Below are 51836 nucleotides of genomic sequence, written 5' to 3' on the forward strand. Positions count from 1 at the left end.
CGGCCGGGACGGCGGGGCGCGGGTGCTCGGCCGAACCGCACACCGGGCAGTCGGCGCCCTCGCGCAGCCCCGCGGCCAGCTCGGCGGCCATGCCGTCGAGCCGCGCGGTGCGCACCTCGACCAGCCGCTCCCGGCTCTGCAGCCAGGCCAGCCGGGCGGTGTCGGCGTCGGTGCGGGCGCGGTCGAGCCGGCCGGCCAGCGCGGCGGCGCGCGTGGCGGCGTCCAGCGCGGTGCGGGCGGCCTCCTCCGCGGCGGCCAGGCCGGGCAGTCGCGCGGCGGCGGCCTGCGCGGCGTCGAGGCGGGCCTGGGCCGCGGTCACCCGCGCCGGCTCCTCCTCGGCCGCGCGCGCCCCGTCGGCGCAGGCGACGGTCAGCCGCTGCACCTCCCGGGCCAGCGCGACGGCGTCGGCTGCGCGCTCGCGGGCGCGGCGGGCGTCGGGCAGCAGGGCGCGGGCCTGCGCGGCGGTGTCGCGCAGCTCCCGCGCCGTCTCCGCCGTGGCCTCGCGGCCGGCAGCGGCGCCGGCGGCGGCCCAGGCGGCCTCGGCGGTCGCGCGGGCCGCGGCCGCCCCTGCGGCGGCCCCGGCGGTGTGGCCGGCGGTCTCCAGCACGTCGCGGAGCACCTCCGCGCGGCGGCCGGCGTCGGCGCGGGCCCGCAGCGGCGCCAGCTCCGCCTCGCGCGCGGTGAGCTCCTCGAGGCCGGCGCGGGCGCGGTCGCGCCGGGTGTGCCGGTCGGCCAGCGCGCGGGCGGCGGCGAGCCCGGCGTCGGCCCGGGCGCTCTGCGCGGCGGCGTCGCCCGCGGCGGCCCGCGCGGCGGTCAGCCGCTCCCCCGCCCGGGTGCGGACCTGCTGCACCCAGGCGCCGACCGAGGCCCCCGGGCGCGCGCCGACCAGCTCGGGGGCGAGCTCCTCGGGCACCTCGGTGTCGGCGATCTGGGCCACCCGGTGCAGCAGCGTGCTGACCCGGTGCCGGTCGGCGCGCAGCGCCTCCTCGGCGGCCCGGCGCTCGCCGGCCAGCCACTCCTCCGCGCGGGCGAAGCGGTCGACGTCGAACAGCGTGCGCAGCAGCTTGGCCCGCTCCTCGGGCTCGGCCCGCAGGAACCGGGCGAAGTCGCCCTGCGGCAGCAGCACCACCTGGCAGAACTGCTCGGCCGACAGGCCCAGCCGCACCCGCAGGTACTCCGAGCCCTCGTCGATGCGGGTGCTGACCGGCGCCCACGCCTCGCCGGTCCAGCGCTGCACCAGCAGCCGGGCCTGCTCGGTGGTCTCGCCGGCGCCGCGCTTCTTCGGCCGGGTCTGCTCGGGGCGGCGCTGCACGAGCAGCCGCTCGCCGGCCAGGGTGAGCTCGCAGCTGACCTCGGTGCGGGCGGCGGGGTCGGCGTGGTCGCTGCGCAGCCGGCGGGCCTCCCCGCGGGCGCCGGGCACGACGCCGTAGAGGGCGAAGACGACCGCGTCGAGCAGCGTGGTCTTGCCCGCCCCGGTCGGACCCCACAGCAGGAAGAGCCCGTCGCGGGCGACGTCGTCGACGTCGACGGTCTCGGTGCCGGCGAAGGGCCCGAAGGCGGTGAGGGTGAGGGCGTGCAGCCTCACCGGGCGAGCTCCTCGCGGGCGGCGGCGCCCAGCGCGCGGGCCAGCAGGGCGCGCTCGGCGGCGGTGGCGCCCACCCCGCCGCGGACGTGCCCGACGAACTCCCCGGCGACGTCGAGGTCGCCGCGCCCGCGCAGTCGCTCCTGGTAGCTGCGCCCGTCGGTGGGCCCGCCGCCGGACCACTCCAGGTGCACGCAGTGGCCGAAGCGGGCGCGCAGCCGGCGCATCGGGTCGGCCGGGCGGACGGCGTCGGTGAGCCGCGCGGAGACGAAGTCCTCCTCGGCCGCGGCGAGCGCCGGGTCGGCCAGCAGCTCCTCGAGGGTGCCGGTGAGCACCGTCAGCGCCCGGGGCAGCGGCAGCGGGACCGCCCGGACGCCGGCCAGCCCGCCGGCGTCGAGGTCGACCAGCCAGGCCTGCTTGTCCTGCCCGGCCTCGCCGAAGGAGTAGGGCAGCGGCGAGCCGCTGTAGCGCATCCGCTCCGACAGCGACTGCGGCCGGTGCAGGTGGCCCAGCGCCACGTAGTCGACGCCGTCGAACACCGACGCCGGCACCAGGTCGACGCCGCCGACGCAGATGTCGCGCTCGCTGTCGCTGGCCACCCCGCCGCCGACGAAGGCGTGTGCCAGCACCACCGAGCGGGTGCCCGGGCGCAGGAACAGGTCGGCGCGCACGCGTTCCATCGCCGCCCGCAGGACGCCCTCGTGGCTGCGCGCGTCCCGCACCCCCATCTCGTGCCGGGCGATCTCCGGCTCCAGGTACGGCAGCCCGTAGACGGCGACGTCGCCGTGCGCGTCGGTGAGCAGCACCGGCTCGTCGAGGCCGGCCACGGTGGCGCGCACGTGCACGCCCGAGGCCGCGAGCAGGCCGGCGGCGAAGTTCAGCCGGCGCGCGGAGTCGTGGTTGCCCGGGGTGAGGACCACCGTGGCCCCGGCCGCCCGCAGCCGGGTGAGGACGCGGTCGAGCACCGCCGTCGCGTCGGCCGAGGGCACCGCGCGGTCGTAGACGTCACCGGCGACCACGACCGCGTCGACCCGCTCGGCGGCGACGACGCGGGCCAGGCCGGAGAGCACCGCCTCCTGCTCGGCGAGCAGGTCGGCGCCGTGCAGCGACCGCCCGATGTGCCAGTCGGAGGTGTGCAGCAGCCGCATGGCTGCGCAAGGTAGGTCGGGGGGCCGACAGAACCGGCCAGGCTCGCCGTGACCGTTCGGTCACACCCGGCCGCGGGGTCAGCCGCCCACGGCCGACCGGCGGTCGGCGAGCGGCGGGCGCAGGTCGCGGGCGGCGACCGCCGCGGCGCGGACGGCGGCCGGCCGCGGCGCCGTCGCGGGGCGCCGGTGCGGATGCGGCGGTGCCGCCACCGGCCGGGCCACGGGACGCTGCAGCGGGAGGGCCACGGTGCCGCCCCCGGCGCCCGTCACGGGGCTCCCCGTGGCGCCCGTCCCGGTGCCGGCTCCGGTGCCCGCCACGGCGGCCGGCCGGTCGCCCTCGGCCGGCCGGCGGGAGGAGGGCCCGACCCGGCGCATCCAGCGGCGGGCCGGCTCCTCGACGAACCGGAAGAGCACCCAGGCGAGCAGCAGCGAGGCGAGCACCAGGCCGGGCTGCACCAGCGCCCACAGCGGCGTGCCGGGGTTGAGCGGCCGGACCCAGTGGGCGACGTCGTCGGCGATCTCGAAGACGCAGCCGTGCACCAGGTAGAGCGCGAAGGAGATGCGCCCGCCGAGCACCGCGGTGTCGCCGGACAGCAGGGTGGCCAGCCCGCGCGGAGCGAGGGCCAGCGCGCCGACGAGGACGGGGAACAGCAGCGTGGCGACGCCGGCGTAGTGGCCGGGCTGGTGCTGGGCGCGGGTGGCGGCCCACAGGCAGACGAAGACGACGTGGGCGACGGCGAGGGCGGCGACCAGCGGGCTCCAGCGCAGCGCGGCCGCCGAGCCCTCCAGCCGCCGCACGGCCAGGCACACCAGGCCGCCGCTGACGAAGGCACCGGCGATCCGCAGCGTCCACGGCAGCGCCTCGGGCTCGACGCCGGTGCGGTAGGCGAGGTACGCGAGCGGGAGCATGGCCGCGACCGAGCCGGCGGCCAGCAGCGTCACGGGCAGCCGCCGCAGCCGCCAGAGCACGAGCACCAGGAGCGGGAAGCAGACGTAGGCGAGCAGCTCCACCGACAGCGACCAGCCGGCGAGGACGAAGGTGGAGCCCCAGACCTCGTCGCGGTGCCACATCTGCACCATGAACAGCTGCTCGAGCAGCGCCAGCGGCTCGACCACCCGCTGGTGTCCGGGCGGGCCGGCCAGGCCGCGGTCGCTGATCAGCAGCCACCCGCTGAACAGCAGGGTCAGCAGCACCCACAGCGGCCACACCCGGGCCAGGCGCGCCCAGAGGAAGACCCCCGACCGCCGCCAGCCGAAGCGCGGTCCCATCGTGTCGAGGTACGTCAGCGCCATGACGAAACCGCTGAGCACGAAGAACAGGTCCACACCCAGCCAGCCGGCCCGCACGACCGGCATCAGCGGCTCGACGGCCGCACCCACCGAGGACTGCAGTCCCGTGCCCAGGTGGTAGGCGACGACCCAGAGGGCGGCCACGAGGCGCAGACCGGTGAGCGCGCGGATCTCCGCACGCCGGGTCGGTCGCTGCGTCGAGTGCATGGGAGCTCCCCCGTCCTGTCCCTGGGAGGGACCGGTCCGATGTCACGGCCCGATCACGGTAGGTGGAGGGAGCAGTCACGTTGAGTCGACGACACGACGAAGAACCGGCGCCGGTCCGGCAGGTGTCGACAAGCAGACGGGTCAGTACCGCGAGACGTCGGACCGGCCGGCCCGCCGCGAGGACCGGCGGGACCGGCGGCCCGTCCGGCTCCCGTCCGCGCCGTCGTCGTCGGACGGGTCGCCGTCCCACGGGTCGTCGTCCCACGGGTCCCCGTCCGCCACGGCGCCGTCGAACGGGTCCGCGTCGAACGGGTCCGCGTCGTCGACGAGCTGGGCGAGCAGCGCCTGCACCCCGTCGCTGTCGGGCAGCCGGCGCAGCACCAGCGCCGGCCCGTTCCCCGCGGACTCCACCGTGACGGTGCCCGAGCGCACGACCCGCTGCCACAGCGTCCTGCGGCAGGAGACGTCGGTGACCCGGGAGAGCGCGACGTCGCGGCCCCGCCGGGTCAGCACGCCCTCCCGGACCAGCACCCGGTGCGTGGTCAGCACGACGTGGGTGGTGCGCCAGCGCAGCACCGGCCGGACGACGGCGACGGCGAGCACGACCAGCGCGACGGCGAGCAGCACCATCCGCAGCACGCCCTGCTGCCGGCCGGCCGGGACCAGCGCGGCCAGGTAGGAGGCGGCGCCGACGACCAGCAGGAAACGGACGACCGGCCAGAACAGCGTCGTCCAGTGCGGGTGCAGGTGGGCGACGACCTCCTCGTCGTCGGCGAGCAGCTTGTCGGGGTAGGGCACGCCGCCAGGATGACCGAGCGGAGGCGGGGCGTCAGGCTCCCCGCGGGCGTGTCCGCACGTGCTGCACGTCGCCGCTGGCCAGCTCCACGGTGCCGCCGGCGGTCTGCAGCACCAGGCGGCCGTCCCAGTCGACGGCGGTGACCGTGCCGGCGAGGTCCGCCCCGTCGGGCAGCGTGACGGTGACCTCGGCGCCGACCGTGGAGGACCAGGCGAGGTAGTCGCCGGCCAGGCCGCTGGCGACGGGGTCGCCGAGCGCGGCGGTCCAGGCGAGGTAGCGGCGTTCCAGCCCGCGCAGGTAGGCCAGCAGCAGCGGGCCGCGGTCGACCGGTGCGCCGAGGACCACCGCCAGCGACGTCCCGGTGGGCGGCAGCTCCTCGCGGCGGGTGGTGACGTTGAGCCCGGTGCCCACGACGACGGCGGCGCCGGTGGCCTCGGCGAGGATGCCGGCGAGCTTGGCGCCGTCGGCGGCGAGCAGGTCGTTGGGCCACTTCAGCGACGTGCGGACGCCGCAGACCTCGCCGACGGCCTCGGCCAGGGCGACCCCGGTGAGCAGCGGCAGCCAGGCGCGCCGGGCGGCCGGGACGTCGGGGCGCAGCAGCACCGAGACGGTCAGCCCGGCGCGGGGCGGGGACACCCAGGTGCGGTCGAGCCGGCCGCGCCCGGCGGCCTGGTGCTCGGCGACGAGGACGGCGCCCTCGGGGGCGTCGTCGGCCGCCCGCGCGGCGAGGACGGCGTTGGTCGAGCCGACCTCCTCGGCCACCTCCAGCGAGCGCCACAGCCGGCTGTCGCGGACGAGGGCGGCCTGCAGGGCCACCGGGTCCAGCGGCGGGCGGTCCAGCTCCGACCAGCGGGCAGAGGGCGCGTCGGGCACTCCCCTACGCTACGGCCCCGTGACTGCGGCTGAGCTCGAGAGCGCCGGGGAGTCCGTCCCGGGCGGCGTCGACGTCCACACGACCGCCGGCAAGCTGGCCGACTTCGGGCGGCGGGTCGAGGAGGCCACCCACGCGGGCTCCCAGCGCGCCGTCGAGAAGCAGCACGCGGCCGGGAAGATGACCGCCCGCGAGCGCATCGAGGCGCTGCTGGACCCGGGGTCGTTCACCGAGCTCGACGAGTTCGCCCGGCACCGCTCCACCGCCTTCGGCATGGACGCCAGGCGGCCCTTCGGCGACGGCGTCGTCACCGGGTTCGGCACGGTCGACGGCCGGCCGGTCTGCGTCTTCTCGCAGGACGTGACCGTCTTCGGCGGCAGCCTCGGCGAGGTCTACGGCGAGAAGATCGTCAAGGTCCTCGACCTGGCCGTCCGCAACGGCTGCCCGGTCATCGGGATCAACGAGGGCGGCGGCGCGCGCATCCAGGAGGGCGTGGTCTCCCTCGGCCTCTACGGCGAGATCTTCCGGCGCAACGTGCACGCCTCCGGCGTCGTCCCGCAGATCTCCCTGGTGATGGGCGCCGCGGCCGGCGGGCACGTCTACTCCCCCGCGCTCACCGACTTCGTCGTCATGGTCGACCAGACCAGCCAGATGTTCATCACCGGCCCCGACGTCGTGAAGACGGTGACCGGCGAGGACGTCACGCTCGAGGAGCTCGGCGGTGCCCGCACCCACAACACCAAGTCCGGGGTGGCGCACTACCTGGCCGAGGACGAGGCCGACGCGCTGGACTACGTCAAGGCGCTGCTGTCCTACCTGCCGAGCAACAACCTCGACCCGCTGCCGGCCGTCGACGTCGCCCCGGTCGACGTCACCCTCCCCGACGCGGTCACCGACGCCGACCTCGAGCTCGACACGTTCGTCCCGGACTCGCCGAACACGCCCTACGACATGCACACCGTCATCGAGCACGTCCTCGACGACGGCGAGTTCCTCGAGGTGCAGGCGCTGTTCGCGCCCAACATCCTGGTCGGCTTCGGCCGGGTCGAGGGGCGGCCGGTCGGCGTCGTGGCCAACCAGCCCACCCAGTTCGCCGGCACGCTGGACATCGACGCCAGCGAGAAGGCCGCGCGGTTCGTGCGCACCTGCGACGCGTTCAACGTCCCGGTGCTCACCTTCGTCGACGTCCCGGGCTTCCTCCCCGGGACGTCGCAGGAGTGGGAGGGGATCATCCGCCGCGGCGCCAAGCTCATCTACGCCTACGCCGAGGCCACCGTCCCCAAGGTCACCGTCATCACGCGCAAGGCCTACGGCGGCGCCTACGACGTCATGGGCTCCAAGCACCTCGGCGCCGACCTCAACCTGGCCTGGCCGACGGCGCAGGTGGCGGTCATGGGCGCGCAGGGGGCGGTGAACATCCTCTACCGGCGCGAGCTCGCCGACGCCGACGACCCCGACGCCCGCCGCGCCGAGCTGATCACCGAGTACGAGGACGCGCTGCTCTCGCCCTACATCGCGGCCGACCGCGGCTTCGTCGACCAGGTGATCCTGCCGTCGCACACCCGCGTGCAGGTGACCAAGGCGCTGCGGCTGCTGGCCAACAAGCGGGAGACGCTGCCGCCGAAGAAGCACGGGAACATCCCGTTGTGAGCGAGCAGCCGTTGCTGCGGGTCGTCCGGGGCGAGCCCACCGCCGAGGAGCTCGCCGCGCTGACCGTCGTCGTCGCCGCGCTCTCCGGGCGAGAGCGGCCGCGCCGCCGGCCCGTCCCGGTCGGGGCGTGGGCCTCGCCCGCCGGCCTGCACCGGCCGGTCCTGCGGCCCGGCCCCGGTGGCTGGCGCGCCGCGGGACGGCCGGGATGAGCCGCAGGCTGGTGCTGGCCTCCGCCTCGCCGGCCCGGCTGGGGCTGCTGCGCCAGGCGGGGCTCGCTCCCGAGGTGGTGGTCAGCGACCTGGACGAGTCCACGGTGACCGCCCCGCGCGTCGGCGAGCAGGTGGCGCTGCTGGCCGCGGCGAAGGCCGCCGTCGTCGCCGGCCGGGTCGACGACGCGCTGGTCATCGGCGCGGACTCCCTGCTGGAGTTCCGCGGCGAGGCCATGGGCAAGCCGGCCGACGCGCAGGAGGCCCGCGACCGGTGGCGGCGCATGGCCGGGCGCTCGGGCGTGCTGCACACCGGGCAGGCGCTGCTCGACGTGCGCGACGGGCGGGTCGAGGGCCGCGACGTCGTCGTCACCTCCACCGTCGTGCACTTCGCCTCCCCCAGCTCCGAGGAGCTGGACGCCTACCTCGACTCCGGCGAGCCGCTCGCCGTCGCCGGCGCCTTCACCCTCGACGGGCTGGGTGCGCCGTTCGTGCGCCGCGTGGAGGGCGACCCGGCGTCGGTCGTCGGGCTGTCGCTGGCCGCGCTGCGCGAGCAGCTCTCCCGCCGGGGGCTGACCATCACCGCCCTCTGGCGGCGCTGAGCCGCTCCTCCCGCCCGGGAGCGGCCCCGGGCGTCCTGACTACAGTCCCGACCGGTCCACCAACGAGGGAGAGCCCGGTGCAGAAGGTCCTGATCGCCAACCGCGGCGAGATCGCCGTCCGCGTGGCCCGCGCCTGCCGGGACGCCGGGCTGACCAGCGTCGCGGTCTACGCCGAGCCCGACCGGGACGCCCTGCACGTGCGCGCCGCCGACGAGGCCTTCGCCCTGGGCGGGACGACGCCCGGGGACTCCTACCTGGTCATCGACAAGGTCCTCGACGCGGCGAAGCGGTCGGGCGCGGACGCGGTGCACCCCGGCTACGGCTTCCTGTCGGAGAACGCCGACTTCGCCCAGGCCGTCATCGACGCCGGGCTGACCTGGATCGGCCCCTCCCCGCAGGCCATCGTCTCCCTCGGCGACAAGGTGGCCGCCCGGCACATCGCGATGAAGGTCGGGGCGCCCCTCGTCCCGGGCACCGAGGACCCGGTCGGCGGGGCCGACGAGGTGCTCGCCTTCGCCCGCGAGCACGGCCTGCCGGTGGCCATCAAGGCCGCGTTCGGCGGCGGCGGGCGCGGGCTGAAGGTGGCCCGCACCGAGGAGGAGATCCCGGAGCTGTTCGACTCCGCCGTCCGCGAGGCCGTGGCCGCCTTCGGCCGTGGCGAGTGCTTCGTCGAGCGGTTCCTGGACAAGCCGCGGCACGTCGAGGCGCAGGTGCTCGCCGACACCCACGGCAACGTCGTCGTCGTCGGCACCCGCGACTGCTCGCTGCAGCGCCGCAACCAGAAGCTGGTGGAGGAGGCTCCCGCGCCGTTCCTCACCGACGAGCAGCGCGCCCGCATCCACTCCTCGGCCAAGGCGATCTGCCGGGAGGCCGGCTACCACGGCGCCGGCACGGTGGAGTACCTCGTGGGCGCCGACGGCTCGATCTCCTTCCTCGAGGTCAACACCCGCCTGCAGGTCGAGCACCCGGTCAGCGAGGAGACCAGCGGCATCGACCTGGTCCGCCAGCAGTTCCGCATCGCCGACGGCCTGCCGCTGGAGGTCACCGAGGACCCCACCCCGCGGGGGCACAGCATCGAGTTCCGGATCAACGCCGAGGACGCCGGGCGCAACTTCATGCCCGCGCCCGGCCCGGTCACCCGGCTGGAGATCCCGCAGGGCCCCGGCGTGCGCTGGGACTCCGGCGTCGAGACCGGCGGCGAGGTGGCCGGCGCGTTCGACTCGATGCTGGCCAAGCTCGTCGTCACCGGCGCCAGCCGCACCGAGGCGCTGCAGCGCGCCCGCCGCGCCCTGGACGAGCTCGTCGTCGAGGGCATGCCGACGGTGGTCCCGTTCCACCGCGCCGTGGTCCGCGACGAGGCGTTCACCAGCGAGCCGTTCCGCGTGCACACCCGCTGGATCGAGACCGAGTGGGACAACCAGGTGCCGCCGTACTCCGCCGCCCCGGCCGAGGGTGGCGAGGACGAGCCGCGGCAGACCGTCGTCGTCGAGGTCGGCGGCCGGCGTCTGGAGGTGTCGCTGCCCGCGGGCCTGGCGGCCGGCGGCGGGCCGGCCCCGGCCGCCTCCGGTGGGGCCCGGCCGCGCAAGCGGGGCTCCGGTCACGGCGGTTCGGCGGCCTCCGGTGACAGCCTCACCTCGCCGATGCAGGGCACGATCGTCAAGGTCGCCGTCGCCGACGGGGACACCGTCGCCGAGGGCGACCTCGTCGTCGTCCTCGAGGCGATGAAGATGGAGCAGCCGATCAACGCCCACAGGGCCGGCACGGTCAGCGGGCTGTCGGCCGAGGTCGGCGCCACCGTCACCAGCGGCGCCGTCCTCTGCACCATCGCCGACGCGGAGTAGGGCCCGTCCTCAGCTCGTGCGGGTCACCGTGACCCGCCCGCCCGCGTCGGTGCGGATCGTGCCGTAGCGGAAGTCCGTGCGCCGGCCGCTGCCCGACACGGCGGTGGTGTCGCCCACCGGGTAGCCCAGCCACGAGGCGGTCAAGCCCTCGGCGCGGTAGGCGGTGTCGTGGGCGTCGAGCACGTGGCGGGCGCCGGTGGCCGGCGACCAGTAGACCGTCCCGCGCTGGAAGGCCACGAGGTAGCCCGCACCCCCGGGCGCGACGGCGTCGCTGGTGACGGGCAGGCCGAGCAGCCCGCCGGAGCCGCCCGTGGCGACGAAGCGCTGCAGGATCGCCCCGCGCACCACCTGGGCACCGGTGCCGGCCGACCACACGATGTCGCCCTGCTGGAAGTTGGAGTACCAGACGCCCGGCACCCGGTCGGGGCTGTCGTCGCGCACCGGGAAGCCCATGTAGGACGGTCCGCCCGTGGCCCGGTACTTCTCGTTGATCGCGCCGCGCACGTCGTGCGCGCCGGTCGAGGGCGACCACCAGACCGACCCGCGCTGGAAGTGCACCACGTACCCGCCGGGGATTGCGGCGTCGCTGCTGGTCGGCAGCCCCAGGCCCCCGCCCGAGGCACCCGTCGCGATCCAGCGCTGCAGGATCGCCCCGCGCACCACCTGGGCACCGGTGCCGGCCGACCACACGATGTCGCCCTGCTGGAAGTTGGAGTACCAGACGCCCGGCACCCGGTCGGGGCTGTCGTCGCGCACCGGGAAGCCCATGTAGGACGGTCCGCCCGTGGCCCGGTACTTCTCGTTGATGGCGCCGCGCACGTCGTGGGCGCCGGTCGAGGGCGACCACCAGACCGACCCGCGCTGGAAGTGCACCACGTACCCGCCGGGGATGGCGGTGTCGCCGCTCACCGGCAGGCCGAGGCCACCGCCGGAGGCGCCCGTGGCGATCCAGCGCTGCAGGATCGCCCCGCGGACGTCGTGGGCCCCCGTGGCCTGCGACCAGACGACGTCCCCCCGCTGGAACGTGGCGTACCAGACGCCGGCGACCCGGTCGGGGGTGTCGTCGCTGGTCGGGTAGCCCAGCGACGCCGGACCGCCCAGCGCCTCGTACCGGGACAGGATCGCGCCGCGCAGCCGGTGGACCCCCGTGCCCGCGGACCAGTAGAGCGTGCCCCCCGCGAAGCGCTGGGTGCAGCCGCCGCCGGGGAGGTCGCACCGCTCGTCGGAGGAGGGGGCGCCCAGGGGACCGTCCGCCCCACCGGAGGCGGCCCACGCGCGACTGATCGGGCTGTCGCGGACGGGCACGACGCTGACGGTGGCCGCGCCCGCCGTCAGGCTCCCGACGGTGATGCGGAAGTGCCCTCCGGCGATGGTGACCGGCTGCCCGACGGGCAGCGCGGTCCGGGTGCCGTCCGACAGCGACCCGTCCTCCGGCGGCGTGCCGTCGAGCAGGTAGGAGGTGTCGGCGTCCTCGGCGCCGCCGCCCAGCCGGAGCAGGACGCCGGTCTCGAGCCCGGGCCGGTTGGCCGCGGTCCCGAGCCAGCCGTCCCGGCCTGTCGCGGTCCGGTACTCCAGCCAGTACACGTCGCCGTCGTCGTCGGCGAGCGCGACCGCGCGCGTGCCGGTCCGCGCGCCCACGGGCGCGAGCGAGAACTCCGTGGCGGGCGCGCCGGAGGTCAGCACCGGGGCCACCGCCGGCGGCAGCACCCCGAGCAGGGCCGCGTGCGGGGCGCCGAGGGAGCCGACCTGCTCCCAGGAGACCCCCATCACGTCGTACAGGTCGTGGTAGGGGCGCACCGAGCAGGAGCCGGCGTCCACCGAGCCGGGGCACCGCAGGTGCGAGGCGTGACCGAGACCGAGGTTGTGGCCGAACTCGTGCGCCACGACCGAGGTGGCCGCGGCCTGGACGTAGGCCAGCCCGCCGAGCCCGTCACCGCCGACGGTCCCCAGCCCGTAGGCGCACCCGGGAGAGCCTGCGGGCACGTAGACGAGCAGGTGCTCGTCCGGCTGCCCGGCCCACCCGGCGCGGGTGGCCGCCTCCTCCCACAGGGCGAAGGGGTCGGAGCAGTCGAGCGCCGACGGCTGCGCCGGCCAGTCGAACCCGGCGACCGTGCCGAACCGGACCGCCCCGTCGGTCTGCTCCGCCCAGAAGTCGGCGACGGGACCGTCCACCACCGCCCGGACCTGGGCCAGCGTGGTGGCGTCCCGGACCGCCCCCGCGGGCTGCAGCATCACGACGGTCACCCGGTGGTTGACGGTGCCCGCGGCGGGAGCCGTCACCGGCCCCGGGGGGGCGCTGACGACCTCGGCGGCCAGCACGTCGAGCGCCGGCTCGAGGCCGTCGGCCGCCGCCTCGTCCGCGACCGGCTCGCCGAGCGTCACCTCGAGCGTGGACCCGGCCGCGACGCCCTCGACGTCCTCGGCCGGCACGCGCACGGCCTCGCCGCCGTCGGACCGCACCCAGCTCAGCAGCGCACCGTCGTCGTGGACGGCGGCCGCGACACCGACGGGGGCCGGGTCCGCGTAGCCCCGGACGAGCTCGCCGACGACGGTGTCGCCCGAGGCCGGCTCCTCGGCCGCGGCCGGGGCGGCCACCAGCAGCGGGACGGTTACGGCGGCGAGGACCGCCGCCGCGAGCGGACGGGGGGCGAGGGGCACGAGCTACTCCAGGTCAGGGCGTCGGTGGGCGGCGCTCGCCTCTGCATCGGCGCGGACGCGCCGGAACTGGACCCCTCCCCGGAGGGACTCCTCAGCCCCGGGGCGACCGCGCCCGCAGCCGGCGGCCGACGAGCACCGCGCCGCCCGCGCCGAGGACCCCGCCGGCGGCCAGCGCCGAGGTGGCCCAGGCGCTGCCGGCCGACCGGGCCGCCGCGGCCTCCACCGGCGCCGCGGCGGGCACGGTGGGAGCCGCCGCGGGGACGTCGACCGGAGCCGGGGGGACGGCGGACGGTGCGGCAGCGGCCTCGGGCGCGGTCGTCCCGGCCGGCGACGCACCGGTGGCCGCCGGGCGCAGCGCGGGGACCGGGGACGGCGTCCCGCCGGCGGGCAGCTCCGCCGGCGCCGGCGCGGCGGTCGCGGCGGGCGCCGGGGCGGGCGCCTCGGTCGCGCGGACCACGGTCACGGCGGCACCGCCCGGGGTGAGCGCGTCGACGGTGACGGTGAACCGGCCGCCGGCGACCACGACCGGCACGCCCGGGACGAGCGCGCTCTGCAGGTCGTCGTCCCAGCGCGCGGCGGCCGAGGGGCTGCCGTCGAGCAGCAGCGAGGTGTCGGGGAAACCGCCGGAGCGGTGCAGCAGGACGCCGCTGTCGAGCCGGTAGCGGTTGTCGGAGGCCAGCCACTCGTCGCGGCCGACGGCGGTGCGGTACTCCAGCCAGTAGTCGGTGCCGGCGCCGTCGGGGAGCCGGAGCGCGCGGGTGCCGGTGCCGCCGCCGAGCGGGGCGAGGGTCGCCGTCGTCGTGCCGGGCCCGGCGGTCTGGGTGGCCGCGGCGGGCAGCACGCCGAGCCGGGCGGCCTGGGCGGCGGTGAGGGTGCCGATGCGGTCCCAGGAGACGCCCATGACGTCGTAGAAGTCGCGGTAGGCGGCGGTGCGGCAGCTGCCGGCGGCGGCCTCGACGGCGGTGTCGCACTGCAGGCCGCTGGAGTGGCCCAGGCCGAAGTTGTGGCCCAGCTCGTGGGCGATGACCGAGGCGAGGTCGTCGCGGACGTAGAGCCGCCCGCCCGACGCCGTCCCGGTGCCGACCTGGCCGAGGGCGTAGGAGCAGCCGGGCAGGTCCCTCGGCCGGCTGGTGACGTAGAGCAGCAGGTGCCGGCCCGGTCCGGGCTCGAAGCCGGCGGCGGCGGCGGCCTCGTCCCACAGGGCCGTGGGGTCGGTGCAGCCGGCCGCGGTGGTGATCCAGTCGTGCGCGGCGGTGACGCCGACGGTGACCGCGCCGCCGGTCTCCTCCGACCAGAAGTCGGCGACCTCGCCGTTGACGGTGTCGACGACGTCGGCCAGCTCGGTGCCGTCGGGGGTGCCGCCGGCCGGGGCGACCATCACCACGGTGACCTGGTTGGTGACCGAGCCGGCCGGCACGGTCGGGACCGGTCGCGCCGGTTCGAGCACCTGGGTGCCGAGGACCTCGTGGGCCGGCTCGTAGCCGTCCTCGCCGGCCTCGTCCTCGGTGGTGCCGCCGACGGTGACCTCGACGGTCGCGCCGTCGCCGATGCCCGTCACGGCACCGGCCGGGACGCGCACCGAGGACCCGTCGCTGCCCTCGACGAAGGTCAGCGGCTGCTCGTGGGCCTCCCCCGCGTGCCGGCCCTCGGCGGAGGTCTCCGGCCAGGCCCGCACCAGCTCGCCGACGACGGTGGTCGCGCCGCCGTCGTCGGCCTGCGCCACCGCACCGGGGCCGGCGCACAGGGCGAGGACGGCACCGGCCAGGGCCAGGGACCGCGACAGGACTCGGGAGGGGCGCATCCCTCCCGGCATCGGCGGGCCGGTGTCCCGTGCGCACCATCGCGGCCCCGCCCGCGCCAGCCGTCACACGCGTCCCGTCCCGGGCGCCCCACGCGCCCCGGGTGTCACGCCAGCGCGTCGGCCCCCATCAGCCTCCGGCCGGCCTCGGTGATCGAGCCCGACAGCGAGGGGTAGATGGCGAAGGTCTGCGCCAGGTCGCTGACGGTCAGGCCCTTGGTCACCGCGAGGGTGATCGGCAGGATCAGCTCGCTGGCGCCCGGCGCCACGACGACCCCGCCGACGACGACGCCGGTGGCCCTGCGGGCGAAGAGCTTGACGAAGCCGGCGTGCAGGTCGCTCATCTTCGCCCGCGCGTTGGTGGCCAGCGGCAGCGAGACGACGTCGAGGTCGTGCCCCTCGGGCAGGGTCTTCTCCTGCACGCCGACCGTGGCGATCTCGGGGTGGGTGAAGACGTTGGCCGACACGGTCTTGAGCCGGATCGGGTGCACGGCCTCGCCGAGGGCGTGCCACATGGCGATGCGGCCCTGCATCGCCGCGACGCTGGCCAGCTGGAAGACGCCGGTGACGTCGCCGGCGGCGTAGATCCCGGGCACGTTGGTGCGCGAGACCCGGTCGACGACGACGTGGCCGGACTCGCGCAGTTCCACGCCGCACGCGTCCAGGTTCAGCCCGGCGGTGTTGGGCACCGTGCCCACGGTCATCAGCGCGTGCGAGCCCTCGACGGTGCGCCCGTCGGTGAGCTCGACCAGCACGCCCTTCTCGGTGCGGGTGACGCTGGCGGCCCGGCCGCGCTCGGCGATCCGCCCGCCGCGGGCCTGGAAGACCTCGGCGATGACGTCGGCGGCGTCGGCGTCCTCGCCGGGCAGCACCTGGTCGCGGGAGGAGACCAGCGTGACCGGGACCCCGGCCTCGAGGTAGCTGGAGGCGAACTCCGCGCCGGTGACGCCGGAGCCGACGACCACCAGGTGCTCGGGCATCTCGGCGAGGTCGTAGAGCTGCCGCCAGTCGAGGATCCGCTCGCCGTCGGGCTCGCTGCCGGGCAGCACGCGGGGGTCGGCGCCGGTGGCGATGAGGACGACGTCGCACTCGAGGGTCTCGGCGACCGCGCCGTCGCGGCCGCAGACCTCGACCCGGTGCTCGACCAGGCCGCGGGCGGCGTCGGCGAGCCGGGCCTGCCCGGCGACCACGCGGACGCCCTCGGACACCAGCCGGTCGCGGATGTCGGCCGACTGGGCGACGGCCAGCCCCTTGACCCGCGCGTTGACGGTGGCGAGGTCGAGGCCGACGGTGGCGAGGTCGGCGCCGCGCAGGCCGAGGACCGTGGAGTCGCGGACCGAGGTCACCGTGCCGGCGGCGGCGATGAGGGTCTTCGACGGCACGCAGTCGGAGAGCACGCTGGCCCCGCCGAGGCCGTCGCGTTCGACGACGGTGACCTGCGCGCCGAGCGAGGCAGCCACCAGCGCGGCCTCGTAGCCGGCCGGGCCGCCGCCGATGATGACGATGCGGGTCATGGGGTCTCCTGCGTCGGGGACGGGTGCGCACCCATCGTCCCAGCCCGCGCGGCACTCGTCGGCAGGCTCACGGGTCGCGCGGGACACACCGCCCGTAGGCTCGGGCGGCGATGGGTCTCTACGCCGCGTACGGGTCCAACATGGACCCCGAGCAGATGCTGCGCCGCTGCCCGTCGTCCCCGCACGTGGGCACCGGCTGGATCCGCGGCTGGCGGCTGACCTTCGGCGCCGAGGAGTACGGCTGGGACGGCGCCCTGGCCACCCTGGTCCCGGCCGACGACCCCGACGCGCCCGGCGTCTTCGTCGCGCTGTACGACCTCACCCCGGCCGACGAGCGGGAGCTCGACGCGTGGGAGGGCGCCGACCGCGGCCTCTACCGCAAGCTGAACCTGCGGGTGCACACCCTCGGCGGCGACGTCGTCGCCTACGTCTACGCCCTCGACGCGTTCGAGGGCGGGCTGCCCTCGGCGCGGCACCTGGGCGCGATCGCCGACGCCGCCGAGGCCGCCGGCGCACCGGCCGACTACCTCGCCGAGCTGCGCGCCCGCGACTGCCGCTCCACCGGTCCCTGACGCGCGGCCGCCCCTGGCGCGGGGTCAGGCCGGCGCGGGCTGGCCGACCTCGGCGAGGAACTCGTCGTGGTCGCGGATGTAGTCGTCGGGGTCGTAGGGGTCCGAGGCGAGGACCAGCAGGACGGCGTCGGCGGAGTAGCGGTACTGCGTGCCCCAGGTCATCGGCTCCATGTGCAGGCCGACGTCGGGCCGGTCGAGCACGAACTCCTGCCGCTGCGCGCCGTTGTCCACGACCGCGTTGATGCTGCCCTGGACGCACACCAGCAGCTGGTGGCAGCGGCGGTGCGCGTGCGCCCCGCGGACGTCGGAGGACGGGACGCCGAAGACGGTGAAGAACCGGCGCGGGACGAACGGCAGGTCCTGGTCGAAGTCGGCCGCGACGAGGCTGCCCCGCAGGTCGTCGGCGCGGGTGATCCGCAGGACGTGCACCCCCGGCACCCGGCTGGCCGGCAGCGCGCCGATGCGCACCTCCCCCGCGTCCGGGACGTCGGGACCGGCGTCGACGTACCCGACGATGCGGGCGGGGTTGCCCTCCACGACGGCGTTGGGGGGGACGTCGCGGGTGACCACGGTGCCGGGGGCGACGCGGGCGCGCCGGCCGATCCGCACGCCCCGGACCACCGTCGCCCCGGCGCCGACGGAGGCGCCGGGACCGACCGCGGTCTCCGCGGCGCCCGGCTCGTCCCCCGCGAGCACCGCGTTGGCGCCCACGGACACGTCGTCGGCCAGGCGGACGCCGTCGCCGACCCGCACGCCGCTGCCCAGCGTCACCCGGTCGCCGACGACGGCGTCGTCGGCGACCACCGCGTGGCCGCCCACGGCGCAGCCGGCGCCGACGCGGGCACCGGCGTGGACGTGCGCGAAGGCCGCCACCCGGGTCCCCGCACCCACGTGCGGGCTCTCGCACAGACCGGCGGGGTGGACGGTGAAGGACATCGGGTCTCCAGGGCGTCGGGGGTGCAGCCGGTCCGGTCACGGACCGGGACCGCCCGGACACTAGGCGCGGCCGGAGCGCGGGCCCGGGGGACGCGCCTCTCCCGCCCGGCTCGTGCGACACACCCCGCACAACCGCCCCGGCACTCCGCGTCCGTCACGCCGCCCGCGGCCGGCCAGCGCCTAGCGTCGGCGCCTCGACCGGCCGGCGGACAGGAGGAGGACGCGCATGGGTGGGGTGCCGCTCAACGACCTCGGCCGCGGCGTCGCGGCCCTGGCACCCGCGCTCCGGTCGGCCGTCGACGACGTCCTGTCGAGCGGGTGGTTCGTCCTGGGCCCGCAGCACGACGCGTTCGAGCGGGAGTTCGCCGCGGCCGTGGGCGCCGGGCACTGCGTGGGCGTCGGCAACGGCACCGACGCGCTGGAGCTCGCGCTGCTCGGCGTCGGCTGCCGGCCGGGCGACGAGGTGGTCACCGCCGCCGACGCCGGCATGTACACCACGACGGCGGCGCTGAAGGCCGGGCTGGTGCCCCGCTTCGCCGACGTCGACCCCGCGACGCTGCTGCTGACGGCTGCCACGGTCGAGCCGGTGCTCACCGCCCGCACCCGCGCCGTCGTCGTCACCCACCTCTACGGCCGGCTCGCCGACGTCGGCCCGCTGCGGGAGCTGTGCCGGTCGGCGGGCGTCGCGCTGGTGGAGGACTGCGCGCAGGCCGCGGGCGCCGTCGGGGCCGACGGCCCGGCCGGGTCGCTGGCCGACGCCGCGGCCTTCAGCTTCTTCCCCACCAAGAACCTCGGCGCGCTCGGCGACGGCGGCGCGGTGACCACCGGCGACGCGGACCTCGCCGCCCGGCTGCGCAGCCTGCGCCAGTACGGCTGGAGCGCGAAGTACACCGCCGCGCTGCCGCACGGGCGCAACAGCCGGCTCGACGAGCTGCAGGCGGCCGTGCTGCGGGTCCGGCTCCCCCACCTGGCCGGGTGGAACGCCCGTCGGCGCGAGGTCGTGGCCCGCTACGCGGAGGTGCTCGGCGAGGGCCCGCGGCGGATGGTGCACGGCCCCGACGCCGCCTCCCCCGCCTACGTCGGCCACCTGGCGGTCATGACGACGCCGCACCGGGACGCCGACCGCGCCGCCCTGGCCGCGGCGGGGATCCGCACCGACGTGCACTACCCGTTGCCCGACCACCGCCAGCCGGTGCTGGCGGGCACGACCGGCGGGGTGTCCCTGCCGGTCACCGAGCGGGCGGCCGGGCAGGTGCTGACCCTGCCCTGCTTCGCCGAGCTGACCGACGCCGAGGTCGACCGGGTGTGCGACGCCCTGCGGTTGCTGTGACCCGCCGCCCGGCACGGACCGACGAGGAGCACGCGTGATCCACCCGACCGCCCTGGTCGACCCGCAGGCCCGCCTCGGCGACGGCGTGCAGGTCGGCCCGTTCACGATCGTCCACGCCGGCGTCGAGCTCGGCGCGGGCACCGTCGTCGGCTCGCACTGCGAGCTCGGCCACCCCGCCGCCGGCGGCGACGCGGGGCCGCTGCGGATCGGCGCGGGCTCGCTGGTGCGGTCGCACAGCGTCCTCTACGCCGGCTCCACGTTCGGGCCGGGCCTGCAGACCGGGCACCGGGTCACCGTCCGCGAGGGCGTCGAGGCCGCCCAGGACCTGCGGATCGGCACGCTGTGCGACCTGCAGGGCGACACCCGCCTGGGCAGGCACGTCCGCCTGCACTCCAACGTCCACCTCGGCCGCGGCTCGACGCTCGGGGAGTTCGTCTGGGTGTTCCCCTACGTCGTCCTCACCAACGACCCGCACCCGCCCAGCGACGGGTTCCACGCCGGCGCCACGCTCGAGCGCTTCGCCGTCGTCGCCACCTCCGCGGTGGTGCTGCCCGGCGTGCGGGTCGGCGAGGGGTCGCTGGTCGCCGCGCACGCGCTGGTCCGCGAGGACGTGCCCGCCGGGACGGTCTGCGCCGGCGTCCCGGGCAGGGTCCGCGGCGAGGTCGAGCGGATTCCGCTGGGCGACGGCTCGGGCCCGGCCTACCCGTGGCGGCGGCACTTCCACCGCGGCTACCCCGAGGACGTCGTCCGGGGGTGGATCGCCGAGTTCGGCCGCGCCGGCGCCTGACACCGCCCGCTCAGGGGGCGCCGTCCGGCGTCTCCCCGGTGCCGGCGAGGAAGGCCTCCAGCAGCCGGCGGGCGGCCAGTGCCGGGGTGAGCTCGCCGGCCAGCACCGCCGCCTCCAGCTCCGGAGCCGACGACCGGACGGCGGGGTGCGACCGCAGCCGGTGCTCCAGGCCGTCGCGCACCAGCTGCCAGGTCCAGCGCACCTGCTGGGCGCGGCGCCGCTCGTCGAACGCGCCCGACGCCCGCGCCCGGTCCTGGTGCTCGACCAGCTTCCCCCACACCTGCGCCAGGCCCTCGCCGGTCAGCCCGGCGCAGGTGAGCACGGGGACGGTCCAGTCCTCGTCGTGCCCGCGCAGCATCCGGATCGCCCCGGCCAGCTCGCGGGCGGCCTTCCGGGCGTCGGCGGCGGCCGGTCCGTCGGCCTTGTTGACGGCGATGACGTCGGCGATCTCGAGGATGCCGCGCTTGATCCCCTGCAGCTGGTCGCCGGTGCGGGCGAGGGTGAGGAACAGGAAGGAGTCGACCATCTCGGCGACGGTGACCTCCGACTGCCCGACGCCGACGGTCTCCACCAGCACCACGTCGTGGCCGGCCGCCTCGACGACGACCATCGACTCCCGCGTCGCCTGCGCGACCCCGCCGAGGGTGCCCGCGGTCGGGGCCGGCCGGATGAACGCGCGCGGGTCGACGGCGAGCCGGCTCATGCGGGTCTTGTCGCCGAGGATCGACCCGCCCGAGCGCGCCGACGACGGGTCGACGGCGAGCACCGCGACGCGGTGGCCCTGGGCGGTCAGGTCGACGCCGAGTGAGTCGATGAACGTCGACTTCCCCACCCCCGGGACGCCGGAGATGCCGACGCGGCGCGCTCCCCCGGCGTGCGGCAGCAGCTCGACGAGCAGCTCCTGCGCCCGCTCGCGGTGGTCGGCGCGGCGGGACTCGACCAGCGTGATCGCGCGGGCCAGCGACCGCCGGTCCCCGCCGAGCACCCCCTCGACCAGCGCCGGGACGTCCGGTGCCGGCATCAGTGCCCGAGTCGCTGCGACAGCGTCCGCAGCAGCTCCTGCGCCGCCTCGGCGATGACCGTGCCCGGCGGGAACACCGCGGCCGCGCCCATCTCCCGCAGCCGCGGCACGTCGTCGGGCGGGATGACCCCGCCGACCACGACCAGCACGTCGTCGGCCCCGAGGTCGGCGAGCGCCGACTTCAGCGCCGGCACCAGCGTGAGGTGGCCGGCGGCCAGCGACGAGACGCCGACGACGTGCACGTCGGCCTCCACGGCCTGCCGGGCGACCTCCTCCGGCGTCTGGAACAGCGGGCCGACGTCGACGTCGAAGCCGAGGTCGGCGAACGCGGTGGCGATGACCTTCTGCCCGCGGTCGTGGCCGTCCTGGCCCATCTTGGCGACCAGGATCCGGGGCCGGCGCCCCTCCGCCTCCTCGAACGCCTGCGCCGCGCGGCGGGTCTCCTCCACCGGGCCCGACGCCCCTGCCTCGTCGCGGTACACGCCGGAGATGGTGCGCACCTGGCCGGCGTGCCGCCCGTAGACCCGCTCCAGCGCGTCGGAGATCTCCCCGACGGTGGCCTGCGCCCGCGCGGCGTCGACGGCGAGCTTGAGCAGGTTGGCGTCGAGCTCCCGCCCGCGGCGCCCCTCGGCGGCGGCGCGGGCGGCGTCGGTGAGCCGGTGCAGCGCCTCCTCGACCGCCCGTGGGTCGCGCTCGGCGCGCAGCCGCTCCAGCTTCGCCCGCTGCTCGGCCAGCACCTGCGCGTTGTCGACGCGCAGCACCTCGATGGCCTCGTCGGCCTCGACCCGGTACCTGTTCACGCCGATCACCGGCTGGCGGCCGGAGTCGATGCGCGCCTGGGTGCGGGCCGCGGCCTCCTCGATGCGCAGCTTCGGGATGCCGTCGTCGATGGCCTGCGCCATGCCGCCGTGCTCGGCGACCTCCTCGATGTGCGCCCAGGCGCGGCGGGCCAGGTCGTAGGTGAGCTTCTCGACGTACGCCGACCCGCCCCACGGGTCGACCACCCGCGTCGTCCCGGACTCCTGCTGCAGCAGCAGCTGGGTGTTGCGGGCGATCCGCGCGGAGAAGTCGCTGGGCAGCGCGAGCGCCTCGTCGAGGGCGTTGGTGTGCAGCGACTGGGTGTGCCCCTGGGTGGCGGCCATGGCCTCCAGGCAGGTGCGGACGACGTTGTTGTAGACGTCCTGCGCGGTCAGCGACCAGCCCGAGGTCTGCGAGTGGGTGCGCAGCGACAGCGACCTGTCCTGCTGGGCGCCGGCCTCGCGCATCAGCCGCGCCCACAGCAGCCGGGCGGCGCGCAGCTTCGCGACCTCCATGAAGAAGTTCATGCCGATCGCCCAGAAGAAGCTCAGCCGGGGCGCGAACGCGTCGACCTCGAGGCCGGCGTCCCTGCCCGCCCGCACGTACTCCACCCCGTCGGCCAGCGTGTACGCCAGCTCCAGGTCGGCCGTCGCCCCGGCCTCCTGCATGTGGTAGCCGGAGATGGAGATCGAGTTGAACCGCGGCATCTCCTGCGAGGTGAAGGCGAAGATGTCACTGACGATCTGCATCGAGGGCTTCGGCGGGTAGATGTAGGTGTTGCGGACCATGAACTCCTTGAGGATGTCGTTCTGGATGGTCCCGGCCAGCTGCTCCGGGGCGACGCCCTGCTCCTCGGCGGCGAGCACGTAGAGCGCCAGCACCGGCAGCACCGCGCCGTTCATGGTCATCGACACGGTCATCCGGTCCAGCGGGATGCCGTCGAAGAGCTGCCGCACGTCGAGGATCGAGTCCACCGCCACCCCGGCCATGCCGACGTCGCCGACCACGCGCGGGTGGTCGGAGTCGTAGCCGCGGTGGGTCGCCAGGTCGAAGGCGATCGACAGGCCCTTCTGGCCGGCGGCGAGGTTGCGCCGGTAGAACGCGTTGGACTCCGCGGCGGTGGAGAAGCCCGCGTACTGGCGGATCGTCCACGGCTGCGTGGTGTACATCGTCGGGTAGGGCCCGCGCAGGAAGGGCGGCAGCCCGGGGTAGGTCCGCAGGAAGTCCAGCCCGGCGAGGTCGGCCGGGGTGGCCAGCGGCGCGACGGCGATGCCCTCGGGGGTCTCCCAGGTCGCCTCGTCGACGCCGCGACCGGTGGCCGCCCGGAACGCCTCCGCCCAGTCGCCGGCGCCGGCGCCCGCCGCAGGGCGGCCCAGCTCGACGGAACCGAAGTCGGGGATCCCGCTCATGCCGTGACTCCCAGCTGCTCGTGGACCGTCCTGAGCACGTCGAGCGCGTCGCACCCGGCGTACACGTACCCGTCGACGCCGTCCACGCCGCGCGAGGGCTTGCCGGCCAGCCACACGTGCGCGGCGCCCGCGGCCCGCAGCTCGGCAGCCAGCGCGGCGGCCGACTCCGCGTAGTCGCCGTCGGTGCCGCAGATGCAGGCCACCGCCGTGCCGGCGTCGGCGAGACCCGACGCGCCGTCACCGGCCGGGGTCTCGACCCCGCCGGCCTGGAACAGGTTGCCGGCGAACCCGGCCCGCGCGGTGTGCCGGGCGACCGGGCCGAGGGTGGCCAGGTACACCCGTGGCCGGGTGGGTGCCGCGTCGGCGCGGTCGCGCAGCTCCTCGTACTCCTGCGCGGCGCGCACCCGGGGCAGCCCGCCGGTGGGGTGCAGGTCGGCCGCCGGCTGCCGCCGGGGCAGTTCCTCGGCCAGGTTCGGGAACTCGCTGACGCCGGTGATCGCGTCGCGGCGGGTGGCCAGCCGGCGGGCCCGCTCGTCCCAGGCGGTGGCCAGCCGGTCGCGGACCAGGCCCGACGACAGCGCCGCGACCAGCCCGCCGGCCCGCTCGATCTCGGTGAACCACGCCCACGCGGCCCGGGCGAGGTCCTCGGTGAGCGACTCGACGTACCAGGAGCCGCCGGCCGGGTCGAGCACGCGGGCGAGGTGGCCCTCCTCGACGAGCAGGCTCTGGGTGTTGCGGGCGATCCGGCGGGAGAAGGCGTCGGGCAGGCCGAGCGCGGCGTCGAAGGGCTGCACGGTGACCACGTCGGCGCCGCCGACGCCCGCGGCGAAGCAGGCGACCGTCGTGCGCAGCATGTTCACCCAGGGATCGCGCCGCGTCGTCATCACCGACGACGTCACCGCGTGCTGGCGCTGGGCGCGGGCGGCAGGCGAGGCGCCGCTGACCTCGCCGACCCGGTCCCACAGCCGGCGGGCGGCGCGCAGCGCGGCGATCGTCGTGAACTGGTCGGCGCTCGCGGAGCAGCGGAACTCCAGCCGGCCGAACGCCTCGTCCACCGGCAGGCCGCCGTCGGTCAGCGCCCGCAGGTAGGCCACCCCGGCGGCCAGCGCGCAGCCGAGCTCCTCGACGGCGGTGGCCCCGGCGTCGGAGAAGACCGTGCCGTCGACGACGACGGTGCGCCAGCCCGCGGGGGTCCGGCGGGCGAGGCCGGCGAGGACGGAGAGGTCCTGCTCCTCACCGGAGGCGGCGTGCACGCCGAGCGGGTCGAGCCCCAGCGAGCCGCCGGGCGCGAGGTCGGTGCGGTCGCCGACCAGCGCCAGCAGCGCCTCGGCGGCCGGGACACCACCGGAGACGGCGACCGGCGCCAGGTCGAGGTAGACGTCGGCGAGCACGTCCCCGAGGGACTCCACCGGCACGGCGCCCTCGCCGAGGTGCAGCCACAGCGAGGTGACCCCGTTCTCCAGGTCGGCCGCGATCGCCTCCCTGGTGACGGCGACGTCGGGGTGGGCGTGCCGCTGCCGCACGTCCCAGCCGGCCGGGGTGCCGCGGTCGGGCGCGGCGCCGGCACGGGCGCCGCGGACGAAGGGCGGCAGCCCCGGGACGCCGACGGCGGACGGCAGGTCACCGGCGTCGTCGGCGTCGTAGAGCGGCGCGACGGTGACCCCGGTGGCCACGGTGCGCCGCAGGGCGTCCTCGACCGGGTCGGGCAGGTCCTCGCGGCCGCCCTTGCGCAGCACGCCGGCGACGAGCTCGCGCCACCGGTCGCGGTCGGCGGCCGGGAAGCCGCCGGCCAGGGACAGCTCGTCGGGGACGGCGTGCTCGGCGGGGACGGCCTCGGCGACGTCGTCCTCGCCGGGTGTCGCGGTCTGCTGGCTGTTCATCGTCGAACCCCCGGCGTCGGCTCCTCGTCGGGGACCGTTCTACCGGCGCTCGCCACGCCGCGGGCGCGCGGGGTGGGCGGCGGTCGGGGCACCGGCGGCGTGCCCGGACGTGCCGGCGGCGGCGGTCAGGGCGTGCAGCGCGGTACGCACCAGCAGCCGCACGCCCACGCCGATGGCCCGCTCGTCGACGTCGAAGGTGCCGCGGTGCAGGTCGAGCGGGTCGCCGCCGCCGTTCGTCCCCAGCCGCGCCAGGGCGATCGGCAGGACGTCGGCGAACCAGCCGAAGTCCTCCCCGCCCATGCTCTGCGGCGACAGGTGGACGTTGTCCGCGCCGACGGTCTGCAGCGCCGCGGCGCGCAGCAGCGCGACGGTCCGCGGGTCGTTGACCACCGGCGGCACCCCGGGCACGTACTCGACGTCGACCCGCGCGCCGGTGGGGGCGACGACCTGCTCGACGAGCCGGCGCAGCAGCGGCTCGGCGCTCTTCCACTGCTCGCGGTCGAGCACGCGGACGGTGCCGCGCAGCGTGCCCCGCTGCGGGATGGCGTTCGGCGCGACGCCGGCGTTGACCGCACCCCACACCAGCGAGAAGCCGGCGCGCGGGTCGACCTGGCGCGACAGCAGCCCGGGCAGGTCGGTGATCAGCCGGCCGAGGGCGTCGACGAGGTCGACGGTCAGCTGCGGCCGCGCGGTGTGCCCCCCGGGTCCGGTGAGCGTGACGTCGACCCGGTCGCAGGCGGCGGTGATCGAGCCGGTGCGCAGGCCCACGGTGCCGACCGGGATCGCCGGGTCGCAGTGCAGCGCGAAGGCCCGCGAGGCGCCGTCGAGGACACCGGCGGCCACCACGTGGGTGGCGCCGCCGGGCACGGTCTCCTCGGCGGGCTGGAACACGCAGCGCACCGTGCCGGGCAGCTCGTCGAGCGCGTTGAGCGCCAGCGCCGCGCCGAGCAGCACGGTGGTGTGCACGTCGTGGCCGCAGGCGTGGCACGTGCCCTCGCGGGTGGAGGCGTACGGGACGTCCTTGAGGTCGGCCAGCGGCAGCGCGTCGATGTCGGCGCGCAGCACCACCGCCGGGTCGCCCGAGCCGACCTCGACCACCAGCCCGGTGCCGCTGGGCAGCCGGCGCGGCAGCAGCCCCGCCTCGACCAGCCGCTGCTCCAGGTAGGCCGTCGTCTCGACCTCGGCGAAGGCCAGCTCGGGGTGGGCGTGCAGGTGCCGGCGCACGCCGACGAAGGAGTCCAGGCGCTCGGCCACCCAGGCGTCGAGTCCTGCGGCCAGCTCCTCGGGGTCGCGGGTCATGCGGCGTGCCCGCCGGCGCACGCCGACGGGCCGGGCACGGGACCCTCCGGGCCGGACGCGGGGCCGGCGGCGGGCAGGCCGTCGCGGAGCTCGGTGAGCAGCCCGTCGACGACGGCGCGCAGGTCGCCGTCGGACGCCAGCGCCGCCGCCCGCTGCCGCTGGTAGGAGGCGCCGACGGCGAGCACCCGCTCGACGCCGGCCAGCTCGTCCTCGCAGCCCAGCCGCCGCGCGGTGGGCGCGAGGTCCTCGGCGAGGTCGAGCAGCGCCTGGCGCACCGGCCGCACCGTGCCCTTCTCGTCGACGATGACGTCGGCGTCGAGGCCGTAGCGGGCCGCGCGCCACTTGTTCTCCCGCAGCACCCACTCCGGCGGGGTGGGGAGGGTGTACCCGCGGTCGAGCTGGGCGTCGAACTGCTCGACCAGGCACTGCGACAGCGCCGCGACCACGCCGACCTCGTCGAGGGTCGGCAGCCCGTCGCAGATGCGCAGCTCCACCGTGCCGAAGCCCGGGTGCGGGCGGATGTCCCACCAGACCTCGCGCACGCTCTCGATGGCGCCGGTGGTGATCAGCGTCTCCATGTAGTGCTCGAAGCCCGGCCAGTCGGGCAGCTGCATGGGCAGCCCCGCCGTCGGCATGCCCTCGAAGACCTTGCTGCGCGCCGAGGCCAGGCCGGTGTCGCAGCCGACCCAGAACGGCGAGGACGCCGACAGCGCCAGGAAGTGCGGCACGTACTGGGTGAGGGCGTTGACGATCGGCATCGCCTTGTCCGGGGAGCGGACGCCGACGTGCACGTGGACGCCGAAGATCTGCAGCCGCCGGGCCAGCCACTGCATCCGCTCGACCAGCTGCAGGTAGCGCTCCTTGGGCGAGATCAGCTGGGTCTGCCAGTCGGTGAACGGGTGGGTGCCGGCGCACAGCAGGCCCAGGCCGCGCCGGTCGGCCGCGGCGGCGACCTCGGCGACGGTGGCGGCGAGGTCGGCCTTCGCCTCCCCGACCGTGGTGCAGACCCCGGTGATGACCTCGACGGTCGACTGCAGCAGCTCGTGCTTGGCCTTGGGGTGCTCGTCCGCGCCGTCGGGCCGGATCTCCTCGAGGACCTCGACGGCGCCCGCGCTGAGCTCCCGGCTCTGCCGGTCGACGAGCTGCAGCTCCCACTCCACACCGAGGCTGGAGCGCTCCGAGGAGGCGAACGGGATCCGCACGCCGGTGAGTGTAGGGAGGATCACGCCGGTCGGCCGGTCCACCGCAACCGGACCGCAACCGGTCGCGGCCGGTCCCACAACCGCTCCCCGCTGCCCTGGTGGCGTCGCCGGGACCCGCCCGGCGCCGCACCGGAGGTAGCCGTCGTGAACACCCGCCGCCCGACCCGCACCCGCGTCCGCACCGCCGTGGTCACCACCACCGTCACCACCGCCGTCGCCGCCCTCACCGTCCTGACCGCCTCGGCGGCGGGAGCCGACCCGGCCGCGCTCGACGACCGCACCCCGACCTGCTCCGCCCTGCTCGGGCAGGTCGACGACTGGCCCGGCACCGACGGCGACGGCCGGCAGCTGTTCTCCGACGCCTACGAGCGGTACCTGCTCTCCCAGCCGGCCTGCGCCACCCCGTCGGCCTGAGCACGTCGCGCCGGTCCCAGGCCGCCCGGCCCGACCCCGGCTCCGCCGTCCCCGTGACGGCGGGGCCGGACCCCGTCCCCGAGCTGCCGCCCCACCGTCCCCGGGCGGCGGACGGTGGGGCGGCCCGGCGCTCAGTCGAGGTCGGTGCAGGTCGGCTGCCACGCGCGGGCGGGGAGGAAGCGCTCCCACTCGGCCCGGGTCAGGTCCCGTCCGGCCAGCTCGCAGGCGGCCGTGAGCCACGCGTCGGGGTCGAGCGGGTAGCGCCGGCCGGGCACCGCGCCGCTGAAGGCGACCAGCTCCTCGTCGGGACCGGGGAGCAGGTGCGTGTACGGGGCGGTCCCGCTCGGGGAGGCCCGGATGGGGCCGGTCCGCGGCAGCCCCCGCTCGACGTCGAAGAGCGTCACGGTGCCGTCCATCGCCGCCGTCGCCACCGTCCGGCCGTCAGGGAGCCACTCCGCCTGCAGCAGGCTGAGCGGGGAGATGCCGACCGGTTCCCGCGCGCGGGCGGTCGCGACGTCCACGACGTGCAGCAGCCCGGCGTCCCCGACCACGGCCAGCAGCTGCCCGTCCGGTGACCAGGCGACGTCGAAGGGCCGGTCGCCGTCGAGCAGCTCGACGGTGTCGGTCACCTCCAGGGTGCCGGCGTCGAGCAGCACGACCCGCTCGTCGATGGCGCTGGCGACGGCCAGCAGCTCCCCGTCGGGGCTGGGCGAGATCGCCTGCGGGCTCACGCCGACGTCCCGCTGGTCCTCGACCTCCCCGGTCGCCGGGTCGACGACCAGCAGCCGCGCGCCCTCGCCGGTGTCGGGGTCGCCCTCGGAGCCGAGCAGCAGCCGCGAGCCGTCGCGCGTCCACCCCGCCGACCAGAGGACCAGGGCCGGCATCGACACCCCCTCCCACTCCCACTCCTCGGCCGGGGGGAGGACGACGTCGGGCCCGATCCGGCGGCCCTCCGCGTCGAGCACGGAGGCACCCAGCCCCCAGGTGACCGCGACCGCACCGCCGTCGGGACGCACCGCCACCGAGGAGCCGAACAGCACCCCCGGCGCGGTCTCGCCGAGGGGCACCTCGTGCACCACCGCGCCGCTGTCGGGGTCGAGGAACGTGGCGTCGACCGCCCGCGTGTCGTCGGGTGGGCCGAAGGGGTCGGCGCCCACGACCCCGGTGACCGGTCGGGTCGGGACCACGACCAGCCCGGTGGACCCGAGGACGCGCGGCCGGTTGGACACCCAGCGCCCGGCCATCGCGGGGTAGTCGGCTCCGAACGCGCCGTCGGGGCGCATGTCCCAGACGATCGCGGCGTCGTCCACACCGGCGGTCACCAGCAGCTGTCCCGTCGGGTCGGCCGCCGCGGCCATCACGTCCCCGCGGTGGCCGGTCAGCACCTCGGGCCGCGACCACTCGCCGGTGACGGGGTCGACCTCCCACCGCACGACCTCACCGTCGTCCCCCGCGGTGGCCGCCCAGCCCCTCGGCGACACCGCCGCACTGCGGACCGGTGCGGTGTGCGCCTCGAGCTGCTGCAGCACGCGACCGTCCCGGCCGTGGCGGGTCACGGTCCCGTCGTCCCAGAACTGGACGACACCGTCGCCCACCACCTGGAAGCCGACGCTCCCCGCGTCCCGCGCGTCGACAGGGAGCGGGACCTGCGCTCCCGAGGCGACGTCGACCAGGACGGCCGGGCCGCCGCCCCGGGTCCAGAGGACGGCCAGGCCGGACCGCGCGTCCAGGTCGACCTCCAGCGAGTCCATCGCCGCCGGAGCGGTCCCGGAGACGCCGGTGTCCGCTGCGGCCCCACCGAGGGCGCCGACCGTCCGCAGCCGCCACTCGGCCGGACCCTCGGGCCCGCCGGGCGGCGGGGTGGCCACGAGCAGCTCGAGGGTCTCGCCCCCGGGGGTGTACGACACGTCCAGCGGGGATCCGCCGACCCCCCTGCCCTCGAGTACCCGGGTCACCTCGCCGTCCCTGCCGACCAGCCGCACCCAGGGCTCCTCGCCGGCCACCCCGGAGGTGGCGAGGGTGTCGGAGAGGGGTGAGGGATCCGCGCCCATCCAGGCGCCCCACGTCCCGTCGAGACGGACGGCCACGTGCGGCATCGCCCGGTCCGTCGTGGACCAGGCCACGATGCGGTCGCCGACGCCGAGCCAGAGGGTGCCGGTGCCGTCGACCCGGCCACCCTGGACCCGGCCGGGGAAGGGCACCGCCCGGGCCACCCGCTGGTGCTCGGCCAGCAGGGCCAGAAGTCCGTCCCGGGTCTCCGGGGTGTTGGCGAGCCGCACGGCGGTCGCGGCCAGCAGGACGGCGGTGTCCAGGGAGGACGCCACCCCGGTCCGGGAGGTGAGCCAGTTGGCGTCGGCCACCCGCGAGGTCCGCTCGGCCTCGGTCGCCCGGTCCTCGGCGTCCCGCTGGAAGGAGACGGCCAGCCCCGCGGCCACGAGCGCCAGGACCAGCACCACGGCCAGGACCCCCGCGAGGCGGCGGGTGCGGTGCCGGGCGGCGGCCTCCCGCGCGGCCCGCTCCCGCGCGTCGGCCAGGTCGCGCTCGGCGTGCGCGCGGGAGGCGTCGAGGAAGTCCCGCTCGACCGGCGTGAGCTCGTCGCACGCGCCGGCCGCCCAGTCCAGCGCCGCGGTCAGGCGGGCGCCGCGGTACAGCTCGTCGTCGGGCCTCCCCGCGCGGTCCCACTCCGCGGCCGCCGGTGTCAGGTGTCGGCGCACCGCGCGGCCGGCGGCGTCGTCCTCCAGCCAGCGGGCCAGCCGCGGCCAGGCGGTCAGCAGCGCCTCGTGGGTGACCTCGAGCCGGTCGGCGTCCACCGACAGCAGCCGCCGGGCCAGGAACTCCTCCACGACGGCGCGCCGCGGCCCGTCGGTCCCGAGCTCGGCGGCCCGCACCGGCCGCCGGACCAGGGCTCCCGCGTCGTCGACGTCGGCCAGCCGGACGAACAGCCGGCGGGCGAGCTCCCGGCCGGGCTCGTCCAGCGCGGCGTACGCGGCCTCCGCGGAGCGGGCCAGCGCCCCGGCGACGCCGCCGGCCGCCACGTAGCCGGCCAGGGTCAGCAGGTCGCCGCGGCGCCGCTCCCAGGTGCCCACCAGCGCGGTCGACAGCAGGGGCAGCGCCCCGGGCCGGCCCAGGCCGTCGGCCACCACGGCGCCCACCAGGTCGTCCTCCACCCGCAGCCCCACCGCCGCCGCCGGGTCCCGGACGACGGCCCGCAGCTCGGGGTCGGTCATCGGCGGCACGAGGACGACGGCCGGTCCCAGCCGGTCGACCCAGCCGGGGTGCTCGGCCAGCCGGCCGACGGCGTCGCCGCGGACGACGACCACGCAGCGGGCCACGACCGCGTCGTCCAGCAGCGCGAGCACGGTGTCGAGGAACGCCGCCCGCTCCGCCGCGTCGACCCCGGGGGCCCACAGCTCCTCGAACTGGTCGCAGACGAGCAGGACGGGGCGCGCGGGCGGGTCCTCCCCGGTCAGCTCCGCGAGCGCGTCCACCGGGTGGCGGCCCGGCAGCAGCACCCGGGGCTGCCACCCGGCACTGCCGGGCAGGGCACCGGCGGCGAGGGCGGGCACCAGCCCGGCGCGGACCACCGACGACTTCCCGGCACCGCTGGGCCCCGACACGGCCAGCAGCGGCGCGTCCACCAGGCGGGCGACCAGGGTGGCGACCAGGCGGTCGCGCCCGGCGAACAGCGCCGCGTCCTCTCCCCGGTAGGCCCGCAGGCCCATGTACGGGCAGGCCCCGGACAGCGGGGCGGGTGCCCGGGGCAGGGGCGCGACCGGGTCGAGACCGGGGTCCTGGGCGAGGACGGCGGCCTCCGCCGCGCGCAGCGCCGGCCCCGGGTCGGCCCCGAGCTCCTCGGCGAGCACCGCCCGTGCGCGGCGGGCGGCGCCCAGGGCGTCGGCCTGCCGGCCGGCGCGGTACAGCGCGAGCACCAGCAGCCGCCACCACTCCTCCCGCAGCGGCTGCTCGGCGACCATCCGCTCCAGGTCCGGGACGAGCGCGGCGTCCTCCCCCAGCGCCAGCCGGGCCTCGGTGCACGCGGTCAGGGCGCCGTCGCGGAGCTCGCCCAGCCGGCGGCGCTCGACCCGGGCGAAGGGCGCCTCCGGCCAGTCGGCGTACGGGTCGCCGCGCCACAGGTCCAGGGCCCCGTCGAGGAGCTCCCTCGCCCCGGCCGGGTCCCCGGCGGCGAGGGCGGCCCGGCCGCGGGCGGCGAGGTCGCCCAGGGCCAGCGCGTCGAGGTCGGCCCGCTCGACGGTCAGCGCGTAGCCGGGCCCCCGGCGGACGACGTAGCGGCCCGTGGAGCCGCGCGGACGGTCCGGCTCCAGGGCGCTGCGCAGCCGCACGAGGTGGGCCTGCAGCGACTTGCGGGCCGACGCGGGCGGGTCGCCGTCCCACAGCTCCTCGGCGATGCGGTCGGCCGGGACGACGGCGGGCGCCCCGGCGGCGAGGACGGCCAGCAGCAGCCGCTCCTTGGCGCCCGGCACCGGCACGGGGGCGCCGTCGTCCCCCCGGACCTCCAACGGTCCGAGAACCGCGATCCGCACCGCGCCACGGTAGGAACCGGCCCGGTCCGGTGGCGGGTCCCCGGCGCGGCCGGCCGGTTCCCCGCGCGCCGCCACCCTGCCGTGTCGGGGCCGCGCCGCTCGGTGAGGGCGGTCCTCAGCGCAGGTCGCTGCAGGTCGGCGCCCACGGCCGGCCGGGCAGGTAGCGGCTCCACTCCGCGCGGGTCAGGTCACGGCCCGCGAGGTCGCAGGCGGCCCGCAACCAGACCGCCGGGTCCAGCGGGTAGCGCGTCCCGGGACGGTCGTCGGCGACGAGCACCAGCTCCCCGGCGTTCCCGGGCAGCAGCGCGGTGTAGCCGGGGGCACCGTCGGACGACGCCGGCAGCGGGCCGCCCCGTACGACGCCGCGCCGCACGTCGAAGAGCACGGCCGTCCCGTCGTGGCCGGTGGCGACGACGGTCCGGTCGTCGGCGAGCCAGCCGAGCTGGAGGGTGGCCCCGAACGCGCGGAGGGTCGCCGGCTCGCGCGCCCGCCACGTCCGGGTGTCGACCACGTGCAGCCTCCCCGACTCCCCCGCGGCGGCCAGCCACCGGCCGTTCCCGGAGAACGCCAGCGCCCAGGGGCTGTCGTCGACGCGCAGCGGGGCCCGGTGGAGCACGGCCAGGGTCGCCGCGTCCAGCACCAGGACCTCGGTGCCGTTGGTCAGCCCCACCGCGAGCAGGCGACCGGTGCCGTCGGGCCGCAGGACCGACGGCGGGAGCTCGAGCGGCACGGAGTCGACCACCCGCCAGGTCCCGGCGTCGACGACCGCGATCTCCCCCGGCGGCTGCTCGGGTCCGGTCGGGACGAGCACCCCCGGGAGGTGGCCCCCGGCGCCCAGCAGCAGCCGGGAGCCGTCGGGTGTCCAGGCGGCGCAGCAGACGGTACCGGCGGGGTAGGGCCGGTCGTCCAGGCCCACCTCCCCGGAGGGCGGCAGCTCGACCCGCGCCACCACCGCCCGCGTGCGCGCGTCGAGCACCGTGGCGGCCAGGCCGGAGGTGACGGCGACCCACCGGCCGTCGGGGCTGACCGCCGCGGAGGCGCCGTGGAACGCGTCCGCGACGGTGTCGCCGACGGGGACCTGCCCGACCACCTCCCCGGTGCGCGGGTCCAGGAACGTCGCCGCCACCTCGACGGTCTCCTCCCCCAGGTAGGGCGGCTCCCCGTGCACCGGCGGCATCCGGCGCGTGGGGAGGACCGCGAGCCGGCCGGGCTCGACGACGGCCGGGGCGCCGGCGGGCCAGCGACCGGGGGTGCCCGGCTGCGGGGTCCCGAAGCCGCCGTCGGGCCGGACGTCCCAGACGACGATCGTGTTGTCGACCGCGGTGGTCACCAGCCGCTCGCCGGAGGCGTCGACGTCGGCGGCGAGCACGTCGCCCGCGTGCCCGGTCAGCACCTCCCGCAGCGACCACCGCCCCGTCGCCGGGTCGACGTCCCAGAGCACCACCCCGCCCTGGCCGACGGTGACCGCCCAGCTCCCGTCCGGCGCGAGGGCCACGTCGGCGACCTCCGTCCCGGGGACGGCGAGGTCCTGGACGACGGCACCCGTCCGGTCGACGAGGGTGACCGCGCCGTCGTCCCACAGCACGGCAGCGCCGGAGGACAGCGCCCGGTGCTCCACCACCGCCGCGTCGCGGGCGGGGAGCGAGACCGGCACGCTCCTGCCCGCGGCGCGGTCGACCAGCACCACCCGGGCCGGGTCCTCCCGCGACCACAGCACGTCCACCGACCGGTCGTCCGAGGTGTCCCCGCCCAGCGGGCCGGTCGCCCCGGCCAGCGTGCCGTCCAGGACCACCCCGCGGGGCTCACCGGACGGGTCGACCCGCACCAGCCGCCACGGGATCCCGCCCGCCTCCCCGGCCGGGCCGGCGACGAAGACCTCCAGCAGACGGCCGTCGGCCGCGTAGGACACCTGGACGGGATCCCCGCCCAGCTGTGCAGCACCCGGCAGCAGGTCGACGTGGCCCGCCCCGTCGACGAGCCTGATCCACGGCTCCCCCGTGGCGGTGGCGCCCCAGGTGACCACCCGGTCGTCGGTGGGCGAGGCCCCGTTCCCGAGCCAGGTGTCCCAGTCCTCCCCCGCCTCCACCCGCGCCTGCACGTCCACCAGGACCTCGGACGGCCCCGGCGAGTCGAGGTCCCACCGCAGGACCCTGCGGCCGGCGTAGACGACCAGCACCCGGCCGCCGGCCAGCCGGGTCCCGAACAGGTTGCCGGTGAACGAGGTCGCCCGCACCGCGCGCCGGCGCGCCACCAGGCCGCCGAACAGCGCGTCCTCCGCCTCCGGGGTGCCGGCGAGGCGGTACCCCTCGGCCGCGAGCAGGGCGGACACGTCCAGCGGCCCGACCGTGGCCGACAGCGCGGCCAGCCGGTTGGCGTCGGCCACCAGCGACGCCTGAGCGGCGGCCCGCGACGCCCGCTCGGCCGCCGACCGTCCGGTCACCGCCAGCCCGGCGGCGACGAGGGCGACGGCCAGCACCGCGGCCAGTCCCGCCGCCAGCCGGCGGGTGCGCCGGCGGGCGGCGACCTCCCGGTCCAGCCGCGCCCGCGCGTCGGTCAGCTCCGCGTCGGCGCGCTGCCTCGACACGTCGAGGAAGCGGCGCTCCGCGGGCGTGACGTCGGCGTCGGCCGCCCACTCCAGCGCCGCCGCCAGGCGGGCCCCCCGGTAGAGCTCCTCGTCCGGCTCGCCGCGCTCGGACCACTCCCGGGCGGCGGGCGCGAGGTGCCGGCGGACCGCCCGCCCCGCCGCGTCCTCCTCCAGCCACCGGGACAGCCGCGGCCAGGCGGTCAGCAGCGCCTCGTGGACGACGTCGAGCACCTCGCCGTCGACCGCGAGCAGCCGCCGGGCGACGAACGCGTCGACGACGGCCCGCCGGCGAGGGTCCTCCAGGCCCAGCTCCCCGACCGGCCGGGGGCGGCGCACCGGCGCGCCGCCGTCGTCGGTGTCGGCCAGCCGCAGGAGCAGGCGGCGGGCCGTCTCCCGGCCCGCGTCGTCGAGGGCCGACCAGGCGGCCTCCGCGGCCTGGGCGACCGCGCCCGCGACGCCGCCGGCCGCCAGGTAACCGGCCAGCGTCAGCCGGTCGCCGCGCCGCCGCTCCCACGTGCCGACCAGCGCGGTGGACAGCAGCGGCAGGGCGGTGGGGCGGCCGGCGACGTCGGCCACGACGGCGTCGACGAGGTCGGGCTCGCTGGTGAGACCGACGGCGGCCGCGGGGCCGTCGACGACCTCGCGCAGCTCCTCCGCCGTCATGGGCGGGACGAGCACGAGGGCGGCGCCGAGCCGCTCGGCGAGAGCGGCGTGCTCGGCCAGCCGGCCGACGGCGTCGCCGCGCAGCACCACCACGCACCGGACGACCCGTCCGTCGTCGAGCAGCGCGAGGAGCGCGTCGAGGAAGGCCGCTCGCTCGTCCGCGTCCACGCGCGGCGCCCACAGCTCCTCGAGCTGGTCGCAGACCAGCACGACCGGGCGGTCGGCGGGCGCGTCGGCCAGGCGCGCCCGCAGCACCGCGCCGGGCCGGGGTCCCGGGGTCAGGACGACCGCGGACCAGGTCCCGCTGCCGGGCAGGGCGCCCACCGCCAGCGCGGGCAGCAGGCCGGCGCGGACCAGCGAGGACTTGCCGGTGCCGCTGGCGCCCGACACGACGACCAGGGGGGCGTCGACCAGCCGGGCGACGAGGCGGGCGACCACCCGGTCGCGGCCGCGGAAGAGACCGGCGTCGGTGGCCTGGTAGGCGACCAGCCCCTTGTACGGGCAGGTGCGCGCCGGGGGCCGCCCCTGCGGGACCGCCGCGTCGCCGGGCGCGTCGAGGACCGGGTCCTGGGCCAGGACGGCCGTCTCGAGGGCCCGCAGCTGGGGCCCCGGGTCGGCGCCGAGCTCCTCGGCGAGCGCCCGGCGGGCACGCTGGAGGGTGGCCAGGGCGTCGCCCTGCCGGCCCGAGCGGTAGAGGGCGAGCACGAGCAGGCGCCACCAGTCCTCGCGCAGCGGGTCCTCCGTGACGAGGGGCTGCAGGTCACCGACGACCTCGGCCGGCCGCCCGAGGGCCAGCCTCGCCTCGGACAGCGCGGTCCGGGCGGCGGCCCGCAGCTCGGCCAGCCGCCGGCGTTCGGTCGCGGCGAACGCCGCGTCCGGCCAGTCCTCGTACGGCTCGCCCCGCCACAGGGCGAGGGCGGCGGTCAGTGCCCGCTCGGCACCGGCGGCGTCGCCGGCGGCCAGCTGCGCGCGGCCACGGGCCAGCAGCTCGCCGACGCCGAGGGCGTCGAGCTCCTCGGCGGTCACGTCCAGCGCGTAGCCGGCACCGCGGCGGACGACGTGGCCCGCGGGCGAGCCACGCGGTCGCTGCGGGTCCAGGGCGGCCCGCAGGCGCACGAGGTGGATCTGCAGCGACTTGCGGGCGCTCGGCGGCGGGTCGCCGTCCCACAGCGACTCCGCGAGCCGGTCGACGCCCACCGCACCGGGTGCCCCCGCGGCGAGCAGCGCCAGCAGCAGCCGCTCCTTGGCGCCGGGCACCGCCACCGGGGAGCCGGTGTCGCTCCGGACCTCCAGCGGTCCGAGGACCGCGATGCGCACGGCGCCGAAGCTAGCGCCGCGGGTCCCGCGTGCCCAGCGGCCCGCGCGCGGGTCGACGCAGGCCGACCGCAGGCAGGCCGGAGCCGGATCGCAGCCGGGCGGCGCTGCGCTGTCCGCGTCGCCGGGACCGGCCCGGCGCCGGAGAACCGGAGGAACCGGTCATGACCAGCCGCCGCCCGATCCGCAGCCGCGCCGTCCGTCGCCGGCGCGTCGCCGCCCTCGCCGTCCTGACCCCGCTCGTGACCGCCGGCGTGCTCGCCGCCGCCGGGCCCGCGGGCGCCGTCCCGTTCGAGGGGGACCCCGGCACCACGCACTGCGTGCGCGTGGTGCCCCGCGCCGGACTGACCGGGGAGCCGGTCGCCGACCGGTCGTGGCCGGACGTGCCCGTCGTCGCCGTCCTGGTGCCCCTGCCCGAGTGCTGATCCGTCCTCCGGCCCCGTCGCCTCCGCGCGGCGGGGCCGGGGCCCGTCCGGGGCCCCGCCCCACCGTTGCCGGGCGGCGGGCGGTGGGGCGGCCGGTCAGACGGCGGCGTACTCCGGCGCCTCGCTCGCGGGCCGGCCGAGCAGGGCGCCGGTCGGAGCCCGCTCCAGCACGGCGGTGACCGCCCGCGGGCCGTAGCGGTCGGGGTGCACGTGCACACAGCACAGGTCGCGGCTGACCACGGTGACGCCCCGGCCGTCGTCGGTGGGCACCAGCGCCTCGACCCGCGACCACGGGACGCCGTGCACGTCGCCGTCGGCGTCGCGGTGGGCGAGGCCGTCGCCGGAGACGACCAGCGCCACCCGGGCGGCGGGGTCCAGCAACCGCCGGTGCAGCGGCGGGCGGAACAGCGCGCCCCCGGGCAGCTCCGGCAGCGTGCCGCACAGCGGCCGGCGCACGACGCCGGCCGGGCCGTCCCAGGGCGCGGTGTCGGGCACGGCGAGGACGGCGGTCGGCTCCGCGCGGCGCAGCGCGGCCGTGACGTCGGCGGGGGTCACCGCCCGCCAGGCGGCCAGGGTCGCGGCGGCGGGGCGGAACGGCAGCCCGGTCGCCGCGCAGTAGGCGGCGTCGGCGAGCTCGGCGCCGGCGGCGTCCTCCTCGTCGAGCTCGGCCTCCAGCCCGGCGACGGCGTGGCCGACCTCCTCCGGCGTCGGGCCGTCGGCGCACAGCTCGGCGAAGGTGCGCCACACCAGGTCGGCCACCTCGGCGTCGTGACCCTCGCGGGCGTCGGCGACGAGCGCCACCTCGCGCCGGTCGGCGGCCAGGTCGAGGGTCAGCGAGTCCACGCGGTAGGACAGCCCGCGGCCGTGGCGGGCGCGGTCGCGCAGCCGCTCCGCCGCCACCTGCACGCCCACGGCGAGCGCGGCGTCGGCGGGGGTGTCGGTGGCCAGCAGCAGGCCGACGCCGGGGGCGTCGGTGCGGGTCCACACCGGCCCGTCCTGCGGGCGCGGCACCGGCAGCCGGCGCGGCGGTCGCGGCCCGGCCGGCAGCGGCAGTCGCAGGTCCGCCGGCAGCGGCCCGTGGCACCACAGCGCGGCGTTGCCGCGGACGAACCAGCGGGCGGCGTGGGCGCGGACGGTGTCCTCGGTCAGGTGGTGCGGCCCCGGCCCGGCCGAGACCGTCAGCCCCGGGCCGGTGAGGCCGTAGCGGGCGGCCCACAGCGCGCTGACGGTGGACGACGTCGACCCGCAGCCCTCCGCCTGCAGGACGCCGGCCTCCGCGGCCAGCCGGTCGGTGGGCAGGTCGGCCAGCGCCCGGCAGACGCCCTCGAGGAAGGCGCCGACCGCCTCGGGCCGGCCGGTGGCGAAGAAGGCGGTGCTGTCGACGTCGGTGACGGCGTTGCAGCGCAGGTGCGTGCGGGGCAGCGCGGCCATCGCCAGGTGCTCGACGAGGTGGGTGACCTCGATGGTCGCGAACGTCTCGTCGCGCAGGCCCACGCCGAAGACCAGCGCCGCGGTCGTCCGCTCCCGCCCGCCCGCGGTGAACACCGGGACGCCGTCGATGACCGTTCGCTGCACCGGCCCATGGTCGGGGGCCGCCGCCCCGCCGTCCCGGGCCGACACGCGGCCGGGGACGGCTGGGACGGGTGGGTCGGCGGGTCCGGGCGGACACCGCCGCCGCGGGCGCGGGGCGGGCCGGGGTCCTGGGTTAGCGTCGCCGGGTGAACGATCGCGCTCCCGGTCCCGACCCCTCGTTCCTCGCCCGCATCGCGGCCGACGACCTGCAGTCCGCGCTCGGTGGCCTGCACGACGTCGCCGTCGTCATGGGATCGGGGTGGGCGCCGGCGGCGGAGGCCTTCGGTACCCCGGTCGGGTCCGTCGAGATGGCCCAGCTGCCCGGGTTCGCCGCCCCCACCGCGGTCGGCCACGGCGGCGAGGTGCGCTCGGTGCGCGTCGGCTCCCGGCGGGTGCTGCTCTTCCTGGGCCGCACGCACCTCTACGAGGGCCGCGGCGTGGACCCGGTCGTGCACGGGGTGCGCACCGCGGCCGCGGCCGGCGTGCGCACCGTCGTCCTCACCAACGCCGCCGGCGGCCTGTCCCCCGACCACCGCGTCGGCCAGGCGGTGCTGATCAGCGACCACCTCAACCTCACCGCCCGCTCGCCGCTGGTGGGGGCGACCTTCGTCGACCTCACCGACCTGTACTCCGCGCGCCTGCGCGAGCTGGCCCGCTCCCTGGACCCGCAGCTGGCCGAGGGCGTGTACGCGGCCCTGCCCGGCCCGCACTACGAGACGCCGGCGGAGATCCGGATGCTGCGCACCCTGGGCGCCGACCTCGTCGGCATGTCCACCGCCCTCGAGGCCATCGCCGCCCGTGCCGCGGGGATGGAGGTGGTCGGCCTGTCGCTGGTCACCAACGCGGCGGCCGGCGTCACCGGGGAGGAGCTCGACCACCAGGAGGTGCTCGCAGCGGGCAAGGCCGCGGCGAGCCGGCTGGGCGAGTACCTGGTGGAGCTGACCGGGCGGCTGCCGTGACCGGTCCGGTCCTGCTGACCGGCGCCGCGGGGCAGATCGGGACGGTGCTGCGCGCGGGGCTGCCCGAGCGGGGCTGGGCGGTGCGCAGCCTCGACGCGGCCGAGGTGGCCGCGCCGCGGGCCGGGGAGCAGATCGTCGTCGCCGACGTGACCGACCTCGACGCGGTCACCGCCGCCGCGCGGGGGGCCGCCGCCGTCGTGCACCTGGCCGGCGTCTCCACCGAGTCCACCTGGGCCGCGGTCTCGCACGCCAACGTCGAGGGCACCTACTGCGTGCTGGAGGCCGCGCGCCGCGCGGGCGTGGGCCGAGTGGTGCTGGCCAGCAGCAACCACGCCACCGGGTTCACCGAGCGGCCGGCGTCGGGCCCGCTGCGCGAGGACGCCGCCCCGCCCCGGCCGGACACCTACTACGGCGTGACCAAGGTGGCCGGGGAGGCGCTGGGTGCGCTCTACGCCGACCGGTACGGCCTCGACGTCGTCTGCCTGCGGATCGGCACCCACGCCCCCGAGCCCCCGAGCCTGCGGGCGCTGGCCACCTGGCTCTCCCCGCGCGACGCGGTCTCCCTCGTGCACGCCGCGCTCACCGCGCCCTCCCCCGGCTTCCGCGTCGTGTGGGGCGTGTCGGCCAACACCCGCGGCTGGTGGGACCTGACCGCCGCCCGCGAGCTGGGCTACGAGCCGGCCGACGACGCCGAGGCGTTCGCCGCGGCGCTGGTGGCCGCGCACGGCGAGCCCGACCCGGCCGATCCCGTGCACCGGCGGGTGGGCGGCGAGTTCACCCTCCCGCGCTTCGACGCCGAGATCGCCGGGGCGCGGTCGTGAGCGCCGCCGAGCCGCTCCTCGACCGGGCCCGCGCCTGGGCCGCCGCCGACCCCCACCCCGGCGACCGCGGCGAGATCGAGGCGCTCGTCGCGGCCGGCGACACCGCCGAGCTCGAGCGCCGCTTCGCCGGGCCGCTGACCTTCGGCACCGCCGGGCTGCGCGGTCCGCTGCGCGCCGGGCCGGCCGGCATGAACGCCGCCGTCGTCACGCGGGCCGCCGCCGGGCTCGGCGCCTGGCTCACCGACGCCGGCTTCGGCCGCGGCGGCGTCGTCGTCGGCTTCGACGCCCGGCGCCGCTCCGACGAGTTCGCGCGGGTCACCGCCGCGGTGCTGGCAGCCGCCGGTTTCGCCGTCCAGGTGCTGCCCCGGCCGCTGCCCACCCCGGTGCTGTCCTCGGCGGTCCGGTCGCTGGGCTGCGTGGCCGGCGTCATGGTCACCGCCAGCCACAACCCGCCGCAGGACAACGGCTACAAGGTCTACCTCGCCGACGGCGCCCAGCTGGTGCCGCCGGCCGACCGCGAGATCGAGGCCGCCATCGCCGCCGTCGGCCCGGCGTGCGACGTGCCGCTGTCCGACGAGTGGACCACCCTCGGCGACGACGTCGAGACCGGCTACGTGGCCGCCGTCGTCGCGGCGCTGCAGCCCGACCGGGTGCCGGCCGCCGACCGCGCCGCGGTCACCGTGGCCTACACCGCGATGCACGGCGTGGGCGCGGCAACGACCCGGGCGGTGTTCACCGCCGCCGGGTTCACCGCGCCGGCCAGCGTGCCCGAGCAGGACGCGCCCGACCCGGCGTTCCCGACGGTCACCTTCCCCAACCCGGAGGAGCCCGGCGCGGTCGACCTGCTGCTCGCGCTGGCCGAGCGCACCGGCGCCGACGTCGCCATCGCCGAGGACCCCGACGCCGATCGCTGCTCGGTGGTCTGCGACGGCCGGCAGCTCACCGGCGACGAGGTCGGCGCGCTGCTCGGCGACTGGCTGCTGCGCCGCGGCGTGCGCGGTACCTACGCGGCCTCGCTGGTCAGCGGCTCGCTGCTGCACGCGCTGGCCCAGGCCCACGGCGTGCGGTTCGCCGAGACCCCGACCGGGTTCAAGTGGATCATCCGCGCCGGCACCGACTCGGCGCCGCTGGTGTTCGGCTACGAGGAGGCGCTGGGCTACGCGGTGACCCCCGACGTCGCCCGCGACAAGGACGGCATCTCCGCCGCCCTCGCCGTCGCGCTGCTCACCGCCGAGCTCAAGGCCACCGAGCGCACGCTCGTCGACCGGCTCGACGAGCTCGCGATCGAGCACGGGCTGTTCGCCACCGGCCAGCTGTCGGCGCGGGTCGAGGACCTCTCGCTGATCAGCGACGCCATGGCCCGGCTGCGGGCCGACCCGCCGCGGCGGCTGCTCGGCCGCGAGGTCACCGCCGCCGACCTGCTGCACGAGGACCCGCCGGTCGACGCCGTCCGGCTGCTCGGCGACGGCGTCCGGGTGGTGGTGCGGCCCAGCGGCACCGAGCCGAAGCTCAAGGCGTACCTGGAGACCGTCGTCCCGGTGCACGACGACGCCGGTGTGATCGCCGCGCGGGGCCGGGGCGAGGACGAGCTCGACCAGCTGCGCGGCGAGATGGCGCACGCGCTGGGGCTGTAGCGGTGGACGCCGGCGCGCTGGTCTTCGACGTCTTCGGCACCGTCGTCGACTGGCGCGCCGGCGTGGCCCGCGAGGCGGCCCGGCTGCTGGGGCCCGGCGTCGACGCCGCGGCCTTCGCCGACGCCTGGCGGGCGCGCTACCAGCCGTCGATGCAGCGGGTGCGCGGCGGCGAGCGGCCGTTCGTCCCGCTCGACGCGCTGCACCGCGAGTCGCTGCCCGCGGCGCTGGCGGCGGTCGGCGTCGGCGGGGTGCCCGACGACGTCGCCGACGAGCTGGTGCTCGCCTGGCACCGGCTCGACCCGTGGCCCGACGCGGTGCCCGGGCTGACCCGGCTGCGGCGGCGGTTCCTCCTCGCGCCGCTGTCCAACGGCGGGGTGCGGCTGCTGGTCGACCTGGCGCGGCGGGGCGGGCTGCCGTGGGACCTGGTGCTCGGCGCCGAGGTCGCCGGCCACTACAAGCCCGACCCGGAGGTCTACGACTCCGCGCCGCGGCTGCTCGCCCTGCCGCCGTCGCGGGTGTGCCTGGTCGCCGCGCACACCGACGACCTCGCCGCCGCGCGGGCCCGGGGGCTGGCGACGGCCTACGTGCACCGGCCCGCCGAGTTCGGCGGGGACCCCGTGCCGCCGGCCTCCGACCCGGACGCCGACCTGTCGGTCGCCTCGTTCGAGGAGCTCGCCGCGGCGCTCGGCTGCTGACCGCCGACCGTGCGGTCGTGGCCGCTCACCCCGGCGTGTCCGCGCGCGTCAGCGACCGCGAGTGCGCTCCCGGCGCGGCGGTGCCGTCCGCGGCACCCGCCACTCCAGCGTCCAGGTCTCCCCCACCGGCAGCTCCCGCCAGCGCCGTCCGGCCTCGGCCAGCACGGCCGCGGCGCCGGCCAGCCGGTCGGCCGGGAGCCCCGTGCGCTCGGCCTCGCCGGGCAGCACCTCGGCGCCGCGGGACGCGCGGGCGACCAGGTCGGCCAGCCCCTCGGCCCGCTGGATCGCCGCCGCCCGCTCCCGCTTCAGGGCCGCCGACCGCTGCGCCGCGTGCGGGGGCTGCCGGCCGCTGACGTGCCGCATGCTGGTCCAGACGACGCCGTCGGCCACGCAGCCCCAGATCCCGTCGGGCATCCGGAGCTCCGCCTCCACCAGGGCGTGCACCAGGTCGTGCGGCAGCGCGGGACCGCCGCCGGCCCCGCGCATGGCGAACACCACGCCGTCGTCGCGCTCGACCGTCGTCTCCACCGGACGCCGGTCGGCCAGCCGGGGGAAGGTCAACCGCACCTCCCCAGACTGGCCGCCGGGTCAACCGGGTTCACCAGGTCGCGAGCTGCGGCTCCCGCCGGGTCGGCCGGACGGCGCCGTCGTACCGGTTGCGGCCGGGGTCGCCGGCCAGGCAGCCCACGACGACGAACAGCACGATCGGGCCGGCGATGGGCACCAGGCCCCAGAGCAGGAACCAGCCCGACCGGCCGGTGTCGTGCAGCCGGGTGACCGCGGCGCTGATCGAGGGCGCGAACAGCAGCAGCGACACCAGCAGCGTGATCGGGCCGCCGGAGAAGCTGGCCTCGGCGCTGTAGGAGTAGTAGCCGTCGTAGCCGTAGGACCCGCTGTACCAGGCGGTCCCGAGGGCGACGTCGGCCCAGATCGCCGCGACGCTCGCCGCCCACAGCGGCAGGGCGTAGTGCAGCCAGTAGGTGCGCCGGTCGATCCGCCCGCGGCGGACGTACCAGCTGCCGGCGTCCGGCGTCCGGGTGCCGCCGTGGCCGGGGTACGAGTACTCGCTCATGTCCGTTGCTCCCTGTCCGGCCCCGGTCGAGGGGCGCTGGATGTCGTCGGGAGCGACTCTGTCGGCGGGCACTTGCCCTGCCCTTGCGGGCGACTGCAGTCCGACCTGCGACGTCAGGCCGGCACGGACTCCCGGCAGCCGGAGGCCAGGGCGCGCGAGGCCGTCTCGAGGACGCGGACCACCTCACGGCCGAACCCGACGTCGCACGGGTGGGTGCCGCCGGTGAGGGCCGCGGCGCCCAGCTCGTCGACCGCCGCCGACAGCGACTCCACCGCGCTCTCGGTGTCGGGCAGCAGCACCAGCCGGCCGGCGTCGCCGTGCACCGAGAACTCGATGCCGGTCGCCAGCGGGGCCACGGTGTGCGACAGGGTGACCGTCGAGGCCACGCCCGGGGTGGCGTGCTGCAGGACCAGGTGCACGGTGTCCCCGGCGCCCGCCCCGGCCTGCACCGACACCACCGGCCCCAGCGCCGGCACCAGCAGCGACAGCGCGTGCGGCCCGATGTCCCACAGGGCGCCGTGCTGCCGGCGCCAGGCGGAGTCGAACGGGCTCCCGGCCAGCGCGGACAGCCACGACGCCGCGCCGCCGGCCAGCCGGGTGCGGGCGGCCTGCGCCAGCCACGTGGTCGTCGCGGCCTGGAAGCGGAAGGTGAAGAACACCACCGAGGCGACCCCGGCCGCCTGCACCGCCGTCACCACCCGGTCGGCGTCGGCGGTCGACAGGCCGATCGGCTTCTCCAGCAGCAGGTGCCGCCCGGCGGCCGCGGCCTGCTCGGCGAGGGACACCTGCACGTCCGGCGGCACGGCGACGGCGACCGCGTCGACCCGCGCCAGCAGCGCGGCGAGGTCGTCGGTGCCGGGGACGTCGAACTGCGCGCCGACCTCGGCGGCCTTCGCCGCGTCGCGCCCCCAGACGCCGACGAGCTCGGCGGTGGGGTGGGCGGCGATCGCCGCGGCGTGCACGGTGCGGGCCCAGTGACCGGTGCCCAGGACCCCGAAGCGCACGGTCAGACGGCGCCGAACTGGCGGTCGCCGGCGTCGCCGAGGCCGGGGACGATGTAGGCCTTGTCGTTGAGCCCCTCGTCGACGCTGGCGGTGAACACCCGCAGCGGCAGCCCGCTGTCCTCCAGCCGCTGCAGCCCGGCCGGGGCGGCCAGCGCGCACAGCACCGTGATCTCCGTGGCGCCGCGGTCGGTGAGCAGCGTGCAGCAGGCGACCAGCGACCCGCCGGTGGCCAGCATCGGGTCGAGGACGAACACGTGCCGGCCGACCAGCGACTCCGGCAGCGAGGCCATGTAGGCCTCGGGCCGGAAGGTCACCTCGTTGCGCGCCAGGCCGACGAAGCCCATCTGCGACTCCGGCAGCATCCCGTGCGCGGTGTCGGCCATGCCCAGGCCCGCCCGCAGCACCGGCACGATCAGCGGCGGCGCGGCCAGCCGGTAGCCCGTCGTCGTGGTGACCGGGGTGGTGATCTCCTCCTCGGCCAGCTGCAGGTCGCGGGTGGCCTCGTAGACCAGCATCTGCGTCAGCTCGCGCAGCGCCGCACGGAACGCGGCGTTGTCGGTCCGCTCGTCGCGCATCCGCGACAGTCGGGCGCGGGCGAGCGGGTGGTCGACGACGGTCAGCTGCACGGGCGCCACCGTATCGGTCGGCTCCGGGGCCCCGGCCGGGAAGCGGGCACCCCCTCGGAGCGACCGCGCTCCCGGACCGGGTGGCGGGACAGGGAGAATGGCGGCATGACCCACGTGCTCGACCCCGGGACGCTGGCGGCCGGGACCCGGCCCGGCCCGGGGCCCGCGGCGCCGTTCGACGACGTGACCCGCTCGGACGCCGCCCTCCGCGCCTTCCTGCACGGCCTGCCCGGTGTCGACCAGGTGGGGGCCGAGCAGCGCGCCGCCACCCTGGGCACCCGCTCGATCAAGACCACCGCCAAGGCGTGGGCGATCGACACCGCGATCGCGATGGTCGACCTGACCACGCTCGAGGGCGCCGACACCCCCGGCAAGGTGCGCTCGCTGGCCGCCAAGGCCCGCCGTCCCGACCCCGACGACCCCTCCTGCCCGGCGGTCGCCGCCGTCTGCGTCTACGGCGACCTCGCCGGCGTCGCGCGGGAGGCGCTGGCGGGCACCGGCATCCACGTCGCCGCCGTCGCCACCGCCTTCCCCAGCGGCCGGGCCAGCCGGGCGGTCAAGCTCGCCGACGTCCGCGACGCCGTGGGCAACGGCGCCGACGAGATCGACATGGTCATCGACCGGGGCGCGTTCCTGTCCGGCCGCTACCTCGAGGTGTTCGAGGAGATCGTCGCGGTGAAGGAGGCGTGCGGGGACGCCCACCTCAAGGTCATCCTCGAGACCGGTGAGCTGGTCACCTACGACAACGCCCGCCGCGCCTCGTGGCTGGCGATGCTCGCCGGGGCGGACTTCATCAAGACCTCCACCGGCAAGATCTCCCCGGCGGCCACGCTGCCGGTCTGCCTGGTGATGCTGGAGGCGGTCCGCGACTTCCGCGCCGCCACCGGCACCCAGGTCGGCGTCAAGCCCGCGGGCGGGATCCGCACCACCAAGGACGCCGTCAAGCACCTGGTGCTGGTCAACGAGACCGTCGGTGCCGACTGGCTGTCCCCCGACTGGTTCCGCCTCGGCGCCTCCAGCCTCCTCAACGACCTGCTCCAGCAGCGGCAGAAGCTGCGCACCGGCCACTACTCCGGCCCCGACCACGTATCGGTGGACTGATGACCAGCCTGTTCGAGTACGCCCCCGCCCCCGAGTCGCGGTCGATCGTCGACGTCGCGCCGTCCTACGGCCTGTTCGTCGACGGCGAGTTCGTCGACGGCTCCGGCGAGCCGATGAAGACGGTCAACCCGGCCACCGAGGAGGTGCTCAGCGAGATCGCGGTGGGCACCGAGGCCGACGTCGACCGCGCCGTGCGGGCCGCCCGCCGCGCGTACACCCGCGTGTGGGGGCCGATGCGCCCGGCCGACCGCGGCAAGTACCTGTTCCGGATCGCCCGCATCCTGCAGGAGCGGGCCCGCGAGTTCGCGGTGCTGGAGTCGCTGGACAACGGCAAGCCGATCCGGGAGTCCCGCGACGTCGACGTCCCGCTGGCCGCGGCCCACTTCTTCTACCACGCGGGCTGGGCCGACAAGCTCGCCCACGCGGGGCTGGGCCCCGACCCGCGCCCGCACGGCGTGGCCGGCCAGGTCATCCCGTGGAACTTCCCGCTGCTGATGCTGGCGTGGAAGGTCGCCCCCGCCCTGGCCACCGGCAACACCGTCGTCCTCAAGCCGGCCGAGACCACCCCGCTGAGCGCGCTGCTGTTCGCCGAGGTGTGCCGCCAGGCCGACCTGCCGCCCGGGGTGGTCAACATCGTCACCGGCGCCGGCGAGACCGGCCGGGCCGTCGTCGAGCACGACGACGTCGACAAGGTCGCCTTCACCGGCTCCACCGAGGTGGGCCGCTCGATCGCCCGCGCCGTGGCCGGCACCCGCAAGACGCTGACCCTCGAGCTCGGCGGCAAGGCGGCCAACATCGTCTTCGACGACGCCCCCATCGACCAGGCCGTCGAGGGCATCGTGCGGGGCATCTTCTTCAACCAGGGGCACGTCTGCTGCGCCGGCTCCCGGCTGCTGGTGCAGGAGTCGGTCCACGACGAGGTCATCGCCTCGCTGCAGCGGCGGATCGGCACGCTGCGGGTGGGCGACCCGCTGGACAAGAACACCGACATCGGCGCGATCAACTCCGCCGAGCAGCTCGCGCGCATCCGGGAGCTGTCGGAGATCGGCGAGGCCGAGGGCGCGCACCGCTGGCAGCCGGCGTGCGACCTGCCCGACCGCGGCTTCTGGTTCCCGCCGACGGTGTTCACCGAGGTCTCCCCCGCCCACCGGATCGCCCGCGACGAGGTGTTCGGCCCCGTCCTGTCGGTGCTCACCTTCCGCACCCCGGACGAGGCGGTCGCCAAGGCCAACAACACCACCTACGGCCTCTCGGCCGGCATCTGGACCGAGAAGGGCTCGCGGATCCTCGCGATCGCCGACCGGCTGCGGGCCGGCGTGGTGTGGGCCAACACGTTCAACCAGTTCGACCCGACGTCGCCCTTCGGGGGCTACAAGCAGTCCGGCTACGGCCGCGAGGGCGGCCGCCACGGGCTGGCCGCGTACTTGAAGGAGAGCTCCCGGTGAGCGACCGTCTGGCGGTCCGCAAGACCTACAAGCTGTACGTGAACGGGGCCTTCCCCCGCTCGGAGTCCGGCCGCACCTACGAGGTCACCGACTCCCGGGGCGCGTTCCTCGCCAACGCCGCGTGGGCCTCCCGCAAGGACGCCCGCGACGCCGTCGTCGCCGCGCGGGCCGCGTTCGGCAGGTGGTCGCGGGCCACCGCCTACAACCGCGGCCAGGTGCTCTACCGGGTGGCCGAGGTGATGGAGGGCCGGCACGCGCAGTTCTGCGAGGAGGTCGCCGCCGGGGAGGGACTGTCCTCCGGGCGGGCGCGGGCCGTCGTCGACGCCGCCATCGACCGCTGGGTCTGGTACGCCGGGTGGACCGACAAGCTCGCCGCGGTCCTCGGCAGCGCCAACCCGGTCGCCGGGCCGTTCTTCGACTTCTCGCTGCCCGAGCCCACCGGCGTCGTCGCGGTGCTGGCCCCGCAGCGGTCCTCGCTGCTGGGCCTGGTCAGCGTGCTCGCGCCGGTCCTCGCCGGCGGCAACACCGCCGTCGTCGTGACCTCCCACCGGCGGCCGCTGCCGGCGGTGACGCTGGGCGAGGTGCTGGCCACCAGCGACCTCCCCGGCGGCGTGGTCAACCTGCTCACCGGCGACGCGGGCGAGATCGGCCCCTGGCTGGCCGAGCACGACGACGTCGACGCCGTCGACCTGACCGGCGCGCCGGCCGGCCGGGCGCTGGAGCTCGAGCGGCTGGCCGCGGGCAGCATCAAGCGGGTGCTGCGCCCGCCGGCCGAGGAGCCGGACTGGACCGCCGACCCGGGCACGTCCCGGATGACGCGGTTCCTCGAGACCAAGACGGTGTGGCACCCGATCGGGCTCTGAGGCTCCCCGGCCCGAGGGTCAGGACGCCGCGTCGTCGGTCAGCCGGTGCGTCGCCTCGAGCTGACGGGCGGCCGCACCGCGCAGCCAGCGCAGCACGGTGGCCAGCTCGTCGTCGGTGAACTCGGCGTTGAGCTCCTCCAGCCGGTGGACGAGGTCGGCGAAGACCGCGTACTGGCGCTGCAGGTGGCCCGGGTCGATCTCCACGAGGGCGCGCCGGCCGTCCGTCGGGTGCGGCACCCGGCGGGCGGCCCCCTTGCGCTCGAGCCGGTCGAGCAGCGCGGTGACCGAGACCGGCGCGAGGCCGGTCTCCCGGGCTCGACGCCGCCGCGCCCCCGGACGGGACGTCTGGTGGTTCACCAACCCGCCGAGCCGCGACGAGCCCACGCGGGACGACGTCGCCGCGGACGACCCGGAGGCGTGGCGGCAGCGCCTGTGCGACCTCTTCGCCGGCTGGCCCACCTACGACCTGCCGCGGGTGCCCACCTGGCACCGCGACGGGATGGTGCTCGTCGGGGACGCCGTGCACGCGGCCTCGCCGGCGTCCGGGCAGGGCGCGTCGATGGCCTTCGAGGACGCCGTCACGCTGGCCCGCTGCCTGCGCGACCTCCCCCGGGCCGAGGACGCGTGCGCCGCCTACGTGCGGCTGCGCCGTCGCCGGGTCGAGGCCGTGGTGCGCCGCGGCCGGCGCACGGGGAGCGCCAAGGCGCCCGGGCCGGTCGGCCGCTTCGTGCGCGACCGGGTCGTGATGCCGCTGTTCGCGCGCCACCTCGCCCGCCGCAGCACGCCGCCCGACGCCTGGCTCACCGGCCACCACGTCGACTGGGCCGAGCCCGTCGTTGCGTGAACCGGAGCCTGAACCCACGGGCGCGGGCGCGGCCGGCGCCGGGCAGGATGGGCTCCGTGGCCAGGCCCAGCATCGTCCCCATCGCGCTCATCCTCGACGACCGCACCGGCTACACCCTGTGGGCGCCTCCGTGGGAGGAGGACGGCGAGGAGTGGCAGGCCTTCCTCGGCACCTCCGAGGGGGACACCGCCACGGTGCACCTGTTCCCCACCCCGGCCGCGCTGGCCGCGTTCTGCCGCACGGCCACCGACCACGACCTCGCCGACCACCCGGTCTGGCCGGTGGTGGCGGAGCTGGGCGCGGCCGACCTGACGCCCGACGACGACCACCGCTACGACCTCGACGGCGTCTACGACATCGCCGCCGAGAACCCCGACCGGTGGGCTGTGGAGGAGCTGGCCGCCACGGTCGACATCGTCTCCCGGCTGGCCGAGTGCCTCGACACCGGCGGCGCCGACGAGGACACCCCGGCGGTGGGCTCCCGGGTCCTCGACGAGCGGACCGAGCCCGACAGCGACACCGACGACGCGGACACCGACGACGCCGACCTCGACGACGACGAGACCGAGTTCCCCGCGCTGGCCGAGCTGGTCGCGCGACCGGAGATCGGCTCGCTGGGGCTGGGCGTGGAGGCGTTCGTCGGCCGCTCGGGCGAGGACGCGTGGGGCGGCGTCGGCGGGGCGCTCGACGACCTGTGGGAGGACGTCCTCGAGGAGCTGTCGGGCCACCTGGACTGGACCGGCGCCGGCACCACCACGCTCGACGCCTACCCCTCCGCCGCCGACGACGACGACCTCGACGACGAGGACCTCGACGACGAGGACGACACCGCGGAGGACACCGGGGACGTCGGGCCGGCGGGGGCCACCGCGGTCGGCGCGGCCGGCTCGCGGAGGACCGTGGCGCCGGGCTCCGACGGCACGGGCGACCGGCCCGCGGCCGGGTCGACGGCGGCCGCGCCGGCGGAGGCGGCGACCGCGGGGGTGAGCACCATCCGCGGCGGGAGCCGGATCACCGCGACGCCGGCGGCGGTGGCCGCGGCGGCGGAGTTCTGGGAGGCCGTCGGGATCCTGCCGGTGGAGCTGGTGGTCCCCGACGGCGCCGGGGTGACGCTGCGCTGCTACGTGGAGGACGTCGCCCGCTTCCTCGGCCGCGACGGCGAGATCTGGCTGTTCGACACCCCCGCCGACCTCGCCCGGTTCGTCGCCGGCGACGAGGAGCACGACCTCACCGAGATCGCGTCGTGGCCCGAGGTCGCCGACACCGACACGCTGCCCCTGCCCGCCGAGCAGGACCGCTACGACCTGACCGAGCTCGCCGAGGTCCTCGCCGAGGTGTCCGGCGGCGCGGCCGGACTGGTCGACCACGGCGTCCTCGCCCAGCCGGTGGAGGGGGTCCGCGACGTCGCCGAGTACGCCGGCCTGTCCCGCGTCGAGGAGCTGCTCGCGCCGTCCGCGCCGCTGGGCCGTGCCGTCGCGATCGGCGAGCGGGAGCCGGGCACGCCGCTGCGCGCGGAGGACGCCGGACCGCTGCGCACCGCGTGGGACGAGGTCGTCACCCAGGTCAGCAGCGCTCTCGTCTTCCGGGACTGACGGCCGGGTCCGGAGCCCGCGGGCGGCGGCACCTCGTCCTGCGCGCAGTCGTGCTCTGCCCCGCTCCTGGGGGCAGAGCACGAGCCTCCGCGGGACCACCCGGGGGCCCCTGCCTTCGTGCTCTGCCCCCGCACCGGGGGCAGAGCACGAGTGTCCGCAGGACCACCTCCACCGCGGGCTCGGGGGGGGGGGCCCCCCCCTCGGGGCGGGCCGGGGGGGGGCGGGCCGGGCCGGGGGGGGGCGCGGGGGGGGGGGGGGGGGGGGGGGGGG

At 77.3% G+C, this 51836-nt stretch carries 40 protein-coding genes (1 of these 40 cut by a window edge); 18 read left to right on the forward strand and 22 right to left on the reverse strand.

Going from position 1 to position 51836, the window contains the following annotated elements; translation table 11 throughout:
- From ACI780_RS01345 to ACI780_RS01365, 5 genes are all read right to left on the reverse strand, one after another.
- Positions 1–1585, reverse strand: partial view of an AAA family ATPase gene (locus ACI780_RS01345; protein WP_457000484.1) — the 5' portion only. 1382 nt of this gene lie to the left of the window's left edge; only the first 1585 of its 2967 coding nucleotides appear in the window; it begins with the start codon at positions 1583–1585; its stop codon lies beyond the left edge, outside the window.
- A complete protein-coding gene (locus tag ACI780_RS01350; RefSeq protein ID WP_456871029.1) occupies positions 1582–2730 on the reverse strand; it encodes an exonuclease SbcCD subunit D in 1149 nt (382 codons plus the stop codon). Before ACI780_RS01350 ends, ACI780_RS01345 begins: the two co-directional genes overlap by 4 nt.
- 78 nt (positions 2731–2808) lie before the next feature.
- Entirely contained in the window at positions 2809–4227 is a 1419-nt protein-coding gene (locus ACI780_RS01355; protein ID WP_456871030.1) for an acyltransferase family protein, read from the reverse strand.
- A gap of 141 nt (positions 4228–4368) precedes the next feature.
- Positions 4369–5025 carry a PH domain-containing protein gene (locus ACI780_RS01360; protein ID WP_456871031.1) on the reverse strand — a complete coding sequence of 219 codons (657 nt, stop codon included), beginning with the start codon at positions 5023–5025 and terminating at the stop codon, positions 4369–4371.
- Positions 5026–5056: 31 nt separating this feature from the next.
- Positions 5057–5896: a biotin--[acetyl-CoA-carboxylase] ligase gene (locus ACI780_RS01365; RefSeq protein WP_457000485.1), complete on the reverse strand. Its 840-nt coding sequence runs from the start codon at positions 5894–5896 to the stop codon at positions 5057–5059.
- Positions 5897–5915: 19 nt separating this feature from the next.
- Here ACI780_RS01365 and ACI780_RS01370 point away from each other — a divergent pair, with 19 nt between their 5' ends.
- From ACI780_RS01370 to ACI780_RS01385, 4 genes are all read left to right on the forward strand, one after another.
- A complete protein-coding gene (locus ACI780_RS01370) occupies positions 5916–7544 on the forward strand; it encodes an acyl-CoA carboxylase subunit beta (RefSeq protein ID WP_456871033.1) in 1629 nt (542 codons plus the stop codon).
- Entirely contained in the window at positions 7541–7753 is a 213-nt protein-coding gene (locus tag ACI780_RS01375; RefSeq protein ID WP_456871034.1) for an acyl-CoA carboxylase subunit epsilon, read from the forward strand. The genes ACI780_RS01370 and ACI780_RS01375 overlap by 4 nt, the downstream gene beginning before the upstream one ends.
- Positions 7750–8352: a Maf family protein gene (locus ACI780_RS01380; RefSeq protein WP_456871035.1), complete on the forward strand. Its 603-nt coding sequence runs from the start codon at positions 7750–7752 to the stop codon at positions 8350–8352. The genes ACI780_RS01375 and ACI780_RS01380 overlap by 4 nt, the downstream gene beginning before the upstream one ends.
- A 77-nt stretch (positions 8353–8429) precedes the next feature.
- Positions 8430–10193 (forward strand): acetyl/propionyl/methylcrotonyl-CoA carboxylase subunit alpha, encoded by a 1764-nt coding sequence (locus tag ACI780_RS01385; RefSeq protein ID WP_457000486.1) that lies wholly within the window; start codon positions 8430–8432, stop codon positions 10191–10193.
- Between the two features lie 9 nt (positions 10194–10202).
- On the opposite strand, the gene ACI780_RS01390 is transcribed toward ACI780_RS01385, so the two are convergent.
- The 3 genes from ACI780_RS01390 to ACI780_RS01400 form a co-directional block, all read right to left on the reverse strand.
- Entirely contained in the window at positions 10203–12851 is a 2649-nt protein-coding gene (locus ACI780_RS01390) for a hypothetical protein (protein WP_457000487.1), read from the reverse strand.
- 91 nt (positions 12852–12942) lie between these two features.
- On the reverse strand, positions 12943–14652 hold the full coding sequence (locus tag ACI780_RS01395; protein WP_457000488.1) for a reprolysin-like metallopeptidase: 1710 nt from the start codon (positions 14650–14652) through the stop codon (positions 12943–12945).
- Positions 14653–14756: 104 nt separating this feature from the next.
- A complete protein-coding gene (locus tag ACI780_RS01400) occupies positions 14757–16163 on the reverse strand; it encodes an NAD(P)H-quinone dehydrogenase (protein ID WP_456871039.1) in 1407 nt (468 codons plus the stop codon).
- A gap of 110 nt (positions 16164–16273) precedes the next feature.
- On the opposite strand from ACI780_RS01400, the gene ACI780_RS01405 reads away from it, so the two are divergent.
- Positions 16274–16735, forward strand: coding sequence for a gamma-glutamylcyclotransferase family protein (locus ACI780_RS01405; protein WP_456871040.1), 462 nt, complete (start codon positions 16274–16276; stop codon positions 16733–16735).
- A 24-nt stretch (positions 16736–16759) separates the two neighbouring features.
- On the opposite strand, the gene ACI780_RS01410 is transcribed toward ACI780_RS01405, so the two are convergent.
- Complete coding sequence (locus ACI780_RS01410; RefSeq protein ID WP_457000489.1) at positions 16760–17671, reverse strand: WxcM-like domain-containing protein; 912 nt, start codon at positions 17669–17671, stop codon at positions 16760–16762.
- A 226-nt stretch (positions 17672–17897) separates the two neighbouring features.
- Between ACI780_RS01410 and ACI780_RS01415 the strand changes: the two genes are divergently transcribed.
- Together ACI780_RS01415 and ACI780_RS01420 are read left to right on the forward strand one after the other, a co-directional pair.
- Entirely contained in the window at positions 17898–19001 is a 1104-nt protein-coding gene (locus tag ACI780_RS01415; RefSeq protein ID WP_457000490.1) for a DegT/DnrJ/EryC1/StrS family aminotransferase, read from the forward strand.
- A gap of 34 nt (positions 19002–19035) precedes the next feature.
- Positions 19036–19788, forward strand: coding sequence for a hypothetical protein (locus ACI780_RS01420; protein ID WP_457000491.1), 753 nt, complete (start codon positions 19036–19038; stop codon positions 19786–19788).
- Positions 19789–19798: 10 nt separating this feature from the next.
- On the opposite strand, the gene meaB is transcribed toward ACI780_RS01420, so the two are convergent.
- The 5 genes from meaB to ACI780_RS01445 are packed head-to-tail and all read right to left on the reverse strand — an operon-like array spanning position 19799 to position 27397.
- Positions 19799–20809: a methylmalonyl Co-A mutase-associated GTPase MeaB gene (gene meaB, locus ACI780_RS01425; protein WP_457000492.1), complete on the reverse strand. Its 1011-nt coding sequence runs from the start codon at positions 20807–20809 to the stop codon at positions 19799–19801.
- Entirely contained in the window at positions 20809–23016 is a 2208-nt protein-coding gene (scpA, locus tag ACI780_RS01430; RefSeq protein WP_456871043.1) for a methylmalonyl-CoA mutase, read from the reverse strand. Before scpA ends, meaB begins: the two co-directional genes overlap by 1 nt.
- Entirely contained in the window at positions 23013–24896 is a 1884-nt protein-coding gene (locus ACI780_RS01435) for a methylmalonyl-CoA mutase subunit beta (protein WP_456871044.1), read from the reverse strand. The genes scpA and ACI780_RS01435 overlap by 4 nt, the downstream gene beginning before the upstream one ends.
- 39 nt (positions 24897–24935) lie before the next feature.
- The gene (locus ACI780_RS01440) at positions 24936–26195 is read right to left on the reverse strand and encodes an amidohydrolase (RefSeq protein WP_456871045.1); all 1260 of its coding nucleotides are present in this window, start codon (positions 26193–26195) and stop codon (positions 24936–24938) included.
- Entirely contained in the window at positions 26192–27397 is a 1206-nt protein-coding gene (locus tag ACI780_RS01445) for a glutamate--cysteine ligase (RefSeq protein WP_457000493.1), read from the reverse strand. The genes ACI780_RS01440 and ACI780_RS01445 overlap by 4 nt, the downstream gene beginning before the upstream one ends.
- A 144-nt stretch (positions 27398–27541) precedes the next feature.
- On the opposite strand from ACI780_RS01445, the gene ACI780_RS01450 reads away from it, so the two are divergent.
- Positions 27542–27811, forward strand: coding sequence for a hypothetical protein (locus ACI780_RS01450; protein WP_456871047.1), 270 nt, complete (start codon positions 27542–27544; stop codon positions 27809–27811).
- A 131-nt stretch (positions 27812–27942) separates the two neighbouring features.
- Here the strand turns inward: ACI780_RS01450 and ACI780_RS01455 are convergent, their stop codons facing one another.
- Together ACI780_RS01455 and ACI780_RS01460 are read right to left on the reverse strand one after the other, a co-directional pair.
- Positions 27943–32352, reverse strand: coding sequence for an nSTAND1 domain-containing NTPase (locus tag ACI780_RS01455; RefSeq protein ID WP_457000494.1), 4410 nt, complete (start codon positions 32350–32352; stop codon positions 27943–27945).
- A gap of 115 nt (positions 32353–32467) precedes the next feature.
- Positions 32468–36916, reverse strand: a complete 4449-nt coding sequence (locus ACI780_RS01460) for an nSTAND1 domain-containing NTPase (RefSeq protein WP_457000495.1) — start codon at positions 36914–36916, stop codon at positions 32468–32470.
- Between the two features lie 161 nt (positions 36917–37077).
- Here ACI780_RS01460 and ACI780_RS01465 point away from each other — a divergent pair, with 161 nt between their 5' ends.
- A complete protein-coding gene (locus ACI780_RS01465; RefSeq protein WP_457000496.1) occupies positions 37078–37338 on the forward strand; it encodes a hypothetical protein in 261 nt (86 codons plus the stop codon).
- A 96-nt stretch (positions 37339–37434) separates the two neighbouring features.
- Here the strand turns inward: ACI780_RS01465 and ACI780_RS01470 are convergent, their stop codons facing one another.
- Positions 37435–38913 carry a hypothetical protein gene (locus ACI780_RS01470; protein ID WP_457000497.1) on the reverse strand — a complete coding sequence of 493 codons (1479 nt, stop codon included), beginning with the start codon at positions 38911–38913 and terminating at the stop codon, positions 37435–37437.
- 143 nt (positions 38914–39056) lie between these two features.
- Here ACI780_RS01470 and ACI780_RS01475 point away from each other — a divergent pair, with 143 nt between their 5' ends.
- From ACI780_RS01475 to ACI780_RS01490, 4 genes are read left to right on the forward strand one after another with little or no spacing between them, the layout of a single operon-like run.
- Complete coding sequence (locus ACI780_RS01475) at positions 39057–39869, forward strand: purine-nucleoside phosphorylase (RefSeq protein ID WP_457000498.1); 813 nt, start codon at positions 39057–39059, stop codon at positions 39867–39869.
- Positions 39866–40690, forward strand: a complete 825-nt coding sequence (locus ACI780_RS01480) for an NAD-dependent epimerase/dehydratase family protein (protein WP_456871053.1) — start codon at positions 39866–39868, stop codon at positions 40688–40690. The genes ACI780_RS01475 and ACI780_RS01480 overlap by 4 nt, the downstream gene beginning before the upstream one ends.
- Positions 40687–42324 carry a phospho-sugar mutase gene (locus ACI780_RS01485; protein WP_457000499.1) on the forward strand — a complete coding sequence of 546 codons (1638 nt, stop codon included), beginning with the start codon at positions 40687–40689 and terminating at the stop codon, positions 42322–42324. Before ACI780_RS01480 ends, ACI780_RS01485 begins: the two co-directional genes overlap by 4 nt.
- Positions 42325–42326: 2 nt before the next feature.
- The gene (locus ACI780_RS01490; protein WP_456871055.1) at positions 42327–43019 is read left to right on the forward strand and encodes a haloacid dehalogenase type II; all 693 of its coding nucleotides are present in this window, start codon (positions 42327–42329) and stop codon (positions 43017–43019) included.
- A gap of 48 nt (positions 43020–43067) precedes the next feature.
- Here the strand turns inward: ACI780_RS01490 and ACI780_RS01495 are convergent, their stop codons facing one another.
- The 4 genes from ACI780_RS01495 to upp all read right to left on the reverse strand — a co-directional run bounded on the left by ACI780_RS01495 (position 43068) and on the right by upp (position 45721).
- Entirely contained in the window at positions 43068–43580 is a 513-nt protein-coding gene (locus tag ACI780_RS01495) for a hypothetical protein (RefSeq protein WP_457000500.1), read from the reverse strand.
- Between the two features lie 37 nt (positions 43581–43617).
- Positions 43618–44091, reverse strand: a complete 474-nt coding sequence (locus tag ACI780_RS01500; RefSeq protein ID WP_456871057.1) for a DUF805 domain-containing protein — start codon at positions 44089–44091, stop codon at positions 43618–43620.
- Positions 44092–44204: 113 nt separating this feature from the next.
- Positions 44205–45095 carry a Gfo/Idh/MocA family protein gene (locus tag ACI780_RS01505; RefSeq protein WP_456871058.1) on the reverse strand — a complete coding sequence of 297 codons (891 nt, stop codon included), beginning with the start codon at positions 45093–45095 and terminating at the stop codon, positions 44205–44207.
- A gap of 2 nt (positions 45096–45097) precedes the next feature.
- A complete protein-coding gene (upp, locus tag ACI780_RS01510; protein ID WP_456871059.1) occupies positions 45098–45721 on the reverse strand; it encodes a uracil phosphoribosyltransferase in 624 nt (207 codons plus the stop codon).
- Between the two features lie 105 nt (positions 45722–45826).
- Between upp and deoC the strand changes: the two genes are divergently transcribed.
- Genes deoC through ACI780_RS01525 form a run of 3 tightly spaced genes read left to right on the forward strand, consistent with a single transcriptional unit; the run spans position 45827 to position 49130 of the window.
- On the forward strand, positions 45827–46822 hold the full coding sequence (gene deoC, locus ACI780_RS01515; RefSeq protein ID WP_456871060.1) for a deoxyribose-phosphate aldolase: 996 nt from the start codon (positions 45827–45829) through the stop codon (positions 46820–46822).
- A complete protein-coding gene (locus ACI780_RS01520) occupies positions 46822–48267 on the forward strand; it encodes an aldehyde dehydrogenase family protein (protein ID WP_457000501.1) in 1446 nt (481 codons plus the stop codon). The genes deoC and ACI780_RS01520 overlap by 1 nt, the downstream gene beginning before the upstream one ends.
- Positions 48264–49130, forward strand: coding sequence for an aldehyde dehydrogenase family protein (locus ACI780_RS01525; protein ID WP_456871062.1), 867 nt, complete (start codon positions 48264–48266; stop codon positions 49128–49130). Before ACI780_RS01520 ends, ACI780_RS01525 begins: the two co-directional genes overlap by 4 nt.
- A gap of 18 nt (positions 49131–49148) precedes the next feature.
- Here ACI780_RS01525 and ACI780_RS01530 read toward each other — a convergent pair whose 3' ends face one another.
- Entirely contained in the window at positions 49149–49367 is a 219-nt protein-coding gene (locus ACI780_RS01530) for a hypothetical protein (protein ID WP_457000502.1), read from the reverse strand.
- Positions 49368–49410: 43 nt separating this feature from the next.
- Here ACI780_RS01530 and ACI780_RS01535 point away from each other — a divergent pair, with 43 nt between their 5' ends.
- Both ACI780_RS01535 and ACI780_RS01540 read left to right on the forward strand, forming a co-directional pair.
- Positions 49411–49974, forward strand: a complete 564-nt coding sequence (locus tag ACI780_RS01535) for an FAD-dependent oxidoreductase (protein ID WP_457000503.1) — start codon at positions 49411–49413, stop codon at positions 49972–49974.
- A 47-nt stretch (positions 49975–50021) separates the two neighbouring features.
- Positions 50022–51566 carry a hypothetical protein gene (locus ACI780_RS01540; protein ID WP_457000507.1) on the forward strand — a complete coding sequence of 515 codons (1545 nt, stop codon included), beginning with the start codon at positions 50022–50024 and terminating at the stop codon, positions 51564–51566.
- The last annotated feature ends 270 nt before the right edge of the window (positions 51567–51836 follow it).

It is taken from the genome of Geodermatophilus sp. SYSU D00814 (assembly GCF_054050055.1).

Bases quoted from the DNA above. Each gene is read 5' to 3' on its own strand.
- ACI780_RS01350 (WP_456871029.1), bottom strand. From the start codon at position 2,730: ATGCGGCTGCTGCACACCTCCGACTGGCACATCGGGCGGTCGCTGCAC.
- ACI780_RS01355 (WP_456871030.1), bottom strand. From the start codon at position 4,227: ATGCACTCGACGCAGCGACCGACCCGGCGTGCGGAGATCCGCGCGCTC.
- ACI780_RS01380 (WP_456871035.1), top strand. From the start codon at position 7,750: ATGAGCCGCAGGCTGGTGCTGGCCTCCGCCTCGCCGGCCCGGCTGGGG.
- ACI780_RS01395 (WP_457000488.1), bottom strand. From the start codon at position 14,652: ATGCGCCCCTCCCGAGTCCTGTCGCGGTCCCTGGCCCTGGCCGGTGCC.
- ACI780_RS01400 (WP_456871039.1), bottom strand. From the start codon at position 16,163: ATGACCCGCATCGTCATCATCGGCGGCGGCCCGGCCGGCTACGAGGCC.
- ACI780_RS01405 (WP_456871040.1), top strand. From the start codon at position 16,274: ATGGGTCTCTACGCCGCGTACGGGTCCAACATGGACCCCGAGCAGATG.
- ACI780_RS01410 (WP_457000489.1), bottom strand. From the start codon at position 17,671: ATGTCCTTCACCGTCCACCCCGCCGGTCTGTGCGAGAGCCCGCACGTG.
- ACI780_RS01415 (WP_457000490.1), top strand. From the start codon at position 17,898: ATGGGTGGGGTGCCGCTCAACGACCTCGGCCGCGGCGTCGCGGCCCTG.
- meaB (WP_457000492.1), bottom strand. From the start codon at position 20,809: ATGCCGGCACCGGACGTCCCGGCGCTGGTCGAGGGGGTGCTCGGCGGG.
- scpA (WP_456871043.1), bottom strand. From the start codon at position 23,016: ATGAGCGGGATCCCCGACTTCGGTTCCGTCGAGCTGGGCCGCCCTGCG.
- ACI780_RS01435 (WP_456871044.1), bottom strand. From the start codon at position 24,896: ATGAACAGCCAGCAGACCGCGACACCCGGCGAGGACGACGTCGCCGAG.
- ACI780_RS01440 (WP_456871045.1), bottom strand. From the start codon at position 26,195: ATGACCCGCGACCCCGAGGAGCTGGCCGCAGGACTCGACGCCTGGGTG.
- ACI780_RS01465 (WP_457000496.1), top strand. From the start codon at position 37,078: ATGACCAGCCGCCGCCCGATCCGCAGCCGCGCCGTCCGTCGCCGGCGC.
- ACI780_RS01500 (WP_456871057.1), bottom strand. From the start codon at position 44,091: ATGAGCGAGTACTCGTACCCCGGCCACGGCGGCACCCGGACGCCGGAC.
- deoC (WP_456871060.1), top strand. From the start codon at position 45,827: ATGACCCACGTGCTCGACCCCGGGACGCTGGCGGCCGGGACCCGGCCC.
- ACI780_RS01520 (WP_457000501.1), top strand. From the start codon at position 46,822: ATGACCAGCCTGTTCGAGTACGCCCCCGCCCCCGAGTCGCGGTCGATC.
- ACI780_RS01540 (WP_457000507.1), top strand. From the start codon at position 50,022: ATGGGCTCCGTGGCCAGGCCCAGCATCGTCCCCATCGCGCTCATCCTC.